46 protein-coding genes, 1 tRNA gene and 3 pseudogenes (2 of these 50 only partly in view) are annotated in these 57,671 nt (G+C 43.8%); 15 read left to right on the forward strand and 35 right to left on the reverse strand.

Features of this window, described 5'->3' with window-relative positions; translation table 11 throughout:
* Both OCV52_RS09790 and OCV52_RS09795 read right to left on the reverse strand, forming a co-directional pair.
* Window positions 1–30 carry the 5' end (the start) of an EAL domain-containing response regulator gene (locus OCV52_RS09790; protein ID WP_137408348.1) on the reverse strand. 1,167 nt of this gene lie to the left of the window's left edge, so the window shows 30 of its 1,197 coding nt (coding positions 1–30); the start codon lies at window positions 28–30; its stop codon lies off the left edge, out of view.
* A gap of 14 nt (window positions 31–44) precedes the next feature.
* Window positions 45–4,319 carry an ATP-binding protein gene (locus OCV52_RS09795; protein ID WP_137408349.1) on the reverse strand — a complete coding sequence of 1,425 codons (4,275 nt, stop codon included), beginning with the start codon at window positions 4,317–4,319 and terminating at the stop codon, window positions 45–47.
* Between the two features lie 544 nt (window positions 4,320–4,863).
* Here OCV52_RS09795 and OCV52_RS09800 point away from each other — a divergent pair.
* The 5 genes from OCV52_RS09800 (at window position 4,864) to OCV52_RS09820 (ending at window position 7,344) form a co-directional block, all read left to right on the forward strand.
* Window positions 4,864–5,112, forward strand: coding sequence for a hypothetical protein (locus tag OCV52_RS09800; protein WP_137408350.1), 249 nt, complete (start codon window positions 4,864–4,866; stop codon window positions 5,110–5,112).
* Between the two features lie 109 nt (window positions 5,113–5,221).
* Entirely contained in the window at window positions 5,222–5,800 is a 579-nt protein-coding gene (locus OCV52_RS09805) for a septation protein A (protein ID WP_137408351.1), read from the forward strand.
* Window positions 5,801–6,064: 264 nt separating this feature from the next.
* Window positions 6,065–6,463 carry an acyl-CoA thioester hydrolase YciA gene (yciA, locus tag OCV52_RS09810; protein ID WP_004741235.1) on the forward strand — a complete coding sequence of 133 codons (399 nt, stop codon included), beginning with the start codon at window positions 6,065–6,067 and terminating at the stop codon, window positions 6,461–6,463.
* A 187-nt stretch (window positions 6,464–6,650) separates the two neighbouring features.
* A complete protein-coding gene (locus OCV52_RS09815) occupies window positions 6,651–6,947 on the forward strand; it encodes a YciI family protein (RefSeq protein WP_017631803.1) in 297 nt (98 codons plus the stop codon).
* Between the two features lies 1 nt (window position 6,948).
* Entirely contained in the window at window positions 6,949–7,344 is a 396-nt protein-coding gene (locus tag OCV52_RS09820; protein ID WP_137408352.1) for a GspS/AspS pilotin family protein, read from the forward strand.
* Window positions 7,345–7,427: 83 nt separating this feature from the next.
* Here the strand turns inward: OCV52_RS09820 and metE are convergent.
* Window positions 7,428–9,767 (reverse strand): annotated as a pseudogene (gene metE, locus OCV52_RS09825) (5-methyltetrahydropteroyltriglutamate--homocysteine S-methyltransferase).
* Between the two features lie 281 nt (window positions 9,768–10,048).
* Here metE and OCV52_RS09830 point away from each other — a divergent pair.
* Complete coding sequence (locus tag OCV52_RS09830; protein ID WP_008219852.1) at window positions 10,049–10,960, forward strand: LysR substrate-binding domain-containing protein; 912 nt, start codon at window positions 10,049–10,051, stop codon at window positions 10,958–10,960.
* A 118-nt stretch (window positions 10,961–11,078) separates the two neighbouring features.
* On the opposite strand, the gene OCV52_RS09835 is transcribed toward OCV52_RS09830, so the two are convergent.
* Both OCV52_RS09835 and OCV52_RS09840 read right to left on the reverse strand, forming a co-directional pair.
* Complete coding sequence (locus OCV52_RS09835; protein ID WP_004741624.1) at window positions 11,079–11,279, reverse strand: DUF4250 domain-containing protein; 201 nt, start codon at window positions 11,277–11,279, stop codon at window positions 11,079–11,081.
* 98 nt (window positions 11,280–11,377) lie between these two features.
* Window positions 11,378–12,058 carry a hypothetical protein gene (locus OCV52_RS09840; protein WP_137408353.1) on the reverse strand — a complete coding sequence of 227 codons (681 nt, stop codon included), beginning with the start codon at window positions 12,056–12,058 and terminating at the stop codon, window positions 11,378–11,380.
* Window positions 12,059–12,295: 237 nt separating this feature from the next.
* Between OCV52_RS09840 and OCV52_RS09845 the strand changes: the two genes are divergently transcribed.
* Window positions 12,296–14,671 (forward strand): YgiQ family radical SAM protein, encoded by a 2,376-nt coding sequence (locus OCV52_RS09845; RefSeq protein WP_137408354.1) that lies wholly within the window; start codon window positions 12,296–12,298, stop codon window positions 14,669–14,671.
* Between the two features lie 110 nt (window positions 14,672–14,781).
* Here the strand turns inward: OCV52_RS09845 and OCV52_RS09850 are convergent, their stop codons facing one another.
* From OCV52_RS09850 to OCV52_RS09860, 3 genes are read right to left on the reverse strand one after another with little or no spacing between them, the layout of a single operon-like run.
* Window positions 14,782–15,246, reverse strand: coding sequence for a GtrA family protein (locus OCV52_RS09850; protein WP_137408355.1), 465 nt, complete (start codon window positions 15,244–15,246; stop codon window positions 14,782–14,784).
* Window positions 15,233–16,702, reverse strand: coding sequence for an ArnT family glycosyltransferase (locus tag OCV52_RS09855; protein WP_137408356.1), 1,470 nt, complete (start codon window positions 16,700–16,702; stop codon window positions 15,233–15,235). Before OCV52_RS09855 ends, OCV52_RS09850 begins: the two co-directional genes overlap by 14 nt.
* On the reverse strand, window positions 16,699–17,718 hold the full coding sequence (locus OCV52_RS09860) for a glycosyltransferase family 2 protein (protein ID WP_137408357.1): 1,020 nt from the start codon (window positions 17,716–17,718) through the stop codon (window positions 16,699–16,701). The genes OCV52_RS09855 and OCV52_RS09860 overlap by 4 nt, the downstream gene beginning before the upstream one ends.
* 125 nt (window positions 17,719–17,843) lie before the next feature.
* Here OCV52_RS09860 and OCV52_RS09865 point away from each other — a divergent pair, with 125 nt between their 5' ends.
* The 4 genes from OCV52_RS09865 to OCV52_RS09880 all read left to right on the forward strand — a co-directional run bounded on the left by OCV52_RS09865 (window position 17,844) and on the right by OCV52_RS09880 (window position 21,785).
* On the forward strand, window positions 17,844–18,521 hold the full coding sequence (locus tag OCV52_RS09865; protein ID WP_004741618.1) for a response regulator transcription factor: 678 nt from the start codon (window positions 17,844–17,846) through the stop codon (window positions 18,519–18,521).
* Window positions 18,518–19,774: a sensor histidine kinase gene (locus tag OCV52_RS09870; protein WP_102425385.1), complete on the forward strand. Its 1,257-nt coding sequence runs from the start codon at window positions 18,518–18,520 to the stop codon at window positions 19,772–19,774. The genes OCV52_RS09865 and OCV52_RS09870 overlap by 4 nt, the downstream gene beginning before the upstream one ends.
* A 124-nt stretch (window positions 19,775–19,898) precedes the next feature.
* Window positions 19,899–20,846: a 1-aminocyclopropane-1-carboxylate deaminase/D-cysteine desulfhydrase gene (locus tag OCV52_RS09875; RefSeq protein ID WP_137408358.1), complete on the forward strand. Its 948-nt coding sequence runs from the start codon at window positions 19,899–19,901 to the stop codon at window positions 20,844–20,846.
* 201 nt (window positions 20,847–21,047) lie between these two features.
* Entirely contained in the window at window positions 21,048–21,785 is a 738-nt protein-coding gene (locus OCV52_RS09880; RefSeq protein WP_137408359.1) for a dienelactone hydrolase family protein, read from the forward strand.
* 94 nt (window positions 21,786–21,879) lie between these two features.
* Here OCV52_RS09880 and OCV52_RS09885 read toward each other — a convergent pair whose 3' ends face one another.
* The 7 genes from OCV52_RS09885 to OCV52_RS09915 all read right to left on the reverse strand — a co-directional run bounded on the left by OCV52_RS09885 (window position 21,880) and on the right by OCV52_RS09915 (window position 34,187).
* The gene (locus tag OCV52_RS09885) at window positions 21,880–23,133 is read right to left on the reverse strand and encodes a D-amino acid dehydrogenase (protein WP_137408360.1); all 1,254 of its coding nucleotides are present in this window, start codon (window positions 23,131–23,133) and stop codon (window positions 21,880–21,882) included.
* Window positions 23,134–23,404: 271 nt separating this feature from the next.
* Entirely contained in the window at window positions 23,405–27,193 is a 3,789-nt protein-coding gene (locus OCV52_RS09890; protein ID WP_137408361.1) for a cellulose synthase subunit BcsC-related outer membrane protein, read from the reverse strand.
* Complete coding sequence (gene bcsZ, locus OCV52_RS09895) at window positions 27,184–28,293, reverse strand: cellulose synthase complex periplasmic endoglucanase BcsZ (protein WP_137408362.1); 1,110 nt, start codon at window positions 28,291–28,293, stop codon at window positions 27,184–27,186. Before bcsZ ends, OCV52_RS09890 begins: the two co-directional genes overlap by 10 nt.
* Window positions 28,290–30,584, reverse strand: a complete 2,295-nt coding sequence (gene bcsB, locus OCV52_RS09900; RefSeq protein WP_137408363.1) for a cellulose biosynthesis cyclic di-GMP-binding regulatory protein BcsB — start codon at window positions 30,582–30,584, stop codon at window positions 28,290–28,292. The genes bcsZ and bcsB overlap by 4 nt, the downstream gene beginning before the upstream one ends.
* Entirely contained in the window at window positions 30,571–33,207 is a 2,637-nt protein-coding gene (bcsA, locus tag OCV52_RS09905; protein WP_137408364.1) for a UDP-forming cellulose synthase catalytic subunit, read from the reverse strand. Before bcsA ends, bcsB begins: the two co-directional genes overlap by 14 nt.
* Before the next feature lie 3 nt (window positions 33,208–33,210).
* Window positions 33,211–33,993 carry a cellulose biosynthesis protein BcsQ gene (gene bcsQ / locus OCV52_RS09910; RefSeq protein WP_137408365.1) on the reverse strand — a complete coding sequence of 261 codons (783 nt, stop codon included), beginning with the start codon at window positions 33,991–33,993 and terminating at the stop codon, window positions 33,211–33,213.
* Window positions 33,990–34,187, reverse strand: a complete 198-nt coding sequence (locus OCV52_RS09915) for a hypothetical protein (RefSeq protein ID WP_061032877.1) — start codon at window positions 34,185–34,187, stop codon at window positions 33,990–33,992. The genes bcsQ and OCV52_RS09915 overlap by 4 nt, the downstream gene beginning before the upstream one ends.
* 473 nt (window positions 34,188–34,660) lie before the next feature.
* On the opposite strand from OCV52_RS09915, the gene bcsE reads away from it, so the two are divergent.
* Both bcsE and bcsG read left to right on the forward strand, forming a co-directional pair.
* Window positions 34,661–36,244 carry a cellulose biosynthesis protein BcsE gene (gene bcsE / locus OCV52_RS09920; protein WP_137408366.1) on the forward strand — a complete coding sequence of 528 codons (1,584 nt, stop codon included), beginning with the start codon at window positions 34,661–34,663 and terminating at the stop codon, window positions 36,242–36,244.
* Window positions 36,245–36,416: 172 nt separating this feature from the next.
* Window positions 36,417–38,042 (forward strand): cellulose biosynthesis protein BcsG, encoded by a 1,626-nt coding sequence (gene bcsG, locus OCV52_RS09925; protein WP_137408367.1) that lies wholly within the window; start codon window positions 36,417–36,419, stop codon window positions 38,040–38,042.
* A gap of 129 nt (window positions 38,043–38,171) precedes the next feature.
* On the opposite strand, the gene OCV52_RS09930 is transcribed toward bcsG, so the two are convergent.
* From OCV52_RS09930 to OCV52_RS09960, 7 genes and pseudogenes are all read right to left on the reverse strand, one after another.
* Window positions 38,172–39,098, reverse strand: coding sequence for a LysR family transcriptional regulator (locus tag OCV52_RS09930; RefSeq protein ID WP_137408368.1), 927 nt, complete (start codon window positions 39,096–39,098; stop codon window positions 38,172–38,174).
* A 259-nt stretch (window positions 39,099–39,357) separates the two neighbouring features.
* Window positions 39,358–40,143 carry an HAD-IIB family hydrolase gene (locus OCV52_RS09935; RefSeq protein ID WP_105057368.1) on the reverse strand — a complete coding sequence of 262 codons (786 nt, stop codon included), beginning with the start codon at window positions 40,141–40,143 and terminating at the stop codon, window positions 39,358–39,360.
* Between the two features lie 35 nt (window positions 40,144–40,178).
* Window positions 40,179–40,853: pseudogene (locus OCV52_RS09940) on the reverse strand (TRAP transporter large permease subunit); the annotation flags it as partial.
* Window positions 40,852–41,151 (reverse strand): annotated as a pseudogene (locus tag OCV52_RS09945) (sodium/glutamate symporter); the annotation flags it as partial. The pseudogenes OCV52_RS09945 and OCV52_RS09940, both read right to left, overlap by 2 nt.
* A gap of 255 nt (window positions 41,152–41,406) precedes the next feature.
* Window positions 41,407–41,497, reverse strand: a tRNA-Ser gene (locus tag OCV52_RS09950).
* Window positions 41,498–41,675: 178 nt separating this feature from the next.
* Window positions 41,676–42,125 (reverse strand): L-alanine exporter AlaE, encoded by a 450-nt coding sequence (locus OCV52_RS09955; protein WP_102423554.1) that lies wholly within the window; start codon window positions 42,123–42,125, stop codon window positions 41,676–41,678.
* 249 nt (window positions 42,126–42,374) lie between these two features.
* On the reverse strand, window positions 42,375–44,891 hold the full coding sequence (locus tag OCV52_RS09960) for an ATP-binding protein (RefSeq protein ID WP_449369299.1): 2,517 nt from the start codon (window positions 44,889–44,891) through the stop codon (window positions 42,375–42,377).
* Window positions 44,892–45,029: 138 nt separating this feature from the next.
* Here OCV52_RS09960 and OCV52_RS09965 point away from each other — a divergent pair, with 138 nt between their 5' ends.
* The gene (locus tag OCV52_RS09965) at window positions 45,030–45,599 is read left to right on the forward strand and encodes a UPF0149 family protein (RefSeq protein WP_061032856.1); all 570 of its coding nucleotides are present in this window, start codon (window positions 45,030–45,032) and stop codon (window positions 45,597–45,599) included.
* A gap of 144 nt (window positions 45,600–45,743) precedes the next feature.
* Window positions 45,744–47,075, forward strand: coding sequence for an IS4 family transposase (locus OCV52_RS09970; protein WP_137409199.1), 1,332 nt, complete (start codon window positions 45,744–45,746; stop codon window positions 47,073–47,075).
* A 100-nt stretch (window positions 47,076–47,175) separates the two neighbouring features.
* On the opposite strand, the gene OCV52_RS09975 is transcribed toward OCV52_RS09970, so the two are convergent.
* The 13 genes from OCV52_RS09975 to cydA form a co-directional block, all read right to left on the reverse strand.
* Window positions 47,176–48,207, reverse strand: a complete 1,032-nt coding sequence (locus OCV52_RS09975; RefSeq protein WP_137408837.1) for a potassium channel protein — start codon at window positions 48,205–48,207, stop codon at window positions 47,176–47,178.
* Between the two features lie 176 nt (window positions 48,208–48,383).
* Window positions 48,384–49,445 (reverse strand): quinolinate synthase NadA, encoded by a 1,062-nt coding sequence (nadA, locus tag OCV52_RS09980; protein ID WP_137408836.1) that lies wholly within the window; start codon window positions 49,443–49,445, stop codon window positions 48,384–48,386.
* Between the two features lie 146 nt (window positions 49,446–49,591).
* A complete protein-coding gene (gene ybgF, locus OCV52_RS09985; RefSeq protein ID WP_137408835.1) occupies window positions 49,592–50,377 on the reverse strand; it encodes a tol-pal system protein YbgF in 786 nt (261 codons plus the stop codon).
* 33 nt (window positions 50,378–50,410) lie between these two features.
* Window positions 50,411–50,953 carry a peptidoglycan-associated lipoprotein Pal gene (pal, locus tag OCV52_RS09990; RefSeq protein WP_004741083.1) on the reverse strand — a complete coding sequence of 181 codons (543 nt, stop codon included), beginning with the start codon at window positions 50,951–50,953 and terminating at the stop codon, window positions 50,411–50,413.
* A gap of 111 nt (window positions 50,954–51,064) precedes the next feature.
* The gene (gene tolB / locus OCV52_RS09995; RefSeq protein ID WP_137408834.1) at window positions 51,065–52,420 is read right to left on the reverse strand and encodes a Tol-Pal system beta propeller repeat protein TolB; all 1,356 of its coding nucleotides are present in this window, start codon (window positions 52,418–52,420) and stop codon (window positions 51,065–51,067) included.
* A 17-nt stretch (window positions 52,421–52,437) separates the two neighbouring features.
* Entirely contained in the window at window positions 52,438–53,505 is a 1,068-nt protein-coding gene (gene tolA / locus OCV52_RS10000; RefSeq protein WP_137408833.1) for a cell envelope integrity protein TolA, read from the reverse strand.
* Between the two features lie 13 nt (window positions 53,506–53,518).
* A complete protein-coding gene (gene tolR, locus OCV52_RS10005) occupies window positions 53,519–53,962 on the reverse strand; it encodes a protein TolR (RefSeq protein ID WP_004741086.1) in 444 nt (147 codons plus the stop codon).
* 3 nt (window positions 53,963–53,965) lie between these two features.
* Window positions 53,966–54,649, reverse strand: coding sequence for a protein TolQ (gene tolQ / locus OCV52_RS10010; RefSeq protein WP_008219926.1), 684 nt, complete (start codon window positions 54,647–54,649; stop codon window positions 53,966–53,968).
* The gene (gene ybgC / locus OCV52_RS10015; protein ID WP_061032861.1) at window positions 54,639–55,076 is read right to left on the reverse strand and encodes a tol-pal system-associated acyl-CoA thioesterase; all 438 of its coding nucleotides are present in this window, start codon (window positions 55,074–55,076) and stop codon (window positions 54,639–54,641) included. Before ybgC ends, tolQ begins: the two co-directional genes overlap by 11 nt.
* A gap of 175 nt (window positions 55,077–55,251) precedes the next feature.
* A complete protein-coding gene (gene ybgE, locus OCV52_RS10020; RefSeq protein ID WP_102423550.1) occupies window positions 55,252–55,554 on the reverse strand; it encodes a cyd operon protein YbgE in 303 nt (100 codons plus the stop codon).
* A complete protein-coding gene (gene cydX / locus OCV52_RS10025; RefSeq protein WP_000270284.1) occupies window positions 55,547–55,654 on the reverse strand; it encodes a cytochrome bd-I oxidase subunit CydX in 108 nt (35 codons plus the stop codon). The genes ybgE and cydX overlap by 8 nt, the downstream gene beginning before the upstream one ends.
* Window positions 55,655–55,685: 31 nt before the next feature.
* Complete coding sequence (gene cydB, locus OCV52_RS10030) at window positions 55,686–56,822, reverse strand: cytochrome d ubiquinol oxidase subunit II (protein WP_137408832.1); 1,137 nt, start codon at window positions 56,820–56,822, stop codon at window positions 55,686–55,688.
* Window positions 56,823–56,836: 14 nt separating this feature from the next.
* Window positions 56,837–57,671 carry the 3' portion of a cytochrome ubiquinol oxidase subunit I gene (gene cydA, locus OCV52_RS10035; protein WP_137408831.1) on the reverse strand. 752 nt of this gene lie beyond the right edge of the window, so the window shows 835 of its 1,587 coding nt (coding positions 753–1,587); its start codon lies off the right edge, out of view — the gene reads right to left on this strand; it ends in the stop codon at window positions 56,837–56,839.

Raw genomic sequence — 57,671 nt, forward strand, 5'->3', positions numbered from 1 at the left:
GTCTTCGATTACAACAATATTTTGATCCATAGTGTTCCCTCAGCCTATTGAGCATACGTGGAGTAGAAGCTTTGTAACTTCTGCGTAAGTCGCTCCACTTCATGGAAATACTCTAAGTACCCACCTCTTTGGTTTGTAGAGGCATCTTCTAGCTGTTGCAGTTGGTCAGCCATCTCAGTACTGCCAACCATCTTCGCTGCACCTTTCATTTTATGGGCAACTTGTTTGATCTCATCTAGGCTCTCGCTCTCACATGCAGCGAGTAACAAAGGCAAGTCTGAGCAGTGACTCTGAATAAAATCCTTGATGATTTGATCGATAAGGTCCTGATCTCCAAATAACTCCATTAGGTTTTGAATATCAATAGGCGCAAGGCTAGGTTCAACGTTCGCATCGTTGGCTGCCAACTGGCTAACAACCGGTGTGCCTTTCATAAGATGCTTGTTGATCGTGTCACCAATCACTTTGAGCTTGGTAGGTTTAGACAAAAAGTCATCCATACCAATCTCAAAACATTTGTCGTTTTCACCCTTAACGGCGTTTGCTGTCAGTGCAATGATAGGCAATCGAGGTATATTCTGACTTTGCTCTTTCGAACGAATCTGTTTCGTCAACTCATAGCCATCCACCTCAGGCATATGACAGTCAGTGATAAGTAAGCCATAGTCCTGCTTATCGAGCGCCGACAGCGCTTCTCTACCGTTGTCCACCATATCGGCATGAAAACCTAACTGCTCTATCTGCTTAATAATGATCTGTTGGTTGATTGGGTGATCTTCCGCAATCAGTATCAGCCTATTATTTTCCATCGCAGATTCGCGTGATTCGGTGCTTAATCGTAAGTTGTTTTCTTCCTTTACCACTTCTTCGATAAAGGTTGGAATATTGCTTAAGCAGTGTCTTAGCTGTGAAGGCAATAATGGGTTTGCCGATAAATTCCAACCTAACTTACAAGGTGCAGGCGAAAGCATCCCATGCTCACTTAAACAGATAAAATTCACGCTCTCATCAGGACTATTAATCGTCTGGGCAAGCTCATGAGGGATGAACACAAAGCCAGCCTTAATGGTCTCTACCCAATGCGCTAACTCTTTCTTGGTTTGCACGCTCTTTGAAATCACCTTAATCCCCCAAGATGTCAGGTAGCTCTCCAACTCTTGGTGCTGCATGAAGGTTTTGGTGAGCAAAGCGACTTTACCTGTCATATCTTGATACTGGTTATCATCAAGTGATGTTAGAGGTACCGAGATAGTAAATGTTGAGCCTAAGTTCACCCTACTTGTCACGTTCAGCGTCCCGCCCATTTGCTCTATCAATTGCTTTGATATAGTCAATCCAAGACCCGAGCCACCATACTTTCTCGTGGTGCCTTCATCCGCCTGCACGAACGGTCTAAATAGATTTCGAATATGCTCTTCGCTAATGCCGATTCCGCTATCGAAAACTTCAAAACATACTTGTTGCTGGCTATCGTTTTGACTGACTAACTTCGTCGTTAAGCCAACTGTTCCATGCTCAGTAAATTTAATCGCATTACTCAACAGGTTGTTCAATACTTGGCCGAGACGGATGTCGTCCATCAGTACCGAATCTTTTAATTCAGGGTCTAGCCAGAACTTGAACTGCAACCCTTTGGCATGCGCCTGCCTTGCTTGCAGTTGAGTGACTCTAAGAGTCAAGGTATCCAGACTTTCAGGCTGGTAATCCAAAGTCAGCTTACCTGCCTCAATTTTTGAGAAATCAAGGATATCGTTAACGATGTGCAATAGGTTATTAGCGGACTGGCTTAGCGTTGTATGAATCTTTTGTACTTCATGCCCCACTTCATACTGCTCAGAAAGCTCTAACAAACTCACAATGCCACCAAGAGGCGTTCGGATCTCATGACTCATGTTAGCTAGAAATCTCGATTTCGCTTCGGTAGCAGCAATCGCACTCTGCCTTGCCTGAGTGAGCTCTTCTTGCTGCTGCTTTAGCTCGGTAATATCCGTCAGTACAGAGTCCCATTCGTAGTAATCACCACGATCGGATATTTTGCTTTGTAAGTTAAGCCAGCGATTCTGGTTCTCAATATTGACGCCAATATCCAGACTCAATTTTCCATCTTTGTTGCCACAACGTATTTTTCGAATCAGAGTACGGCGATCTTTTGCATTTAACGGCGCAAAGAAGCTCGTCGGAGATCGGCGTAGTTGAGATGGCGTGAGACCAAGAAGTTCTTCGATTCCATTACTGATAAACACGAACTCGATATCGTGTAAGCTTCGCTTAGGCTGGATATGTTGTATCACCGCACCGTGTAAATTGTTCGCGAGTTTTTGGACGCGGTCATCTGCACTTTTAGCGATTTTTTTCGCTTCATACAATTCAGTCAAATCATCGAGAATCGTTACTGAACCTTCGATACTTCCATTGGAAATGTACGGGCACTTCCAATATGCATAGTGCTTACTGCCAAATGGCGAGACCACCTCTTTTTCCAAACGAGGCAAAACATTCCCTTTGTGGATCATGGCGTCTTCGTCGGGATTATTAATGATTGCTTCTTCTATTAAGTCAAAATCCTTAAGCGCCCTTGCCACACTGTTGAAACTCACAAGTTGGTTATCTAGATCACGTACTACAATTGGAAACGGCATTGCGTTGAGTAGTGAACGCTCGAACTCGACTTGATGCTTCAACGCAGACTCAGCACGCTTGCGGTCCTCGACCTCACGGCTTAATTTCCAGCTCCATACCATGATCGCCATGATAAGAACGGATGCGACAGAAATAAGAATGGCAGCACCCAGAATCACATCTTTAGTGTCAACTCCAGATTCGTAAGAAACATCTAACCAATTCTTTTTAATTTGCTGGAATTTATGATGTGGAATCGCAAAAAGCGCTTTATTGATGATGTTTCCTAATATCTCTTGATCAGCTTCCACGCTGTAAGCGACAGGAACATCATTATCTTTTGACAACAGGCTAGTTACTCGCAAGTAGCCTGAATACTGTCCTTGGAGCAGTGGAGACGCGAGATATAAAGAGAGCATTGCAGAATCAACTTGCCCTTTATCAACCGCCTCTAATACTTGTTCAACCGAGTCATACTTTTTTATTGGGCAAGCTTCGCAATAACGCTTGGCCAATTGGGCGCCAACGCTATCGTCAGTAGTACCGATAATAGCGTTCTGAGAAAGCTCACCAAACACATCGACCTTGTTACTGTCGCTTTTACCAATCAGCGCCCACGGCTCAACCATAAAAGGTTTCGAGTAAAGGTGACGATCATCCACACCAGCAAAGGGAGTCGCTTTGGTATGGATCAGCGGTAGAGAAACCGTATGTAAATCGTTCCCTTCGATACCAAAGTCATTTTCAAAAATGAAGTTTAGCCCCGTAAGTCGAGAGATCTCATTCAAGATATCGATAGAGATACCATCAGGCTGCCCTTCGCTGTTCACGAATGAAATAGGTTTTGAATCTCGAATGTAGGACACATAAATATTGGGATTCAATGATAGGTATTGCTGCTCTTTTTCCGTCAATAACAACTTATTTTTGCTAACAACCAAAAGTAAACGTCTTTGTATTTCGTTTAACCATTTCTTATGGATATTAACGATTTGATTTGGCTTATCATGGTTAATTGAAGTATTGATGATGTTCAATAGCTTCCTATTCTCAGGAGTATCAAGTAAAGCAATAACGTAGTTATTCAGAGGCAAGCCATCATGCAAATTCACAGACAGTGATGCGTCATAGGGGCTATTCATCAGCTTACTGTGTAACAACACGCCATCATCCACAATTGCGAGCACTTTCTCACGCGCAACAGCGGCTATCGCATCCTGATATGATGAGTATGATTCAAATGAAGAAAACGGAAGTAAGGACTTCACAGACGATGCATTACTCGAGTTTTCAAAGTAAGCAAGCTTACGCCCTTTCATGAGCAAATGACTCTCAATAGGTTCACTGCTCAAACTGATCATTCGGCTCGACAAGATCGGTTTCGAGTAGATAACGCCACCACTTGAAACATTTTGCTCTGCCGTGATGATGGCGTCCACGTCACCCGTTTTTAGCATATTGTTGAGTTCAGACGGTGACTGGTAACCAACAAACTCCACACCATCGAGTCCATCTTTCACGTAGAAATCAACTAAGTCCGGCAATAAACCCGAAACCTCTCCTTGTTGTGATTGAGCATAAGGAGCAAAATCTGAGATTTGAATTCCCAGTTGAATTGATTCATCAGCTTGTGCTTTTTGTGATGCGAAAAACACCAATGTAATCAAAGAAAATAACTGAAAGAAAAAGATACGGTACATGATAAACCTGACGTTATAGCAGCAGCGTACTTTATAACGTCAAGTTCACAGCCATTCAGCAAGTAGCGTTAAACAAAATATGGATACTGTTTAATAAGCTAACCACACACCGAACCAGCAAGAGTTTTCGCATACCGATATAAAAACTCTCCGACCTTCATTAATTTCTCAAATTGAAACTCTCCAGCTGGCGCATGAATCAAATCTCGATAGTCTAATTATCAAGCCTAACACCCATAAAACAAACGCTTTTCGATATGGGAACGAATCAGTTTGACTCAACAACAGCACATTAATTCTCAAATTGAAGGAGAAAATTGCCCCTCAAAATAAAACTATTACTTAGCAGCTACGTATTGTCTCTAGAGAACAGAGAACACAGACATTTAACTAATTGAAAAATTGACTATTTCAATTTGGTACGGGAAACGTTCCGGAAAACTAGACAAAATGGCATTTGATTTGCTTTGTCATAGATAACCCAACCAATATACAGCAGGTTGCACTAATTATTACCACTGCAGCTTGTCACGGAGGATAGGCTATGACCTTACAAAGACACACGTATTACGGCTTGATTCACCACGGGATTAAATCCTTGTTAATGGACAGAGTTGGCCACTTTACTGAGCGTGAATATCACGAGTACCTTGATCTAACGACAGGAAAATCCACCTGCTTCGCGATGAGTGAACAAGAGCTAGAGAACACTTTAGACAACCTGAAAAGCGAAGGTTATCTAGAAGATATCAAGAAGCTGATTCCTCGCTACCAAACGTCATCGATGCGTTGAAATTCTGCCAGCTCCAATCAGTTTAGTAGCCAATTGTCTCGAGCTGTTTTGCATCGAGGCAATTTTAGTTAGACTATCGGTAACTCAACTAACCGGATAGTCAGTCCACATGAAACAAATTCTTGATTTCATTCCTCTCATTATTTTCTTCGCGCTTTACAAGATGTACGACATCTACACCGCAACGGGTGCATTGATTGTCGTTTCTGCACTTCAAATCGTTTTGACGTACTTCATCTACAAAAAAGTAGAAAAAATGCAGGTGATAACGTTTCTGATGGTCGCGGCATTTGGTGGAATGACTATATTCTTACACGACGACAACTTCATTAAATGGAAAGTCACGATCGTCTATGCCTTATTTTCTATTGGCCTAACCGCAAGCCACCTTATGGGGAAACCTGCGATTAAAGGCATATTGGGCAAAGAGATTACACTTCCGGAAGCAGTGTGGAGCAAGATCAACTGGGCTTGGACATTCTTCTTCACCCTATGCGCAATCATCAACGTCTATGTAGCTTTTAACCTACCATTAGATGTGTGGGTTAACTTCAAGGTGTTTGGCCTGCTAATAGCAACATTACTATTTACGCTGCTTACGGGTGTCTACATCTATAAGCATTTACCAAAAGAACAACTTCAAAAAGAGCAGCAAGAACTAACTGATAAAAATACTGACGAGAAGTAACCCCAAGGGGTGAGTCCTCATTCCGTTTTTGTTACAATTCTTGTCAATATGCTATACCTAGCGGCCAATGATACTCGTGATCATTGGCCGTTGGCTTTTTTGTGTTGCGGAGACTGGTCAAAATAAAGCCTATTATTTAATGTAAATCGCACTAAATTATTGGCTATCTGATCTCTGTTGTTCATTGCGCTCGTTTGCAAATGCGCTTCACCAACCAACACTTCTGTTTTTATTTAGATAATCAATACCACCAAGAGTACAACAATGACGATTCAATCAACTTTGAACCCAATTGGTTCCCTACTTCTTCGCACATTAGCGATGCCTTCTGATACCAATGCAGCAGGTCAAATCTTCGGTGGTTGGATAATGTCTCAGCTCGACCTAGCCGGCGGCATCTTGGCCAAAGAGATCTCTAACGGCAAGATAGTTACCGTGTCAGTATCAAGCATTGAATTCAAACAGCCGGTATCGGTTGGCGATGTGGTGTGTGTGTATGGCGATTGCACTAAGATTGGTCGTAGCTCGATGAATATCGACTTGGAAGTATGGGTGAAACCGGTGCTGGATCACGGCATTGGCGACCGCTACAAGGTATGTGGTGCAACATTCAACTACGTAGCCGTTGATGAAAGTGGCAAGCCTCGAACCATTAAAAAATAAGCCAGCTTGCTTCGGGAATGGTCTTTAGTCTCAACCAGTGAAACCACTAAAGACCATACAAGTCTCTCGCACCAATTCACAATTTCTTATCATTAGCTCTTCCAATACCAATTAGTTCGCGTAAATTAGCAAGATAACTACTTTATAATCTCCCCAATGCAGTGAAGTAAAATAAGGATATGCCAATATGTGGTACGTGATTTTCTCTCAAGATGTCGAAAATTCATTAGAAAAACGCCTCAGTGTTCGCCCACAACACCTAGAACGCCTACAAACACTTCACGATGAAGGCCGACTATTAACAGCGGGTCCAATGCCAGCGATTGATTCAGATAACCCAGGCGAAGCTGGTTTCACAGGTTCAACGGTAATCGCTGAGTTTAACTCTTTAGAAGACGCACAGGCATGGGCAGACGCAGATCCGTATATCGAAGCTGGCGTCTACCAAAATGTCATCGTAAAACCATTCAAAAAAGTATTTTAACGTGAAAAAATGGATTATCGCCTCACTGACAGCTGCTCTGCTTGCAGGCTGCGCTTCAAGTGAGCAAGACCAACAAAGACAACTCGAGATGATGGCGCAGCACCGTGCTGGCGTATTATCTGCGGGCCTGCCGATTGAGTATGGTCCACTATCAGTTATGCGAGTTCTGGCGAAAAACACCGTGATAGAAATCATGATGATTTACAACCAAGATGCGAAAGGTGCTAAGCCTTTAAACCAAGTTGTCGATATGAGTGTGAATAGCTACTGTACTAACTCAGAAGTAAGAGCAAACCTGGACATGGGCTTGGCTTACAACATCAAGATCCGCAACACACGCGGACAACTGATGGTTGAGAAGCTGATAAGCAAAGATACTTGTCAGATCGCCAATTAAAGTTAGAGATTCGAACAAATATGAACGTCAAAGCCTCGCAGTAGCGAGGCTTTTTGTTTTGAGTCATCTAGCTCTTGTGATAGTTAAGCTTCTGCTGACTCCCACTTTTTACGCAACTCCTTAGTCGCGGAGACTAGGTTAGTCAGTTCTGTTTCTGCGCAATTGCGAGTCTTTAGGCTACAGTCTGGGTTTGCCCAACTGCGTTCTGTCGGGATCTTCTCAGCTGCTTTCTTAAACAGACCAATCATCCACTCTTGTGGTGGAATGTTTGGCGAGTGAATATCGTAAACAGTTGGGCCAATCGCATTCGGGTAGTTGAATTATTCAAACGCTTTAAGCGGTTCCATGTTCGAACGAGACGTCTCAATAGTAATCACATCAGCGTCTAATGCGGCAACTGAGTCGATAATTTCATTGAACTCGCTATAACACATATGAGTGTGAATCTGAGTCTCTGGTTTAGCACTTGCCGCGGAGATCTTAAAGGCATCAACCGCCCACTCTAAGTATTCTGCATGGTCGCGTTTTTTCAGAGGCAGACCTTCACGAATAGCAAGTTCATCAATTTGAATAATGTTGATCCCTGCATCTTGGAAATCAGACACTTCATCACGCAGCGCAAATGCCAACTGATTAGTGATCTCTTTACGCGAGATATCCTCACGCGGGAACGTCCAACACAAAATAGTGACCGGGCCCGTTAACATGCCTTTCATCTGCTTAGATGTCAGTGATTGCGCATAAGTCGACCACTCAACCGTCATCGGTTTCTCACGTTCAATGTCCACTACCACAATCGCAGGTTTCACGCAGCGAGAGCCGTAGCTTTGTACCCAGCCAAACTTTGTTGTTTGAAAGCTAGCTAAGTTCTCTGCAAAGTACTCCACCATGTCGTTGCGTTCCGCTTCACCGTGTACCAACACATCCAAATCGAGTGCTTCTTGGCGCTTCACCGCATCCGCGATATGACCTTTTAGTGCAGTCGTGTATTCCGCTTCACTCAACTTCCCGCTGCGATAAGCGCTGCGTTGAAAACGTATCTCGCCGGTCTGTGGGAACGAACCAATCGTAGTCGTTGGCAGTAACGGTAAACCTAAAACTTCCGACTGATGTGCAGCTCGCTCTGGGTAAGGGGTACTACGCTCGGCTAATGCTTTGGTAATCGTGTTGAGGCGAGCCTGAACCTGCGGCTTATTAACATGGGTTGCACTCTTGCGAGCTACAATCGGCTGGCTATAAGTCTCGCACGCTAAAATGGCATTTTGATCGCCGTCTAGCGCCGCACCCAACAAGCTAACCTCTGTGACTTTCTGTTTAGCGAAAGCAAACCAGCTCTTCACTTCTTCGCTGAGTGAATCTTCTAACTCTAAATCAACGGGACTATGAAGCAGCGAACATGAACTTGCCACCCACAGCTTATCGCCTAGCCTCTCTTTCACTGGTCGCAGTAACTCAAGCTGAGTAGCCAAATCTGCTCGCCAGACATTGCGTCCGTTAATGATGCCGGCAGACAGCACCCACCCTTCTGGCAATTGACTTACGACTTCATCAAGCTGATGTGACGCTGCAGCTAAATCGATGTGCAATCCGTTAACAGGCAGTTTGACGATTTTATCTAAGGTGTCTGTCACCGAATCGAAGTACGTAGTCAATAGCAGTTTCACATCACCTTGAATGACTTGATAAGCTAGTTTGAATGAATCAGCCCATTGTTTTTCAAGCTCAAGGGCAAGAATCGGCTCATCGATTTGAATCCACTCAACGCCCAACTTGGCTAACTTAGCCAAAATCGCTTGGTAAGCAGTCAACAGGCGAGGCAATAGGGTTAAGCGGTCAAACCCCTCCTCCACCTCTTTCCCTAAGTACAAGTAAGACAGTGGACCAAGAAGGACAGGTTTCACCTTATGCCCTGCTTGAACGGCTTCATTCACCTCATCAAACAATTGAGGCCAGCTCACCTCAAATGAGTCACCTTTACTGAACTCAGGAACGATGTAGTGATAGTTGGTATTAAACCACTTAGTCATGTCGGACGCTGCTGAACCGTTTTTCGTGCCTTCAGAAGCGTGTTTCCCACCACAACAAGCGGCTTCAACTTGTGATTGCCCGCGCGCCACTCGGAACAAGATATCTAAATCAGGGAAAGCTTTCTCCTCTTCGCTACCACCAGCATGACGCTTTGGTACGTGCCCTAAAAGCAAAGTCGTTGTCAGTACATGGTCGTACCATGCGAAGTCACCCGCAGTTGCAAAGCTAAGATTCGCATCAGCTTGTACATTCCAGTTACGATTTCTCAGCTCACTGCCTAGTTGTTTGAGTTCAGATTGATCAATTTCCCCACGCCAGTATTTCTCTAGTGTGAATTTGAGTTCGCGTTTTTCACCGATACGGGGGTAGCCAAGAATATGCGTTGTTGTCGTCATGAACCGATTCCTTATTCAATAATTATTAGTATCTTTTCAGACTGCCTGTTGAAAATTGCGCTTTCTCAAAAGGCGTCTGGATGGCTAAAACATCTACCGAATCAGCTCAATGAACAACGTCCAAATATTCATCTTGTTTATTAAAAATATTCATCATCAAGCAGCCTGAGATTAATTTAATTAAATCCATCTGGACATCTAGACGTTTACAAATGATAAAAAACCCCGTAGGGTGATTATTAAGAAATATTGAATTGGCTTAGGGAATATGAGGAATACTCATGATAGAGCTTAAACATCTGCGAACATTGACGACCTTAAGAGACAGCGGTTCACTCACCGCAACAGCGACCTCTCTTCACCTGACTCAGTCGGCGCTTTCTCATCAATTGAAGGACCTAGAGGCGCGTATTGGTGGGCAGTTGTTCCTACGCAAAACTCGGCCAGTAAAGTTCACCTCAGAGGGTGAGATCTTGCTAAAACTCGCTGATGAGATTCAACCAAGAATCGCCAAAGCAGAGAATGAACTCGCGAGTCTGAAAGAGGACGTGAATGGTCGCCTGCATATGGCGATCGAGTGTCACTCTTGTTTTCAATGGTTAATGCCTGCTTTGAAAGAGTATCAAGTTGCTTGGCCAAGCGTGACTCTCGATTTCTCGTCCGGTTTTGGCTTTGAGCCCCTACCTGCGTTAATGGCTGGCGAGTTGGATCTGGTGATCACCTCAGATATTCAACCTCGCTCTGAGATCCACTATGAGCCACTTTTCGATTTCGAGATGCGTTTGATCACGGCGATTAACTCACCTTTGGCTGAAAAGCCAAGCATTGATCCACAAGATCTTAGCGATCTCACAATGCTATCTTACCCGGTTCAAAAACAGCGTTTAGATGTGGTGAAACACTTCTTGCAACCTGCAGGTATTGAACCGAAGAAATGGAAGCAAGCAGACAACACCTTGATGTTAGTGCAAATGGTATCAGCCGGGTTAGGAGTTGCAGCCTTACCAAACTGGGCAATCAGTGAGTTTTCAAGACAAGGGTTGATTGCTAGTAAGCCGCTGGGTAAAGGACTTTCAAGAAGACTGTTTGCTGCGGTGAGAAATTCAGAGAAAGACAAGCGTTACCTGCAAGCATTCTTCAGCACAGCAAGGCAGCAGAGTAAGAGCCACCTGGATGGAATTGAAGTTGTTTAGCTATATAAACTATTAGAGCTATACAAAAGTACAAAAACAAAAAAGTCACAGATTACCTGTGACTTTTTAGATTCCGCAGCATTGATTTAGCGATACCTGTTCATTCGCGAAACATAGATTATCTTGCGTATGATTTAAATTGGTTCGTCAGTGGATCGTATTGATAGCCGAGCATGTCTAGCTTACCTACGACACTTTCTATATCCATTTCATACATGCTAATCAGTTCTTCAAAACTGTCGCACTCTAAGCGCAGTTTTTCATTCACTATTCCCAGCAAGATAATACTATCTAGGCTTTTGACGTTACTTAAATCCATCTCGTACTCCTTACGAACACTCTGACTAGAATTAAGTTTAGAACGCTTAATCGCCCCACGCTAAAAAACAGATCACACTTCTTTACTCACAGAAATACTTACAGTACCCAAATTGGTGTTAGGCCAACGACAGCGGCTAACAACATCAGTAGTGACACCGTAAGTTGCACCTTCTCTGGCGTTTTAACAAACAGTAGGTGCCAACACCACACCACGATTGAAGAGATAAGCAGTGCGAAGCTGAACAACAATGCTGAGATAACAGGCTCTAACTGAGCTTCAGAAAGTGAGTAAACGTTCACAACCGTCGCGAGTACTACCAACATTCCTGTTAATACACCTACAACTGGCAAAACACGGTGAAACGCTTGTAAGCGCGTTCTTGCGATAGTCAGCAATAGATGAGCAAACGCCGCACCTAACAAAACCACCAGCAATAATGTTGCAATAATGCCGACCACCGTTGGTTGCTCAAATGCTTGGATAGCAACATAAGACAGCGCTAAACCACACGCTAAATACATCACCCAAATCGGGCCCGAGTCACGTGTTTTCTTAGTCTGAACTTGAGAATAGAAATAAAAGATTGCGAACACGACAAGAAACGCTTCGACCTTGACTGAAGCCACGGCTAACCAAAGTACGCCAATCGCTGGTAGCATTTTGTGGATACGACCACGTTGCCCAGGGCAAATATCACCCTTTACCAGGATCAGAGTTAAGATCAGTTGAGCTCCTAATAACATTGGAGCAAATTGCAGTAATAATGTTTCGACCATTGTGGATCTACTTATCTAGACTTATTTTCGCGAATAATATCAAAAACTGCTGCGAACACTAATCAAAATCACAAATTAGCGACGTTATTCAAGGCTTCAACTATGCTGTTGGTTGGCTCTTTTGTGGTTTTTATCAGCAAAATGACGAAAGACACCAAAACTAACAGGGGCATGTTCTTCTGGCTAGTCAGGGCGCATGCCGCTATAATTCCCGCCTCAAAAATCAGAGGTCGAAATATGTACAGCGATATCACTCCTATTCACGAACACAAAAAATACTGGGCCGAGTGCTACGGAACAGCACCCTTTTTGCCTACCAGTAGAAAGGAGATGGATGCTCTTGGATGGGATAGCTGTGACATTATTATCGTAACTGGTGACGCTTATGTTGATCACCCGAGCTTTGGTATGGCTATCATCGGCCGTCTTCTTGAAGCTCAAGGCTTCCGCGTGGGCATCATCGCTCAACCGAAGTGGGACAATAAAGATGCCTTCATGAAGCTAGGAAAACCAAACCTATTCTTCGGCATCACTGCGGGTAACATGGACTCCATGATCAACCGCTATACCTCTGATCGCAAATTACGTCACGATGATGCATACACGCCAAATAACGAAGGTGGTAAGCGTCCTGATCGTGCAACTTTGGTTTACTCTCAGCGTTGTCGTGAAGCCTATAAAGGCGCACCAATAATATTGGGTGGTATCGAAGCGAGCTTGCGTCGTGTAGCTCACTACGACTACTGGTCGGATAAAGTTCGTCGCTCTGTACTGTTTGATGCAAAAGCGGACATCCTGCTATTTGGTAACGCAGAGCGTGCACTAGTAGAAGTGGCACACCGCCTTGCTGATGGTGAAGAGATCTCTAGCCTCACCAATATTCGTGGTACGGCAATCAACCTGCCTGCTGCACCTGAAGGTTACAAGATCATCGACTCTTCTCGTATCGAAAAGCCAAATAAAGCTTACGTACCAGTAAACCCGTACGAAGTGGAAACGCAATGCGATACCAAAAAAGATGAAGAGCCAAAGGCGCAGCCAATTACGATTCGCCCTTCTCGTCACGATGCGAAAACAACCGCGGTTCGTATACCTGCGTTCGAAAAGCTTAACAACGACCGTATTCTTTACGCTCACGCAAGCCGTATCTTACACCTAGAGACAAACCCGTACTCAGGCCGGGCTCTGATTCAACGTCACGGTGACCGCGAGCTTTGGGTTAACCAAGCACCAATCCCTCTAGCAACAGAAGAGATGGATTACGTGTTTGGCCTTGCTTATAAGCGTGTACCTCACCCGATGTACGGCAAAGCAAAGATTCCAGCCTACGAGATGATCAAAACCTCGGTAAACATCATGCGTGGCTGTTTTGGTGGTTGTTCTTTCTGTTCAATCACAGAACATGAAGGTCGTATCATCCAGAACCGTTCAAAAGAATCTATCTTGGATGAGATCGAAGACATCAAAGATAAAGTACCTGGCTTTACTGGTACCATTTCTGACTTGGGCGGTCCAACAGCGAACATGTACCGTTTAGGTTGTTCAGACCCGAAAGCAGAAGTGAACTGTCGTCGCCCATCGTGTGTGTTCCCGAAAATCTGTGAGAAGCTAAACACAGACCACAAACACACCATCGACCTGTATCGTTCAGCGAGAAAAGTACCAGGCGTTAAGAAGATCATGATCGCTTCTGGTGTTCGTTACGACTTGGCGATTGAATCACCAGAATACGTGCGTGAGCTTGTAACGCACCACGTAGGTGGCTATTTGAAAATTGCTCCAGAGCATACTGAAAAAGGCCCACTAGATCTGATGATGAAACCGGGTATGGGCACTTACGATCGTTTCAAAGAGATGTTCGAGAAGTACAGCGCTGAAGCCGGTAAGAAGCAGTACCTAATTCCTTACTTCATCTCGGCTCACCCGGGCACAGAAGATGAAGACATGCTGAACCTGGCATTGTGGCTTAAAAAGCACAACTATGAGTGTGACCAAGTACAGAACTTCTACCCATCGCCAATGTGTAACGCAACGTCGATGTACTACTCAGAGACAAACCCTCTGAAACGCGTTAAATACAAAAAGCGTGAAGATATTCCTGTGCCAAAAGGTGACCGTCAACGTCGTCTGCATAAAGCACTGCTTCGCTACCACGATCCAGAGAACTGGAAACTGATTCGTGAAGCTTTGATCGACATGGGTAAAAAACACCTGATTGGTGATAAACCAGGTTGCTTGGTTCCTGAAGATGACTTTGATGCTCAAACACCAGCGCAGCGTCGCAAGTCTGGTCGTCACGGTTCACAACGTTTTGCTACTAAGCACAGCAAATCTCAACCAGGATTAGGCGGCGAGAAGCCACGTAACCACTCTAAATCTGGTGGCAATAAGCCTAAACCAGGTGGTAAGAAACCTGCTGGTAACGGCAATGGTGGACAAGGTAACAGTGGTGGTAATGGAAACTCTCGTAAGCCAGCAACGGGCTTCATCAAGAAAGGACCGGGCGGTCAATCGCAAGGCAATGGCAAACCAAACCGCAATAAAGGTGGTAATGGCCAAAGTGGAAAACCAGCAGGTAACGGAAAGAGCCGTCAACGTGCCGCACAACGCTAATCTTATAAGCCGATACTATTAGCGAACACAAAAACACAAAGCGCAGCTATTTAGCTGCGCTTTTTCATGTCTGTTATCAATAACTACTTGGCTATATGATTACAAGGAGTTTAACGAGTAAAGACCCAATATTGACTAAATAGGTAGTTAGTCACCATACCGACCAAGATACCAACTGCCATTGCGATAAACACAGCACCAGTAAACACTGGCAGTAGTTCTACCATCAACTTAAAGCAAAGCAGGTTAGGTACCGCTGATATCGATGCGGAGAACATGAATTTTTGCCACTGAATCAGTTTATCTGACCAACGCCCCTGCCCCTTGAACCCAAAGGTCAGCACGCGATTACCAAACCACGTTGTCGTTGCTGCAGCAATGAACGAGCCTATTCTCGCCGTCATTAAAGGCAAACCAACAATGTAATGCAGAAAGGCCAATACCGCACAATCAACAACAAACCCACCAGCACCAACCACAGCAAATCGAACCATCTTATGATGGGATTGGAGCTTTTGACTTTGTGCCTGAAGCTTGTTGTTGAGCATTTGCAGTCCTGAGTTAACGCTGAACATCACTTTCACTTCGGATGTAGCTCAACGACAGATTGGGTTTGATGTTTTGGCTGTGACAAGTGAATAAAGCACGCTTTATTTTCACCGTTGGTTCCAAAATACAGGTCAGCGCATTTTCTTTTATCTTGGTTTCTACTTCTGCCCTTTTACCAATCAAGTAGAACTTGTCGATGCCATCTAGTTGCTCGATATCGAGCAGTTTCTTTGCTTGCCCGTGGCTATAAAACTGACCGGAGAATGGTCGCTTACCCACATAGAAGCTTGGCGCAGAATCCGTAATCTGTTCGAAGATGATACGGTCACTCTTCTCGTTCGCCTTACCTAGGTTTAAGTAAACCATCGCAATCATCAGCAACACTGGAAGAACCAATGCCACGCTCGAGAACCACTTCTTATCTTTTTCCACTACGAGTATAGCAACCAACAAACCAAGAGCAGGAATACCCGGTAACACGTAAGCAGGAAGAATGTTACCTGCCATGGTGAATAGAATTAGAGGTGAGATTAACCAGCACACCAGAAATGAAAACAGCCCACGATTTTCAGCGTTAATTTGAGCGATTTTGCTGCGACGAGCGAACGCTAAAACAGGTAAAATAATCGACCAAGGTGCCGCGGCTTGAAGCCAGAATACCCAGATCATACCTCGCGTTTCATCATGAGCAGAACCATAAAGATCCCCTTCCCAGCCGCTTACTACAAAGCGTTTGAAATGTTCACCAACGATGAAATAATCAATAAACCCTGGTGTCGCGATTTCAGCCATGATATACCACGGCAACGCAATAGCTAGCATTACACCAATACCAGATAACAGTGGGAAACGTTGCCAAAGGACTTTGAAAGCGCCAATAAACCCGTGTTGTAAAACTAACCAGGGGAAAACCGCGATACCCATGATAACAATCGCAACAGGACCTTTTGCAAGTAAGCCTAGCGCCAAACCAATGAAACCGATATATCCCCAATTTCTATTGGTCTTATCGCTTCCTTCTCCTTGCCAGCACAGATAAAACCCCAACATCGCAATCGTCATAGACAAGGTTAACGCCATATCAGTCATTACAGCGCCAGCAGCAATCGAGAAGATTCCACATGTTGCCAATACAACAGCAGTAACTAACGCGCTCTGACCCACTCGTTTTGCCATATAAGCGGTCAATAGAATCGTCGCGACACCAGCTAGCCAATGGGGTGCACGAACCGCAAATTCATTCAGGCCAAATAGCTGAATACCAACCGCACTCATCCAAGTAAACATTGGAGGCTTGCCCCAGAAAGGAATACCGTAATCGAATTGTGGAGTTAACCAATTTCCCGTTTCGATCATCAAACGAGCCATTTCACCATAGCGTGCTTCCGTGGTATCCATTAGTGGGTATGTCGCTAGGGATAAAAGCCTCAAAACCAGAGCAAAAGCCAGTAAATACCATAGGTGCGTTCTATTCAGGCTCATGCCGATTTCTCTAGTTTAAAGTGTGTTTTTAATGCGGGTGTAACAACCACAGACTGGATCAAATACAAAGGACGATTCTTGGTTTCAATGAAGATACGACCTATGTATTCCCCCATTAAACCGATACTCAGAAGTTGAATGCCGCCGAGGGCAAGTTGAACCACCATCATGGATGGGTATCCTGTGATTGGCTCACCAAACATCATAGTTTTGAAGACAATAACCATCCCGTAGATAAACGCGCTCAGCGCGACCAAACCACCCACAGCCGTCGCAATACGCAGCGGTCGAATTGAGAATGACGTAATACCATCCATTGCTAACCCGATCAGCTTGAGGTAGTTCCACTTCGTCTCACCACAGAAACGCGCATCACGATTAAATTGAATGGTCGCTTGGCGGAAGCCCGGCCATGAAAAAATGCCTTTCATGTAGCGGTTACGTTCTGGAAGTTGGTTAATATGGTCGACAACTTCACGGCTCAGCAGTCGGAAGTCACCGACATTCTCAGGAACATCAATCTTAGCCGCTGCATTCATCACTTTATAAAAGCTGGCCGCTGAAAACTTCTTAAACCAGGTTTCTCCGTCACGTTGGCGACGTTGCATATTGACCACGTCATAGCCTTCACGCCATTTGGCAATGATTTTAGGAATTAACTCAGGTGGGTCTTGTAAGTCTGCATCTAATAAGATCACCGCTTGTCCGCGACAATGCTCTAAGCCTGCACTCATCGCCGACTCTTTACCGAAATTGCGGCTCAGTCCGATAACAGAAATAGAACTGTTGATAGAAGTAAATGAGCTCACCACGTCTAAGCTGTTATCTTTACTGCCATCATCGACATAAACGATCTCACTGGTAATCGACAGGCTATCTAACACCTTGGTTAAGCGTGAATGAAACTCTTCCAACACCTCTTGTTCGTTATAAAAAGGCACAATGATAGACAGCAAAACCGCTGGGTGGATCTGCGAGAGGGATTCTTTAGGTCGGCTAATATGAAGTTCAGACATAATACGTTCTTCTATTTATTAATCTGAGATCAATTTACGCGCTCATAAGTGAAAGTTATGTTATTGACATATTTTTCACGCTCACCCAGGATAATGTTAGTGTCTATTTCTGTATGAGAATCAAAATGAAACGAGTTCTATTGGTCGAAGATAACCGTGAAATTGCAGGTGTCTTGTTTGATTATTTTGAGTGTATTGGCATGGAACTCGATTATGCCGACAATGGTGAGCTTGGCCTGCAACTCGCGATGGATAACTCTTTTGATATCATTATTTTAGATCTGATGTTGCCACGAATGGATGGACTGACAGTTTGCAACAAACTACGAGATCAAGGCAACGCAACGCCGATCCTGATGCTGACTGCACTCGATAGCCGCGAAGATATGCTGAAAGGCTTTGACCACGGTGCAGATGACTATCTCACCAAGCCCTTTGACTTAGATATTCTCGAAGCAAGGATGAATGCGCTGGTTCGCCGTTACCGCGGAAAAGTCGCCTCCTCTAAGCTTCAATTTGACGAGCTCACCATCGACCAGAAAACCCGCAAAGCTTACCGTCAAGACAAGCTACTTGCACTCAACCCAACCACCTATACCATTCTTGAGATGCTGTGCCAGAATGCACCTGAAGTGGTAACGCGTGAAGACATCTCGTACAAGCTATGGGAAGAAGACGAACCGAACAACGATGTGCTACGTAGTCACATCTACCAACTGCGTAATCAACTCGATAAGCCCTTTGATACCCAGATGCTAATTACGGTTCCTAAGGTTGGATTCCGCCTGGAGTCTTACAATTGATTCTCAATGTTCTCACTAGTACAAAAACCCTAACAGGCCGCTTAGCGCTTTTCTTTGGCTTAATGGCGGTGATTGTGACGGCATTTGTCTATGTGGTCTTTATATCTGCACTGTTTTTGTCTGAAGACAGCGTCGGCGAAAGGCGAATCCTGATTGACCGCAACTACGCCATCAGTCAGTTTCAAGCTGGGGAGAATGGTGAATTAAGAATAGATGAACTGACCACCGCCTATAATGACCCAACTCTCATACCGGAAGAGTACTCTAAATTTATAAAAGGCAGAGAAAACTTCCTTGGCGAAGTGGGTCAAGAACCAAACTCGCGCATGGTCTATGTTGGTGAGTACACACACCAAGGAAAAACCTATCCTATTATTTTACTGTCTGAAATAGACCTTATCGAACTGGACCAAACAGAATCAGTGTACGCAACAATGTTCATACTTACATTGCTCTCTATCCTAATTTTTTGCTTTGGTTCAATACTTTATCGATTATCCAAACGGCTTATTGAACCATTTAACTCTCTCTCTGCACAGCTTGAGTCGAACAAACTCAACCTCAACGAAGAATTTGGAGTAAGTGACGATGCTGCGATTGAATTCCGTCAACTGACCGATCAACTCAATCAATATCGTCGAGAAATCAACTCCCTTATCAAACGTGAGCAAGCCTTTGCACGCTACGCAAGCCATGAATTGAGAACACCATTAACGGTTGCACGTGGTGCTAATAAGCTATTGCTTCGTAGTGATACGACCGATTTTCAATCTCGTCAGGTTGAGCGTATTGATGACGCCATCGTGCAGATGTCGGAGATGGTCGATGCCTTGCTTGGCCTCGTGAGATATGAAAGAAACAGTGACGACGCACCACTGCGCTTATTTAGCCAACAAGAACTAGAAGCTATTGTGTCAAAAAGCACTTCACAGGCCTCTGACAAAGAGGTCGAGATATCATTAACCGTTGAGTCTGAGCCGACCATTCAAGCCACCAGCGCTATCATGAACATGCTGATTGGTAACCTACTAAGGAATGCTATTGCTGCGACCAATAGTGGTACTGTGACAATTACTTTGTCTCAAAACGGCATTACGATTGAAGACCAAGGCGAAGGCTTACAAGATCAATACAACCCTAACGGTCACGGCTTAGGGTTACTGATTGTTGACGACCTGTGTCAACGCTATCACTGGGACTTCAAACTGTTCAACCGAACTTGCGGTGGATGCACAGCTCAAATCACCTTTTAGAGCGATCAATATCGAGTGAAAACTTGATGTTGTTGGTTTACAGAGCCAATAACCTGCTAGATACTCGTAAGTCCAATTTGATTTTAAAATGCTGGTTTTTTAGTCAGCATTTTTACTAAGTGCGATGAAACTAAATAATAGCCCTGTAACTCAGCATCAATACAACAACCACACCTTTTTCTTAAAGCGTGATGACCAGCTGCACTCCCACTTTTGTGGCAATAAAGCCCGCAAATTTATGAAGCTGCTAGAAGACGATCATCCGGACATCACCACCCTAATCAGCTACGGCTCGGCGCAAGCTAACTCTCTGTTCTCACTCGCGGCATTGGCAAAGATTAAAGGTTGGACGCTGGAGTTTTACGTCGACCACCTACCTCAATGGTTACAAGAGCGCCCAATCGGCAATTACCGTGGTGCTATTGACCTAGGCGCTAAAGTCATTTCAGTCAAAGAAACAGGTTCAGAACTTCATCCACAAGCGTATATTGATCAAGTGAGACAACCAGACTCACAGTGCATTGTGTTACCTGAGGGGGGACGCTCTCAACTTTCCGAATATGGTGTGAAGCAACTGGCAATGGAAATACTGAGCTGGACGCGCTTTGAAAACCAATACGACTTTGTTGTGGCACTACCCGCAGGGACTGGCAGCACTGCACTTTATCTTCATAAGCACCTAAAGTTACACAATATCCCGGTGCTCACTTGCGCTTGTGTGGGTGGAAGTGACTACCTGACTCAGCAATTCAATGAGCTTGGCGAAACCGAACATCCACAGATATTGCCTCTCCCGAAAAAGCATCACTTCGGTAAACTGTATAAGCAAGACTATCAGACATGGCTAGATCTTCAGGAGCAAACTGACATTGAATTCGATCTGCTTTACGATCCATTGATGTGGCAATGTTTAGAGCAATGGCAGGCAGATAATCCGACTAAAACCATTATCTATATTCATCAAGGTGGCATCTTAGGCAATGAATCAATGTTGCCTCGCTATCAGCGTAAATATCCTGATATCAGAACAAGTCTTTCTAGCAGCGATAACAGCACAGCCCCTACTTGGTAATGGTTCAAACCTCTTAAACCTGTTATTCGAACAATCACAGTGACGGTTTACTGTGATTGTTTCTTCCGTATAAGTTTCTTCCGTTTAATACAGTAATCCTTCTTGCTTTACCAATCAAAGCCAAGCTGACAATCTGGCGAGAATCATAACGTTATCTATACTTTCCATTGGATTGCCACTCGTCACCTGAAGGATTAATGTATGCGAGCACTTACTACACTAGGCCTGCTTTCGGTTTGTCTTCCTTTTGCAGCACACTCTGGAGAAAACGTCATCTACCAGGTGGATAGCATGGAGTATGAAGGTTATTGGAGTGAAGCCAGCGATCAAGCCCCTCTAGTACTTTTAATACACGATTGGGATGGTTTGACCGACTACGAGAAAAAGCGTTCTGAGATGCTCAACGAACTCGGTTACAACGTGTTTGCTATCGACCTGTTTGGAAAAGACATTCGCCCAACAGAAGTGAAAGATAAAAAGCAACACACGGGCGAGTTGTATAAAGATCGTGAAAAAATGCGCGCACTACTTAATGCTGGCGCGATAGAAGCGCAAAGGCTTGGCGGTAACTTAGATAACAATGTGATGATGGGTTATTGTTTTGGTGGTGCTGCCGTACTGGAAGCCGCAAGAGCAGGAATTCCATCCAAAGCTTATGTCACCTTCCACGGTGGTCTATCGACACCGAAAGGACAAGACTACTCACAAACCAAAGCACCCGTTGTCGTGTTCCATGGAACGGCAGATGCCATGATCTCAATGCAGGATTTTGGTAGCCTTGCCGCTGAATTGGAGTCAGCCAAAGTACCTCATGAGATGATCACCTACAGCGGAGCCCCTCATGCGTTCACTGTATTTGGTTCCAATAATTACCAAAATGAAGCCGACCAAAAATCGTGGCAGCGATTCACGCATGTGTTAGAAACCACCACCAGATAAACTAAAACACTAAAACACTAAAACACTAAAACCGAGTTAACCCATGTTTATAACTAAACATGGGCTAATTCGTCTATACACGTTTTTTGATGAGTTACATGTATCGGTAAATACTCAAGTCGTCTGATTGAATATCGCTATTAGAGCCACTAACTACACTCGCTAACAACTTTCCGGAACCACACGCCATCGTCCATCCCAACGTCCCATGGCCTGTATTGGTAAACAGGTTCTTAATTGGCGTCTTGCCGATTATAGGCGTGCCATCTGGCGTCATTGGCCTCAAGCCAGTCCAGTACTCTGCTTTAGAGAAGTCCCCAGCCTGCGGGAACAGATCTTTAATCACCATATCAATCGTCGCTTTGCGCTTTTCAGGAATCAGGTAATTGAAACCAGCAAGCTCAGCCGTCCCAGCGATACGAATTCGATCATCAAAACGCGTCATCGCCACCTTATAGGTTTCATCCATAACGGTTGATGTTGGTGACTTATCCGCACTAACAATTGGCAATGTCAAAGAATATCCCTTCACTGGATAAACAGGAATCGACAAATCGACTTGTTTCAGCAGATCTCGAGAATAACTTCCCGAAGCCACCACATAAGCGTCCGCTTTGAAGTCACCTTGAGTTGTCGTAATGCTCTCTATAGCTTGGTTCTGATGATTCAAGCTCACCACTTCAGTATCAAATACAAACTGGACGCCAAGCGCCTTGGCTTTCTCAGTTAAGGCTAAACAGAACTGATGGCAATCACCCGTTTCATCATGAGGTAAGTACAAACCGCCCACCAGCTTGTCTTTCACGTCAGCTAATCCCGGTTCCACCAACAGACACTGCTCCACACCAAACAGCGAGTGCTCGATGCCGCTTTCTGTTAATAGCTTCATATCCTGGTGAATCGCATCCAGTTGTTTCTCGCTTCTGAATACCTGCAGGGTACCTTTCTGCCTGCCCTCGTATGCCAAATTTTCACTGGTTCGAAGGTGGGTTAGACAGTCTCGGCTGTAGTTTGCCACTCTCAACATCCGTGACTTATTCACGGCGTATTTAGCTTCGTTACAATTGGCGAGCATCTTTGTCGCCCAAGAAACTAAATCAGGGGAAAGTGATGGCTTCACTTTCAAGGGAGCATGCTCTTGGGTGAGCCATTTCATCGCTTTCAAAGGAATACCCGGCGCCGCCCATGGTGATGAATAACCGTAAGAAATTTGACCGGCATTCGCAAAACTGGTCTCTTTACCACTGCTATCTTGGCGGTCGATAACCGTCACCGAGTGGCCCTCTTTCGCCAGATACCAAGCACTGGTCAAGCCAATCACACCGCTGCCAATTACAATTACTTCCATTCTCTTCCCCTACGCCCGACCAAATCTGCCGAGCATTACTGCCTGTTTCAAACTACCTTCGTTAATAATTTGTAACTTATTCATCGAGCGTTGACTCAACAATGCATATTGTGTTGATAAAAAGTCAATTTGTTCGTAAATCCGGAGAATGAGTTTAGAAGTGTGATGTTGGAGAGGTTATAAAGCAGCTTAATAATCAGTGAAGGTTTACTTGCAGAAAATAAAAAAAGCGACTCTCTTGGGCCGCTTTGGGATTGTTTAGTCTTGGTTTCTAGTAAAAATCACTGTACAGGATTGGCGTTGCAGGAGGAAACTCAATAGGTTGCCAACGGTCATTGAATGTATATTTTGCATACAACATAAAATGGTTTGGTGTGTAAAATTCAGAGCGCTGTAAATCTAAAAAAGCACCTAAATACCAACGCTTACTCACCCGTTTTTCTACTGCAGCTTGGAAAGATGACCCAAAGCCTCCACCGGAATCACTTACGCCATTTTCACTTAAATAAGGGGCATCTTCTTGTGTCCATGAATTGGAAATAGACCCGCTTAATAAATATGACCAAGCGTTACCGTATCGACCGTAATAATTAACCGGCAACGAAACCGACAGATAACTTTGGGGACTATAATAGCCGCCATGGCCAAGCGAGTACTCACCCAGGTTTTTATCATACCCAAGATAAATCAGGTTTGTTCCAATACTCAAACGCTCGTGATCGTTAGAAATCAACTTGTAATAAGCCCCACCAAGAACACCAAGTCGATTGTTATCCTCAACACTTTCTCCCGTAAGCGTATGGTACTGAAGGCTACTCCAAAAACCATAAGGCCCTCCAATATCCCAACTCGTATTGAATTTAACTCCCGTTCTTACAACACCTCCCCATTTAGTTCCCTCCGGGTCAGGCGTTTCAGGAGACGGCAACGAGTACTTGGGAACTGACATGCCCGCATAAGAGAGTGTGCTACTTGTTTCTGGACGGCGAGAAGCAACAGCACTCCAGCCGAACTGCCCTAAGTCACCATTCACACTAACACCACCAACCCACGTCGTATGATCAAAGCCGACAGGTGTAGTGCCTATATCAGCGCTCCAGTTCTTAGCTTGCCAACCAATACCCAAAGCCATGCCCGATGCGCTATTTTGAAACGAGGTAACGTCTTGATTCGTTGATTTGTCATAATACTCAAGGGCACCTGAATCTATTGACACATAATCAGCTCTAAGCAACAGGTGGCCTTCCCACTCTTCAATAGGCAATCTAGCTTCAATCGGTATTTGATTTGATTGATTTTGTCCATCCCGAGCACTGTAATCCCAACCAACAATAATGTGACCATCACTACGATCATGTAACGCATCTAAATCCGATTTTACATTTCGTGTTAACCAATAATCATCACTTTCATTGTACAAATCTCGTAGCGACGGAGTTAGCGTTTCTAAAGTGCCTTGTTGACTCGTTTTTTCTATTCGGTCGCTGTTCAATGCTTGATAGGCTCTCTCTTCCGCTAGTACCCACTGGCGATTTTCCATCGCAATTGCCATTCCGTCTCGGTATTCAAGCGCGCCCGCATCTGCCTTAGTATCTAGTAACGCATTGAGCTGATTTGCATCATGCACATTACCTTGTTGATTAAATACAGTCGCCGTTGTCATCAACTGCGATGCCGATAACACGTCAGCCTTTTTGATTAAAATCGGGCGATATTGGTCATAGACAGATGAATCTCCACTCATAGCACTAGCACGCAGCATGCCAATTTCAGCCCGGGTTTTGTAAGGTTCGGGCTCTGACAGTACCCTACTGTAAAGCGCTAAAGAACGATCTAAGTTTTCACTTTCTAGCATTAAGTCAGCCTCAGACAAAATACGTCGAGTTCTGAGTTCATCGAACTGTATAAATTCTGATGCAGTAAACTCTTGCTCATCAAAACTCGGAGCCAATCCATTAAACCAAGCATCAAAATCTTCAAATTTATTCAAACTAACCATCAACTCACCGTAAGCAAGCTGCTCATCAGTAGAGAGAAATGAAGACGAATCAATGCTCCTGTAAATCCTATCCGCCTCCTCGGTTTCACCAACATCAACCCAAGCGCTAGCAATACGAGATAGTGGTTGAATCTGACTTTGATATTGAGCTTCTAGACTCAGTAATTCTTTTGAGACCGATTTAGGCGATTGCTGGTAACTTATTTCTATACCCTGAAGTTCAGAGTCTAACCTTAAGCGGGTAAGGTTTCGCTGCATGGAGGCGGTCATATCTTGTAGTGGAACACTTTCTAGTTCAGCAATAGCTTGGTCAACTCTAAGGCTCTGTGCAAGGTACAGCGCATAGGCGAACTTCATCTCAGGATCTGAGGTGTCTTTCGCCCAACCTTCCATCAATTGATCTGCACGAGATTTATTCCCCATAGAACGCACAACGCCTGCAATATCTAACCTAAGCCAAGGAGAGTCCGGATTTAATTTGATTAGCGCTTCGACAGATTCAGCCATCGCCCTGTCATCATTATTAGCAATGGCGCCTCTTAAGCGAATCAGAATAACCTCAGAATCAATACTACTAATTTTTTCTTCAACCACTAGCTTCTGAGCTGATGAGTATTGGTTAGCCACTTCTCTAGCTTCATGCCAATTCCCTTGATAAACCTCAACGTCAAGTCTTCCACGCAATGCCGAACCATTCAGCGAATCAAGCGACAAAGCCTGCGAGTAAGCCTTGTCAGCCGACGAATACTTTTTTTCCTCAAGGAAGAGAGCACCTAAAGCGACAAAAGCATATGGCTGTGTATTATCTAGCGCTATCGCCTTACGGTATAAACGTTCAGCTTCTTCAAGTTCTCCTCTAGCTAACTGGAGATCTCCCCGATCTAAATATGCCCAATACTGAGACGTTTCAACCAACGTGGTCCATTTAGAAGAAGTATCTGGATTCTTATCCAATAATTGGGCTTGCTTGAAATATTCAAGTGCTTTTTGTTGTTGCCCCTTTCGCAGGTAGACCTTCCCCATCCCGCCTAAAATCTCCGGGTCATTGGGACGCGTGGTAATGGCATAACGCAACTGCGCCTCTGCTTGTTCAGTTTTCCCCAGTTCGAGCAGCCCTAACCCTTTTAGCTTTGCAAGGTAAGTAGGGTCTTTACGTAGCTCTTGCTCTTGGGTCCAACGCTTCCTAGCCGATTGATTTGCTTTTTGAATCTCTAAGTCTGAAGAGTAATAACTCGCGAGGACTGCATATTGCTCCGTCACTTGCTTTGAAATAGGTAATTGATCTAAAGCTCTTAACCAAGAAGTCGCAGCACTCGTTCCTACAATAGGAGCCAACGCCAGTTCTCGATAGGTATCCAAAATCCAAGGGTCACCTGGGTCTACTTTTCGTATATGGTTTGCCAATGCAAGCTGAAATTGAGGAACACCCGGGTAATCAGCATTAAGACGTTCAAGTCCAACCTTCACTTTATCCCAGTTATCATCTAGGTTGGCTTGAAGTTGCAAGTACTCAAGTTCAAGCGCAGCAGAAGGCATCCCGTTAGGAAAAACAGTTTGATAAGCTTCGATGGCTTCTACATAGCGACCTGATTTAGCAAATAACCTTGCTCGTTGATAATCAGCTCGCTTTTCACCTTGAATTGCCATTATCGAAGACAAAGACTGGGTTTGTGGAGCGTTAGGAGCAATGTCTTTTAAGCGTTCGTAGCTTTGCTCTGCCAATTCAGGCTGCTTACGTTTCAAGAACATAGTTCCCTGATAATAAAGCCCAGACAAGTTAGCTCTTTCAATAGCAAACAGCCTTTGTAGAGTACTTTCTACAATATCGTCACGACCAATTGCGTCTGCAAGTTTTAGCTGTTTGATTAGCCAATCCACAGAATCAACTCGTTCAAGAGAAGAAGATAGCTGAACCAACTGAACTGGTTGATATACCAACTCACGTTCTGCCTCAGATAGAGGTGTCGAATCAACACCAACCGCCAGTGCTGTGCCAGCAGAACAAATACTACTCGCTACAATAACGGGAGCTAACCAATAAGAACCTACCCTTACTGACATTGCTTGCCCCATGCCGGTTGCAACTCACCATACTCGCCAAATCTGAAGCGTTCGTTGTACCAACCAAGACCAAATAAACTCAACACATTGTCGTAATAATGATCGTTCCTGCTCGTCACCAGTTGATTTTGAGCGCGAGTAACCTGTGCCTCAAGAAGATTGGAATAATCCATTGAAGCAAGTAAAGGTAACGCGGCAGCTGAAAAGCCGGCGCTACCGGGTTGAGAATACTTACCTGTTTCGGTATCGACCTCACGTGGGGGCGCGCCTAACTGCTCAATAGCGGTAGCAAACGGCCCCATTTTCTTAACTAAATGTTCTTTCTCTTTATTTTTTTCATTGAGCATACCGACCCACAAGTATGTTCGAATTGCGTTATAGCTCCCAATTGGCCCTGTGACTTTGTCTTCACTAAATCCTTTGCCATTCAAAGTTACCCAATCAGGACTAAAACCCGCAGTCAATGTTTGACCAAGTATCAAAGTACTCGATTGGTACATTGAAGCCCACGAGTATTGTGGATAGAGGTCTTTCATCCGAGCGATCAACTGTAAAGGAACGTAGCTAGGGTTCAAACGATAGCTACCTTTACCAAGATCAAAGCCTTTGGGAGCTGGAAGCAAAGTCGTCCCAACACCTGCTACATCAACCGACTCTTCTCTCAATATACGAGCGGCTAAAAGATGCCCTAATGACTGATAGTAATAGTTATTCCATAAACGTCCTGCTTCCCCCAGCGCATAAGCAATCCACAAATCAGAATCTGAAGCTGGGTTTGTATCGAGTATGCCAAACTGCCCATCAAGTCTTTTTCCCCACAACCACGCAGGTAACCTAGCCGTTAAATCACCACCAGCTAGGTTCGCTTGTGTCCATTTCAATACTTGATCAAATGTCTGCTGGTCGTTAGCTACCAACGCAAAAAACAAAGCATAAGACTGACCTTCAGACGTCGTGATCAAACGTTCATCACTGCCATCAATTACTCTACCATTCTCAATGTATATTGATTTGAAATTGCTCCATTGAGGCCACTCACATGTCACAGCCATAAGCTGAGGAGACAATAAGAGCGATAACAAAAACATTAACTTCTTCATTGTTCATCCCCCTCTGTTTTTTCTAAGCGCTGAGCCGCGATTTGACGTAATACTCGCCATAACACAATGGTTACAATAACCATCATCAACGCAGCAAAGCAGGCAATAAGAATCGGATGACTCGAAAAGTGATACCAAATCAACTGCCAGACTGGTAGCTCGCCAACGTAGTAATGGGCACCTACATTGTAACTTGCAACCTCGTCATTTCTGACCGTAATAAGCGAACCAAACATGTGTTGGACTTTACCTGAATCGCTTAACGCACTGTCTATAGCAGCAAAATCAGACGGTTGTGCTGCCATAATTGACACTAAGCTACGATTGCTTGTAAATGGCGATTCCATCCCATAAATTGCGGCGAATGAACCATGAGCTTCTACTGAAACATAGTCGGTTGCATCTTGCTCTGTATTCGAAGGACTCATCCAGTTCATGCCAAGTTGTTCCTCATTTTTACTTGGCAATCGGATTTGACGTTCCCCAGCTTCCATAACAATATTCAACTGCTCTGGAGCATAGCCTGCTTGTTGAAGCTCACTAGCAACACCAATACTTAGTATGTCTTTATCTGCCAAAGACTCACTATCCCAATTATCAGTTAGCATAACCTGAAGACCCGGGTAACCAGAGTCGCTGCCTAAAGACCCCATAATATTGAGAATAGTTTGTAATGCTTCTCTTGGTGCGTCCTTTGGCAAAATAATCGCTGTTTCCGACAGATCTGCCATCCTTGTGTATGGAAAACCCGAAGTCGCAAATGCACGCATATTAGGCATTTCAATGTAATGAGGGAAACCGCTAAAATCGATAGTTGAATCGCCATCAACCACCGCGTATTGCTTACTAGGTTGTGTCACTTGACACTGTCCATCAGTTACAGAAGCAAAGCCAAACTCAAAGTCGATTTGGTTCTTACTACCAACCTTAAATGCGGGGATTCTTACTCGATCACCCGAACTTAAAAAACTGTCATCAAGCAATGGGACCCTTACACGATTGGAGTCGCCACCCTGCCCTTCTGTTGTTAAGTTAAAGGCTTGAATGAACTGGTCATTAATGCTTAACGTCAAACGAGACCCAGAGTGATCATCGGTTGGTGGAGAGTAACGATAGTTTAAATCCATCGGTATACCACGGCTCTGCCAAGTAAACAGATCCGGTGGTAAGCGCAGGCTGACACTAATTGGCGGAGGCGTACGACCTTCAACTTGAAGCACACTTTTCTGCTCAACAAGCTCAGACAAAGCTACAGGGCGCTCTGTACTAACCCAGTTTGGCGAATCATAAGGAACTCGTGGTTTGATCTGTTTAACATCGTTAACCTTCGCGATCGGCCCCGTCAATACTTGATGACCTAATGCTAACCCTTGGACTGCCGTGTTTAGGTCGTCGCTATCACGGCCAACGACTAAAAGAAGTTTTACATAAGGATCCGTAGGGTGAGTGATCACTTGTAGATAGGGACCATCTGTATCAGGGAAATCTCGTAAAAAGTTGGGTTTATTGTCATTCGTAACAAAAACTACTGCATTACGATCTGGCAAAGTATCAAAACTCAAAGGAAAATTTGCCCCACGCCAACCAGCCAACGCGCCAAAATATGAACTGAGCACGCCCGCCGCTTTAATATCGTCAAGGCTATATTGGTCACCTAAAACAACGGGCAGATCCAACTTATTAAAATCGCGAACATCAAAAAATGGGGCTGGCAATAAGCTCAAATCACTCTTGATCAATGTTTTCTGAACAGACATTTCGATTCGACTACTTTGACTAATCTCAGCCCAAATACTCGAATCATTAGGATTTGCGCAATCTGTTTTCGTGTTGCCAATCAGCTCAAAGCGTATTTGGTTATAATTGCTGAAATAACGCGTATCTAATGGCATCGATAAATTCAGCTTTTGCCCTTGCTGCCCATCAACAATGGACGTCACCCCCATCAATTCATTATTCAAATACACTTTTACGTGAGAAACCAAAGATAGAAGTGCTGGAGATGGGGTGATATCAAAATATAAAGTCGCCTTTGAAACGACCTCATCAAGACGTGAGCCAAACCCAACATAAGCACTTGCCTCACTTCCTTGGATCGCAATCGAACCGTTATAGCCCAGTTGACTAAATGGAATGACACGTTGCACTACTTCAGCGCTTTCGCTCCGGCTCAACAACGCTTCTGCAGACTCTTCTGGTTGATATTTACTTGTATTGTTTGCGGCGACATTACTCGACAAGCACGCGATAGAAAGTGCTGTCAACGCCGTTATTGTTTTATTGATTAGCATGACTTTGGGTCCTGATTGGGACATAGCGTGGTCTTAACGACCAAATAAATATGAAGCTCTGTAAAAATAAGTCCGCGGTAACTCTTATAAAGTTAGGACTGTGTTTCAATAAGCGTTTATAGCCGTTAAAACCAACCTGGAGTACTGCTCGCATACTCGATAAAGGTTTATCTGACTGATATCCTTGCTGCCATTTGGCCCATGTATCAGCTCGAGCAAATGTACATTGAACATATTGAACTTGCTGTTGGTGAGACAACTCCTCCAGGCGAAGCCCAAAAATGCCTTTAGATGCATAAGCAACAGTCATAGGGAAAACGAATTCTTGTCCCCCACGTTTGAGTACAACGTCTAAACATTGACCAAGTAAGCGCTCACAAGTTTTTTCATCAGCATCGTTGATCACGACTCGAATCCCACCTAAAGAAAAATCCTTCATTTCTGCCTGAATTAAATGCCCTGTACGAAGCTTAACCCAAATTGGCATAGATACTTCGACTCGGTGATCCTTACGTACTTGCTTCGCCTCAACCGCTACAGCAACCGCTGCACCCAGTATCAACAAATTGTACAGGGTCCAGATCAAGTTAACGATAACAGTACCAATCTCATCATTTGGTCCCCAGCCCAAGCGATAGAAACCAACACCAGCCCCTAAAATATTTAGAGCAACGAGAACTAAATACGGCCTTGAGATCACCCAGTCGTAATGAGACTTCTCAACTAATCCACCTTTGGCTGTAACATTAAAAGTGCCTTTGTGTGGAGCAAAAAGTGCTACAGTCGTTGGCCTTGCGATGTACCAAGCTAACACTGTTTCGTAGACCTCCCCCCAAAATGAGTAACGATGGTCACCCTGCATTCGGGAGTTAGTCATACTTGCATGTATCATATGCGGTAACACATAGAGAATAATGGCAAGTGCCGGAGCGTAAATAACATACGAATGTAAAATTAAAAACGCGAGTGGAGCTACTAAAAACACAATCCTTGGGATACCGGATAAAAAGTGCATCATCGCGTTTAGATAACAAAGCCGCTGTGACAACTTAAGCCCTTTCCCTATCAGAGGATTATCTACCCGGAATATCTGAGCCATACCTCTAGCCCATCGAATACGTTGTCCTACGTGTGCCGATAACGTTTCGGTCGCTAAGCCTGCTGAAATTGGCTGCTTTAAATACGCCGAACGATAACCAAGGCGGTGCATCCTGAGAGAGGTATGCGCATCTTCTGTCACCGTTTCGACAGCAATACCACCAACTTCTTCTAACGGCTCACGCCTTAGTACAGCACAAGAACCACAGAAAAAAGTCGCGTCCCAAAGATCATTACCGTCTTGAATCAAGCCATAAAACAAACTCCCTTCATTAGGCACATTTCGAAAATTCGATAAGTTGCGCTCAAACGGGTCTGGAGAAAAGAAATGGTGCGGCGTTTGTATCAACGCAAGCTTTGGGTCTTTAAGAAACATTCCCATGGTCAGCTGAAAAAAAGCTCTCGTCGGAATATGGTCACAATCGAAAATAGCGACATATTCACCATGGGTTTGCTTCAACGCGTAATTGATGTTGCCCGCTTTGGCATGCTCATTAGTCGGGCGACGGATATAATTAACTCCGACACTTTTCGCAAAGTCTCGGAAACTGTCACGTTTACCATCGTCCAGAATATGAATGTTCAATTTATCTTTTGGCCAGTCAACACCAAGCGACGCATATACTGTCGCTTTAACAACATCCAAATCTTCATTGTAAGTGGGAATCATCAGATCGATTGTTGGCCAACTCGATTCATCTTTGTGCATAGAGATTGGTTTGCGACTCAAAGGCCATATATTCTGAAAATAGCCGAGTAAAAGCACAATCCAAGAGTAAGTTTCTGCCAGAAGTAAAATACTCCCCAAAAAAAGAGCAATCGGATCATCCCAATTTAAAGTCGATGAGTAACGCCACCACAGATAACGACACGAAGCCGTCACTGAAAGAATAATCAGCAACATAGTGGGGAAGCGCCCCGGCATACGACGCACCATCATTGCCAACCCCCAAAGCAACAATATAAATACAGTTTGAGCCTGATAGCCAAAAGGGACAGTAAAACAAAGCAACGCAATAAAAACGACCAAGAAAAGTAGTATGTAGTTGAACAACATAACCAATTTGCTTTCTTTCATCCGTTCACGTATTTCGGATCCGTTGGTTTGATCCGCAGCCATCTCGAGCCAGGCGACCAATTTAGATATTTGAGAGAACGGTATATAAAATAAATTTTTCAGTAAGTTAAATGTGTCATTGACGATTTTAACCACTTTCTTAGACAAGAATTTACAGGGGGTTTGCTTAAAAAAAGCTAGCCACAGCGTTTGAACCATAAATCGAACAGAATCAAACAGCCTTGGAGCAGCAAAGTTTATATGTGGGTACAAATACAGAGGCAGCTTCCATGTGGCAACCTCTGCTATTTTTGGTTTCAAAAGAACAAAACAGAAAGAAAACCATATCGACAAAAGCATCCTGCCAACTCTTGTACTATTGCAGTTCTTGTACTTCTCGTAAGTTCTCGTTTGAAACTTAAATTGCTCAGCTATCCAAGGTTGGAAAATCAAATTCAGGCTACGCATTAGTTAGCCTTGAGAATAATGAGATGAAAACGTTGAAACACACCAAAAAGCCAAGGATTGAAAGTCCTTAGCAGCTTGACTAAACGGAGAAAAATGCTGAACCGTAGTAAGGTTAGCAACACAATCTAACAGAGCGGTATCACGATGGAGTAATACTGGCACTAGTATCGAACCAAATTCTTTCTTCAATACAAGCATGAAGTCACGACCAACTTCGGTTTCTGGTTGATAATGGTTGATGACAAGTCGTAGTTTATTTCTCTCTAATAACTCATCGAAGAAAGGACAGCTTTGAATCCATGACTGAAGCGCGCTGTAGCTAACGGCATCGGCCGTAACGGCAATAAATACCATATCTATTGCATCAATAGTGCCGTGGACCGCTAGATTATTTAGATCTGATAGCGCTGCATGAAATAATTGCCACTGTTCGCCCTTATCTGCGCGGGCATTTAAAGTCGTTTCTACTAACGAGTTAAGGTGTTGCTCTTTGTTTTTTTCAAATTCAAAGTGCTGATCGAAAGATAACTTCCCGAAGGGAAGAAACATAGCACCTTGTGGGCTCTGATAGCCCGCGTCAAACAAGTTTAGTCGATTCAGCGTTCTTACTGCCCACCCGTCATTCTCTTCATATGGAAGACCTAAATGGAGCCCTAAAAGGTTCTCAGGTGAAGAGTCTATCGCTAATACCTGCTTATTGATTTTCACTAAAGCCTGCGAAAGGTTTGCTGTGATGGTCGTAGATCCACAACCACCACGTAAGCTAGCAAAAAGAAGGCGCTTCATATCGCTTCCGTTTCTATACCTGCCTGTTTCTTACCGACTAACTTATCAGTAGTACGTACTTGCTTTGATTGAAATATTAACCACTTACTTTTAGCTTGTGTATAAGACTCATTCTCTGTCATTTCAATGTACTGATGTTGAGTTAGATTATATGAAGCGTAGATCGAATTAATGTCTTTTGCTGGTTCAGCCACTAGATTTTTCCAAAATAAAAGCACAAAAACACAGAGGCAAAGACGTTCCTGTCAATTCCTTTAACCTGTATACATTACGCTGATAACTATTTAACGCACGAACCTATGCGCAGAACATGAATAGGATGTACATATGAGCAATGAAATCTTGACTCACACTACTTTCGTTCAATAAATGGTGTCTTCTTAGGTAATAAGGAATTAGCAACATAAAGACAAGTTGTAACTACTTACGAAACATCTATATTTAAAATCAATGACATGGACACATTTATTTAAACTGACTATGATTCATCATGTAACACATAGTCATCTGAAAAATTATAATATATCTATTTTAATTTTCGATCAAACTTGATTAAGATATCCGCGTCATTTTATTGTCACAACTCAGCTCTAAAGCTTCAACGCATAATGCTCTGTGTTATATGCTAGCTATCAAAAAACTTAACCACATGAAACTAAGGAATTTTATGCACTCGATTCATGGGCTACCGGCAACGACCAGTGAAAGAGAATATGAATCTGTATACGTCAATTTATTCACACACAAAAGACTAGCAATCGATTCCTTATTCAACTTATTAAAAAACAAAGATAACACTTCACTTACAATATTTACTGACAAAGAAACTTTTTTGACAGGGCTCACTGAAGAAGTAATATCAAAAATCAATCACTTAGCAAAAACGTCATTAGAAAAAATGTATTTTGTTAATAGCCATCAGTCGAAAAAAACAATCAATCCAATTTCACTGTCACTTGATATTCACAATATCAATATAAAAAGCCATTCTACTTATATTTTATTTATTCATGACAGCTTGCTCGCTCACTGTGATGACAATGAAATTGATAAATTTCTATACAATATACAAAGTATTGCTCATAAAAAGCACTTATCCATCAATTTATGTATTTACGGCAACCTTGCAACGTCAATATTAAAACCAAAATTGCTCACTAATAACCGCTACATCGCAGGGCTTGCAACTATGACTCCAATCGATGAGTCTAGTTATAACTACCTTGTTGATTTTTGGTGCAATAAACATGGTGTTAAGTCTGATAGTGAATATATTCTTACGAGTTCAAGTAACGGTCAATTAGAGGCTACCTTAAACCAGAACCTAAGCTCGCTAGACATAATCGAAGATAAAGCGGACAACGATCGAATCTATGTGAGCAAAGAAGTCTTGAGTGAGGGCGTTAAGGTTCCCAAAAGCGTACATGTAGCGAATGACAACCAAACGCTACTAAAGATGCTCGATAGTCCAAGAGCTTCAACCGTTATCTTTAGTTGCACCAATCAGAAAGAAGTTAGGCAGTTAGCTATTGACTGCTTTAGGTTACGTGCTAAAGCGGGGAACCAACTAAAAATAGTTATTCGCGAGACTGAGCAGTGCCTAAGATACACAGACGAAAAGTTTCTACTTCGCGCAGGAGTTAATTTGATCTGTCCTGTTCAACTTCCTCACATGCGCTTTATGACACAAGTCGAGGCAATACAAGGCCAGTTATCCACTCGCCCATTACCGAAGAATATCGAGTCTCTCCTCAAGTATGACCTAAAGTTCGGAAATAAAGGTTATATGCTAAACACTGAGTTTAAAGACTATTGTGGTGAGTTGATTGCTATGTCATCACGCTCCAATGTTAGGTTTGCGTTAATCAAGCTTAGTTTGTTACCTGGAATGACGGCTGAAGATTGCCTACGTCTCTGCCATATCCGTAGAGATGGCGATGTCGTCACTGCATGTAATAATGCTCTGTATATCCTTTTTAGTGCGATCCGCCACAACGACATCAACGTTGCACTGAGTAACGTTTTCGAGTTTCCTATTCGCGATCTGTTTTATACGGTTCAAACTTATGACACTCAACATGATATCGAAGCCGAATTGCAATACATCATAAAAGATCAGGCCACAATCTCATCTGAAGTGTCACAATTAACGACAGAAGAAAAGATTTTTTCAGAGGCTACTCACCCCGTAACAGACGTCCCCCCCCTATTTGCAATAAAAAAAGTTATCGCCTCAAAGGGAACCATATGAACATTAATGACTTTCTACTCACGGCAACTATCAGCGCCTTAATTGGGGGGCTACTCGGTTACTTTCTTCGTGATGCTGTGGAATTTAGTATACGTGTTTATCAACGTCACTTCACACGTTCACGGTATTTCGAACAAGATGCCACTATCACTAAAAATAAGAAGCTAAAATAATGAAACCACATCTTAAGGATTCCATTCTTTCAAACCTAAGTTTGGGTTGGTGGAACATCTATTTTATCGCAAAAGTGGCTCTTTTCGTTCAAGGGACGATTGACTTCCACCCAATTGAAAACTTCGCTTTATTACTATTTATATTACTTCCCGTGACACTGAAGCCAATCAATGTAGCTCGCCATCTTATCGCGGTTGTGATAGCTGCTTGGTTACTGCATTATGATTCTTACCTTCCGCCGCTAGATAGGCTTTGGGCGCAAGTAGGACAACTCGCACAGTTTGAGATTGGATATCTTATTGAGCTTATAGGGCGGTTTGTTTCAGTTGAAGCACTGCTAGGCTTATTTACGCTATGTGCAGGTTACTACATCCTAAGTAGATTTCTACGTATCTCGGTCTTCGTCGTTATCGCGATGCTTTATGTCAGCCTACCAGACAGTCCTGAACCTTCAGTTCAGGTTGTTAGCAATGACTTAACACAAAAAAACGAGTCAACCCTGCCAACGCCGTCGCAACCACAAATAACTGAAATAAATGACCAATCCCTGAATAAAATGACTACAAATTTTTTCGAGAAAGAAGCATCTCGTTCTGTCGATTTTAGTCAAAGCAGCCAATCATCAGCCCCCTTTGACCTACTATTTTTAAGTATTTGTTCAGTCGCGTGGGACGACATCGAGATTGCAGGGTTAGCAGATCACCCGCTGTTTAAAGAATTCGACATCATGTTCGACAACTTTAGTGCCGGCACATCATATAGTGGCCCTGCTGTTATTCGTCTATTAAGAGCGAGTTGTGGTCAACAAGAACACAGCCAGCTGTTCGCATCAGCACCTTCAAACCAATGTTACCTGTTTGATAATCTCAAAAACTTAGGCTTCGAAGAAAACCTATTAATGAACCATAACGGTGTCTTTGACAGCTTCCTTGAACTAATTAAAAAGGATGGTGACATAGCAGCAGAACTCATGCCTCAGGATGGCTTTAAGCCTTACCAAAAGTCATTTGACGGCTCTTCAATATTCCGAGACAAACAAGTCCTAGATAACTGGCTACAACAAAGGCTAAACAGCAGTGATGAAAAAGTCGTAGCATTGTATAACTCGATCTCACTACATGATGGCAATCGAATCATAAATTCTAAGTCCAGTACGTCAATGATCAGTTATAAAAAGCGTTTGAAAAACCTGCTTGACGATCTTTATGATTTTTTCAAACAGCTTGAAGCATCAAAACGTAATATTGTTGTTGCTTTAGTACCTGAACACGGAGCAGGTATGCGGGGCGATAGAATGCAAATACAAGGTATGAGAGAAATACCAGCCCCTGGTATCGTGCATACTCCAGTAGGCATTAAGATTTTCGGGGAAAATATCAAACGTGACGGAGAGACAATACATGTCACCGCTCCTTCAAGCTACCTAGCACTCTCGCAATTAGTATCCAATATTCTAGAGGAAGATATCTATAGTGATACACAGTTCAGTCCAAAGAAACTAACTCAAAACTTACCAGAAACACCCCTCGTAGCCCAAAATTCTGGCTCAACAGTAATTGAAGTCGATGGCAAATATTACGTCACATTAGATGGATCTAGTTGGATTGAATATCCAAATAAGTAGTCGTTAATCAGGCTCTATCATTACCAAAATAGGACGAGTAAGAGGCAAGCCAGTGAATCAATCACTGGCTTTTTAATACCTACCAGTTATCGAATTGCTTAACCTAAATGTGCACCAGCGTACCTCGACCTAGATATTGTGAGCATCATGACTTAAGAATGTGGCGTTCTCGATGAGAAAGTCTAAAAAGGTTTCGGCTTGCAATGACAGTGCTCGGCCTTTAAGAGATTGAACTTTCACCGTCGCTTTAGAAAAGGTGTCTAGCTCAGTTGCAACCACTTCAATTTGTCCCGATTTGATCTCATCAAGCACAGTGAGCTTAGGCATAAAGGTCACGCCTAGGCCTGCCGAAACGAAGTTAGTTAGCGCGGTAACAGAGTTAGTTTGAAGCTTAGGTTGCAAAGTGAGATGAGAGTTTTGTTCGGCCTGCTTTACGAGCCTCCCCATACCTGTCGAGTTGTCGATCAAAGCAATAGAAGCCTCTCTAACATCTTGCAGTGTCACTGGTGCTTGTTGCGTCGTCAGTATGTGCCCTTTTGGAGCGATTAGCTCTAGAGGATGACTACGCTCGACGTGTGAATGCAGTTTAGGGTGAGGAGCAGACGCATAGGTAATCGCGAAATCGATCTGTTGATCCTCCAACATTTTCACGGCATCCAACGCACCCGCAATTTCAATCGATAAATTGATATCAGGGTATCGAGCCATGAAGGTCTGCATGGGTTTAGAGACCAAGTTTGTGATAAACCCTTCCCCTATCGCGATGCTAACGTTACCGCCCTTGAGGTTTTTCAGCTTGGTTAGGCGAGCCAGCACCGCCGTTTCACTGCGAACGATGGAGCGGTAATAGTTCAATAACTCGTTGCCCGCCTCAGTCAGCAGAGATTGGCGGTTGTTGCGCTCCCACACCTTCATTTCTGCTTGTGCTTCAAGCTGCGTCAGCATTCGACTCATTGCCGCAGGGTCAACGTTCATCATCTTAGACGCTTTACGCAGCGACCCATATTTTGATAACGCATTCAGATACTCAAGCGCACGGAGATTAAAATGATGCATGCAACTTCCTTGTGATTCGACAGACACACGGCAAGCGTCTCACAATTTTCTCATTTGCCTATCTAGGAATTGAGATACCGACACAACAAGTTTGCAAGTTGTGGGCTGAGTCACCAACACAAGTCCTTGAAGAGCGATAGGCACGATATAGAAGAAGTATGTATTCGCGCCAAATAAAACAAAAACACAGCTCAATTCAACGAAGAAATGAGCTGTGTTTGATGTTCACTATCGGCTGTTTGAAGCCGCTAAACTGTCGCTATTTTAAGGCAAGCAGCTTGTCGACAAATTCAGAGAAACCATACCCGCCAGGCTTGCTCATCACCACTGATGGGTGATGTTCTAGTCGTTCCCAGTAATGCTGAATATTCGCCACACCGACACTGTTCGGCAAAATTTCAAACATGTATTGATCGTTCATCGAGTCACCGACATAGCAACTACGCTCAACTATTTCTTGGTCAGATAGTCCCTTCTCTTTAAGAAAGGCGGTCGATGTTGCTTTCTTAGAGTGCTCACCATACCAAGCATTAATGTGAATAGAGCTTGCTGTAGCATGTGCACCTAACGCGTGAATCTTTGAGACTATCTCTTCAATAATCGCATCATCAACTTTAGGACGGTTTTGTCCAATGTCTATCGCGACCTCACACAAGCGATACGACTGATCGAGCGTTAAACTCAGCTCTGGGTAATCGCTCAAAATAGCTAAGACTTGTTCTTTCAGTTTGCTCTGATTAGCACTGACTTCTGGCAAGGGAATATCTGAGCGCAATGTCAGATAACCGTTTTTCTTTTCCATAATGAAAGCGCCATTCTCGCCGAGAACCGCATCAACAGGCCACAGCTGAGCAATATGATCACACCACCCTGCACATGCGCCCGTTACCGCAACTACTTTTTTCCCTGAATCACGCAGCTTGCTTAACGCAATCAAGGTTTCAGGAGGCAATTGACCTTGCCAGGTTAAGGTGTCGTCCACATCAGTTAACACCCAATCTATCTTTTTCCAATTTTGGTTCAATTCATTCGATACCGAATTCATTTCTACACCTCTAAATAATTAATCACTAAACAGTGTTAAAGCAAATTCGGTAAAAACATCACTAAGCTTTCAGAGAAAGTCAGCAGCATCAGAACCGTGAGTAGTGCTAGCAACAACGGAGCCACTTCTCTTACGAAGTCGACCATACGAACTTTTAAAATCGAGCAAACCGTAAACATCATCGAGCCAAATGGCGGAGTCACACCACCAATCATGATATTCACAATCACGATAATACCGAAGTGAACCGGATTAACGCCTAGGTTAAGCACAGCTGGCAATAGTAATGGCGTGAGTATGATCATCGCGGCACCACCTTCGATAAACATACCCACCACTAACAGCAGCACGTTAATCAACAACAGCAAGACGAGCTTGTTGTCTGTCAGCTCAATCAAAGCAGACGCAACATTGTGTGGGATCTGCTCTAGCGTCATGTAGTAACCAAAGACCATCGCACCGATAATGATGAACATGACACTACTGGTGCCTTGCACTGTTTCACGCATGATCAGCGGGATATGGCGCAAACCCAGTTGACGATAGACAAAGATGCCAATAATCGCGCAGAGTAATACAGCAATCGCACCCGCTTCAGTAGGCGTGAACAAGCCAAAACGCATGCCTAAAATAATGCCAAATGGGATCAACAGTGCCGGTATCGCTTTCAAGAAGTAGTGAAAACGCTCTTTGGCAGAAGCTGGCTCAGAGCAGGATAAACAGCGGCCGCCCACCTTTTACCAGCGTCTTGATGTCCGCTTGTAGCCCAATACCAGCAAAAAAGTAGAGAAGCAGAAAGTCTCTGACATCGAGGCTAAAAGTGATCTGGATTTCAAAGAGATAGTAAAGCGCAGCGACGGTAGCGGCACAAACAAAGCCACCAATAACTGGCTCTGGTAGTGAATACTTCCTTAATACTTCAGAGCGCTCGATTAAGCCTTTACCAATAAACAGTAATGAGATCGCTATAGTAAAGGAGAGCATTGGAGAAACGAGGGTTTCTGTCATGATGCGATAGATTCCTAAGAGTTAAGGTTATTCATAATGTTGCTTACTCTTAATCTTGTAGATCCACAGCGATAAATCAAGCGTTTATCGGTGACATCAATCGCTAATCTGGATCAAAATGCTTTAACATAAACAGTGGGAGTGACGAACACAAAAAGGATTTGAGAAAGGAATGTTTCGAAAAGAAGAAGGGGATAAAAATTTGGGCACCCAAAAACGAGAAAACCCCAGCATTTCTGCTGGGGTTTAGAATAGTGGTGGAAGGATGGGGATTTGAACCCCAGATACGCTATAAACGTATACTCGCTTTCCAGGCGAGCGCCTTAAGCCACTCAGCCATCCTTCCACAAATTGTGTTGAGCTCGTCACTCAACGAGGCGCTACTTTATTGATTCTGCTTGCTTTGGTCAAGGGGCATTATCAAAAAAAGTGCCTTTTTAAGTTTGTTCGATTACAAATTAACTCATTAGATCAAAAACAAACCAAATTTCATTCTTTCGCTGCACTTACGCTTGTTGTTTTTCTTAAGCTTGTTGATAGTAGCCTGGAACTCTAAACCACTTACGGCACATATCTAAGAAGTAACCGTACAATACGCCCATACCACAAGAGATCACCGCGTTACTGGTTACCGCAGTCACGATCTGGTCGCTTGAAGCACCAACAGCTAACAAAATACCAGCATACACTGGGGACTGGAATAATACATAAGCCATAAGGTCTGACAGGTTTTTCATCAACGAGCTTTGTGAAAGCTTTGCACCATTACGCAAGAACCAATCACGGAACACGCCATAAGGCCATGCAATGGCAATATTTACCGGAATCGACAGCGTTCGAGAAGCAAGAGATTGCTCGAACGTCATACCAGAGATGAACACTTCTACGATCATGCCGGAGATAAAACAGAAAACTACCATAGCAAATGTATCCGCCGCTGCGTTACGAATACAAAATGGACCACGAGACTTCATTGAGCGTTAAACCTAAAATATATCACTACCTATTTAGTGATTTAGCAACATATAAACAAGGCACTTTCGCACCCCACCAGATAATGTCGCTATTAAAACACAAGATTAGTAGTCATACATTTCAAATTCAAAATAAAGTTGTAAATTAACAACCAAAAACCATTTAAAAACCAGTCACTTCAACCAGGAAATTACATAAAGGTCAAAATATAGGCGATTCGCTATTAACTTTCCGTAATTAAACAACAACTATGCCATGGGAAGGTTCACGGTAATTATGTTGATAACATCTTGAGTCGGCGGAGCGCCCAAAGAAACCTGTTCTAACGCTTTATCGACTTGAAAAGAAAGCTCAGCATTGTCCATAGGTTCGACATGCTTACGTAGGCTTTCTAACGCAGACTGAATCAGGTCTAGGTTATTGTCTTCCAACGCGACATAGAGTGTCACGAGTAGCTCTTCGGTATTGTCCTTGTTGCGCAGATCAGGTTTCGGTAGTGAGCGGCTTGGGCTCTTATTCTTATGAAAGTTCGCATCGTGACTGTTTAAGCTCAAAGGCTTAACTAAAGGCCCGCTCTCATTCTGGCTTTTGGTTTCATGATATTGATACAACTTATTAGAGTAACGGAACAGGGCATCATCAAGTTCACGCTCATCAATCGGCTTAGCGATAATATAATCTACTCCAGCCCCAAGCATACGCTCACGAGTCTCTTTGAAGACATCAGCCGTACAACCAAATATCAATACTGAAGACACTTCACCAATTAACACTCGAATGGCTGTTGTTGATTCTACGCCGTCCATGACTGGCATGTGGTTATCCATCAACACGAGGTCAAATCGTTCAGCAACTAGCGCCTGTATCGCCAGTTCACCATTTTCAACGCTCTTGCAAGTAAAGCCCTTGCTATTCATAAAGGTCTCAATGATTACCGTGTTGGTTCGATTGTCTTCAACGATCAGCACCTTCAAACCAGAATAATCTAACTTCTTGTGTGGCAGGCTCTCTATTTCACCAGGCTGACAAGGTTGAATTTTCAAACGTACATCAAAGCTAGTGCCTATCCCCTCCTCACTGGTGACGGTAATGTTGCCATCCATAAGTTGAGTGATTTTCTTCACAATGGCTAAGCCAAGCCCTGTACCACCAAAACGTCTTGTCGTCGAAGACTCCGCTTGTTCAAACGGTTTAAAAATACGCTTTTGCGCCTCTTTCGATATACCGATGCCGGTATCACGAACTCGGATGCTGAGGTAAGTCTCGCTGCCCTCGACCATCTCTTTAAGGTAAACCTCAACAAAACCGCGTGAGGTGAACTTCACCGCATTATTTAAAAGATTAAATAGGATTTGACGCAAGCGAGCTTTGTCGGAAAAGTACCAACGACCGGAAGGCACTTCCGAATAGACCTTAAATTGAAGCCCTTTCTCTGAAGACAATGTGTAGTAAACACTGTTGATACTGCCGATGATCGAATCCAGCGGGAAACGCGTCTCATCAAGGTCTAACCGGCCCTGCTCAATCTTTGAAAAGTCCAAGATTTCGTTCAGCAAGGTCATCATGTGATCGCCTGATTCATACAGACTCTTTAAGTGCTTCTCTTGCTCAGCATTGAGCGGGGTTTTCAGCAGAATTTGTGCAGTACCCAAGACACCATTCATTGGGGTACGAATTTCGTGTGACAGAGTCGCAAGGAAAGCGGTCTTTGCATTGGTTGATGCTTGCGCTTTCACTTTTTCTGCTTCGAGATATACCGTCTTCTCATTGAAGGTTTTGATTAGGTGGCCGATCTCATCATGACTTGAATAATCAACGTCAATCACCTCGCCGGCTTTTGAACTGTTAACCTGAGTGGCTATGTTAGTGATTGGAGTGATTAAATAACGGTTAAGTAAGTAGTAACCCGCCATCACACACAGTAGCAACAATGGCACAATACCACCCTCGATACTCATCACCTGACGAAACACTTCGTCTGCTACCCGCGATTTAGAGTTAACGACATCGACTTGCCAGCCAAATTCACCGAATTGATTGCTACTAATGTAGATCCCTTCAACGAGATTAAAGTTATGAGAAACCAAGACTTGGTTTAGCTTGTCTCTCAAGGTAATACCAAGGTTGTACTCTTCTGCATGGTTCTTAATAAAACCCAGTAACTCTTCCAAAGAGAGGTCCACCGTCGCGATACCCGCAAAGGTGCCATCGTAGTAATAAGGCGAAGACGCCGTGATCATTCGAACGTGCGTGTATGGATCGATGTAGACATCACTCCATGAGATGGTTCCCTGCGGTTCATCGACCACTGAGGTATACCAGTATTCTTCGTGATAAGGGGCATTTTTAGGATTGTTGTAAGGAAACAGTTGGTCGATGCTGCCATCGTCAGCTTTGTTAAAGAAGTAACTGTTCAGCAACTTATCGGGATCGAGCGTGTAAGGTTCAGGCCAAATACCAGCACTGACGATTGTGTCGTCACTCGCGGCTAACATCGACTTGAACAGCGGGATAACATCTTCGCCTTTACGATGCGCCTGAGCAAAGCCAACTAAACTATCAACAAAGCCTTGAGAGCTGCTGAGTGGCTCTGTAATCAACGAAGACAGCAATTGCGTACGTAGGTCGAGGTTTTGCTGCAGTTTGGCGCGCACGGGGGATTCTACGACGTAATACGTCACACTACCGACAATAGCGATAAACATTGCAAGGTATAACCCAAGCGCTACCATGCTTTTTTTCTTTAAGGACGACCGTATCTGCATAATTCTTTTATTGTTTTCTTTTCTGTTAAACCTAGTGTTTATCATCAACGACATCAAGCCTTTTTAGATTGAAGCTTGATTGGCACAAGTTCATTGGTACTATAAGCGCAAATATGTTCCCTTTTACGGTACCTCACTTTGACTTTACAAGATATTCTTGCGCTTCCAGAGTTGGAAGGAAAGCTAATCACAGAACACAAAACCATAGGCTTTGTCACTGCAATGGCTGCAGCGCCTAATGTGTTAACCCCTCATGAGTGGCTACCGTTCCTTTGGGGTGGCGAAGAAGTTGCTCCTTTCACTGATGGTGAGCAACTAGAAAGCTACATTGAAGTGATCATTGCGCTTTGGAACAAAACTCGTCCAGAATTAATCGAAGGCACTTGGGTTTGGCCTGAAGCTTGTCAATTAGACGAAGAGGAAGTGGTTAATACTGCTGCTCGTGATTTCTGTGAAGGCTTACTTCAAGGCTGGCAGATCGCTCGTGATGATTGGGAAACGCTAATGCCTGAAGATAGCGAAGACAACGCACTGGTTGGCGGCGTTCTACTTTCTCTTAGCATGCTTTACGATCCAGAAACCTCAATCGCAACCCTAGCCGAACAAGGTATCGAAGGCCTAGAGCAATTTGAAGAGATCTTCAATGCAGTTCCTGTAATGCTTTGTGGTCTAACTCAGCGCGGTATTGCACTGGCTGAAGCTCAATAAAAGTATTCAACAGAAACTACGAAACAAACAGCAAAAGGCCTCATGATGAGTAATACCGATCAGTTAAGAAATTTGTGAGATCATTTGACCGATCCTCAAAAGGCTTCAGAATCCGATATTAGGAAACTAATATCGGATTTTTTTATGTCTTTAGAAAGCCAACTTGCCAATACTTTTCAGTCGTGTAATACCTTCCACCACTTTGAAAAATACTCTGAAATTCTTAGTCCAGAGCTTATCCAGCAAGGTTTTGAGCAAGCTGGCGTCGCAACCGTTAGAAGAAGACGGTTACCTTTGGAGGCCGTACTTTGGTCCGTTGTTGGAATGAGTCTCTTTCGTCAACAATCTGTTTGGGATATTGCTAACCAACTCGATATTGTCCTGCCAGACAGACAACGCTTTGTTGCCCCAAGTGCTGTTGTTCAAGCGAGACAGAGATTAGGCGAAGAAGGCGTTAAACAAGTCTTTAAGAAGATGGCTACGCATGGCTATCACTCGTCTAATTTCGAAACTTGGTGTGGACTAAACCTTCTATCCGTCGATGGTGTCGTTTGGAGAACGACAGATACACCTGAAAATCATCAAGAGTTTAAAGCACAGAGCAATCAATCATCGGAGAATATTTACCCTAAGGTACGTATGGTTTGCTTGATGGAGCTTACAAGTCATCAACTAATCGATAGTACATTCTCTGACTATCGCACCAGCGAAATGCGCCTTGCAGAAGAACTCATCGAACAAACCCCCGATCATTCGCTGACTATTTTTGACAAAGGATACTACTCTCTAGGGCTACTTAATCGCTGGAATAAGGTAGGCAAAGAAAGGCATTGGATGCTTCCTGTGAGAAAAGACTTCCAGTATGAAGTCGTTCATAAATACAGTCAGAGTGACGCTATCGTTGATATAAAAACGACACCTCAGGCAAGAAAGAAGTTCAGTGATCTCCCTGAGACAATAGAAGCAAGGTTAGTGTCGAAAATCATCAAAGGGAAGACATATCAGGTACTTACATCAATGCGTGATGGGTTACGCTTTCCTGGTGAAGACATCGTAGAGCTTTATCGCTATCGTTGGGAAATCGAATTAGGCTATCGGGAAATGAAGCAAACCTTGCTTGATAGTGAGTATACATTACGAAGTAAGCGCCCAGATATGGTCAAGCAGGAGCTCTGGGGGATTTTGCTCGCCTATAACCTTATAAGACAAGTTATGACAAAGGCTGCGATTAAATTAGATAGCGTCTGGCCAAATCAATTAAGCTTTACGAGTAGTGCTATGGCTGTGACTCAATACTTCGCGGCTTTACCTTTAACGAGTCCTGGAAAACTTCCTAAACATTATGAAGTCTTACTCAAGCAAATATCCATGTTTACCCTGCCACCTCGAAGAGAAGATAGAAGTTACCCTCGTTGGGTGAAACTGAAACCCCAAAAATATGCAACGAACAGGAAAAATGCCAGTCAGCTTAACTGACTGGCATTACTCATGATGAGGCCTTTTTTAATGCGAAAATGTCCAGTAACGCGAAACTCTCTAGTACACGAAAAGCGCTCACATCGAAAAGAATCGCGCCTTAAAAACCTTTCCAATCAAAGTCATCGATACGCTCATCGGCAATATAGAACAACTTAGTACCGCTACTGACGACTTGATCCAATTCTGGGTTGAGCTCAATACCGTTTCCAGAGTCTATCGCAATCAAAGTCGCTTGATACTTCTCTTTAAACACAGAGAAAATTGGCGCCACAGTCACAGGTTCGGCATCTTGAGGGTAGTAGGTCGAATACTGCGTCATACCTCTCGTCGAGCTAAGCAGCTCTTGGTGCAGCGCACTAGATCCCGGATCGACCGCAGCCTTTGCGAGCATCTCCGCGCCTACCGCAGGAATACACTCAGAGTTTGGGCAATGTTTATGTAGCAGGTCACTCAATGCCTCATCTTTAAAGTAAACCAACAGATGAGCTTCTGGGTTTCGGTTGGCACAGTAAAGTGCAGCAGATAAAGTAATATCATCTTCAGGGTTATCAATCAGAATACAGCTGGCTGATTCAATCCCCGTCTTTTCCATCTCTTTACCATCAGTGTAGCTATTCACTTTCACGAAACTGATCTCACCAGGGAGTGGGTTTTCAATGTCTGAACGCGTACATAACACGATTGGACGCCTACCCGTCTCTTCATGCTGGAGCATACGGATAAGGTGAATGGTTCTTTGCTCATTCCACCCCAACATTAAAATATGATTTTCCACTCGTACTCTCCTTTTTCCTAACAAGCCAGCTCGCCAATATTCAACACCTTCTGTGGCAACCTTACCGAGTAACGCAGCAAACAGACTAAGTCCACCCGGAATCACAAATAGAATGACAATCCATCGACCCGCTTCTGTCGTCGGTGATAAGTCGCCATACCCTACTGTCGAAGCGGTCACCACTAAGTAATACGCGAATGTAGTAAACGAACTGGTTAAGTCCGTCTCACCCACCAAATACAAACTCGACCATGAAATAAACACATAGCCTAGAAAAGTAAACAGTAGGTTTTTGCCGTTCAAAACAAAGATGTTTGCTTTGATCCAACGTTTGAGTTGCAACCAGATTATCATTCGAGCCTCAAATCCTTCGTTCTTACTTACATGCTAGAAAAAATACGCGATATCAACAAGATGAATCATCAGAAAAAAGATACATGCTCACAAGGTTGATATTAGCAGGCTATCTTTCGGTACAAAAAAACCAGCACTAAAGGCTGGTTTTTAAATTAGTCAGATAAGTAAGCCGCTTACGCGTTGCCTTTTACCTGCATGTTTAACTGCTCTGCGAAATCTAACATACGGTTCAATGGGATAAGCGATTTAACACGTAGCTCGTCAGAAACGAAGATTTCGTGTTGCTCACCGCCATTCTCAAGTGCGTTTTCAATTGCCTCAAGACCGTTCATTGCCATCCAAGGACAGTGTGCACAACTACGACAAGTTGCACCAGCACCCGCCGTTGGCGCTTCAATCAGCTCTTTTTCAGGAACCAGTTGTTGCATCTTGAAGAAGATGCCTTTGTCTGTCGCGACAATCATCTGTGGATGCGGCAGCTCTTTCGCTTTCTTGATTAGTTGGCTAGTAGAACCAACAGCATCAGCCAACTCTACAACACTTGCTGGAGATTCTGGGTGCACAAGAATTGCCGCTTCAGGGTATACCGACTTCATCTTTCTCAATGCATCTGCAGAGAACTCATCGTGAACGATACACTCACCTTGCCAAAGTAACATGTCAGCGCCGGTTTGATTCGCGATGTAAGAACCTAAGTGACGGTCAGGCCCCCAAATGATTGGCTTACCTTCAGCGTCTAGGCTCTCAACGATTTCCAAAGCAATGCTCGACGTAACCACCCAGTCTGCACGAGCTTTAACAGCCGCAGAAGTGTTTGCGTATACAACCACTGTGTGTTCAGGGTGAGCATCACAAAATTCTGTAAATTTATCAGCAGGACAGCCAAGGTCTAATGAACATTCAGCTTCAAGCGTTGGCATTAGAATGCGTTTTTCAGGAGTAAGGATCTTCGCAGACTCACCCATAAAGCGAACACCAGCGATGATCAAAGTGCTTGCTGAGTGACGGTTACCGAATTTAGCCATTTCTAATGAATCGCCAACGAAACCACCAGTTTCTTCTGCCAGCGCCTGAATTTCAGGATCTGTGTAGTAGTGTGCAATTAGAACTGCATCTTTTTCTTGAAGTAGTTTTTTGATGTTTGCGATGTGGGCCTGCTTCTGAGCGTCGCTCAGTGGAACTGGCTTAGGCGGAAACGGGTAAACTGTATCGATTTTATCTAGTATATGACTCATTGCTCTTGCTCTACGCAACTTCTTCCGAGAATCCGAGTATTCTACACAGGACAGGCATGAGGATCAAAAAGGATTGGTTGTAAGCAAGCACGATTGGGTATTGAAGCGGGTATAAAAAAGAGGCGCCTTGGCACCTCTATTTGATTTTATAAGTGGGTTTGTGCCACTTTGGCCGAAGCACTGTTTGGGTACTCGGTAACGACTTGTTGGTAATATTTCTTAGCTTGCGCCGCATTGTTATTGCGCGCTGCTATGTCACCAAGCTTAACCAGTGCGTCCGCTCGCTTGTTTGAGTCTTTGTAAGACACAACAGCGGCAAAGCTCTTCACGGCTTCTTTATCTTGCTTCTTAGCAAAATAAAGCTGACCTAACCAGTAATGAGAATTAGGTGTGAAGGTAGAATCTGGGAAGTCTTTTTGAAACTTCTGGAATGCAGCAATTGCACCCGTGTAGTCTCGTTGCTTGAGAATCATGTCTACAGCATTTTGATAAGAAGTCTGCTCATCGACATCAGTACTGAACGTACCAGAAGCTTCTTTAGAGCCTTCGCTCGCGGCTACTGCTACTGTTGCGGTACCTGCTGCTTTCACCTCACCTCTTACTCTATCAAGCTCGATAAAGAGTTCACGTTGGCGCTCTAGCATTTGTTTCATATCGTAACTGTTGCGCTCTAGCTCACCACGAAGTTCACTGATTTCCAGTGCCATGTCGTCGATTTGCTGTTGCATTTGAAGCTGAACAAGATTGCGATTTTGAAGCAGGCGCTCTAAACGCTCAATATCTGATTCGTTAGATGCTGATCTAGAGGAAGAAGAAGTTGAATTGGTTGCGGTGCTATTGAGATCGGATACTGGAGCTGGTGCAGCGAACGCAGTGTTCGCTGCACTTGCCAGTAACGAAAGCAAAATAACTCGCTTTGTGTTACTGAACATGAGGCAATTCCTCAATTAAATAGCTTACTAAGATTAGTAAACTAGTACTGCGCGACGGTTTTTAGCGTACACATCTTCAGATTGACCTAGAAGAAGTGGCTTCTCTTCACCGTAGCTTACGATAGAGATTTGGTCAGCTTGAACACCTAGAGCTTGTAGGTATTTTGCAACAGCTTGTGCACGACGCTCGCCAAGTGCGATGTTGTACTCAGGAGTACCGCGCTCATCAGCGTGACCTTCGATAGTTACTTTCATGTCTACGTTCTTAACTAGGTAAGCTGCGTGAGCTGCTAGCATTTCTTCGTAGTCGCCAGCGATAGTAGAGTTATCGAATGCGAAGTAGATTGTTTGAGTTTCACGTAGTGCTTGCTCTTTAAGCTCTTGCTCAGACAGTTGACCGTTAGCGTCAATTGGCGTTACAACAGTTGTATCTACGTTGCCTTCTGAACCAGAAGTTGTTTGGTTGCTTTCAGTACCAGAAGTTGCAGATGTTGCTTCATCAGTTGAGCTACATGCCGTTACTGCCATCACTGGTAGTGCAATCATCAAGCCTTTAAGAACTTTATTAAGTTGCATCGTTTTTTCCTTACGTTATCAAACTTAGTTTCTACAGCCGACTAAGTGCTATAGATAGTTAATGCCACAATAGTTAACACTATCAATAGCTAAAAGAATCTGTGACTTTTCCTAGAGGAACGGTGACCATGCCGGCGCTCTTACGCGTCCGTTGGTAGCCGGTAATCTAGCTTTAAAGCGACCATCGATAGAAACCATCGATAGTACGTTCGTCTTGTTGTAAATAGAGCTATAGATAACCATACCTCCATTTGGTGCAATACTTGGGGATTCGTCTAACAATGTTTTTGTTAGTACTTGAACCGCACCGGTTTCCAAATCTTGTTTAGCCAAGTTAAAACCTGAGTTGCTGCGATTTACCATTATCAGGAATCGTCCATCAGGGGTAATCTGGCCACCTAAGTTTTGGCTACCTTGCCAAGTAATACGAGAAGTCGAATTATTGGACAAATTTACATTATATATCTGAGGTTTACCACCACGATCAGACGTAAAAATAAGAGACTTGCCATCTGGATGCCAGAATGGTTCCGTATTATTCGAACGGCCGCGGGTAATTTGAGTCAGTTTACGGGATGCGAGGTCAAGTGTGTACACCTGAAGGCTGCCCGTTTTCGACAATACTAGCGCTAGTTTTTTACCGTCAGGAGAGAATCTTGGCGCACCATTATGACGTGGGTATGACGTCACTTTCTCACGTTCACCCGTGTAAATATTCATGATGAAGATTTCAGCTTGGCCATTCTGGAAGCTTACGTACGCAAGCTTTTTACCGTCTGGTGACCATGAAGGCGACATTAGAGGCTGCTTAGAGCGAAGTACTAGGCGCTCATTGAAACCATCGTAGTCTGCTACGCGAAGCTGGTACGGGTATTTGTCTTTGTCATTCACAACAACGTAAGAGATACGTGTTAGAAACGCGCCTTTTTCACCTGTTAGCTCTTCATAAACCAAGTCAGAGATACGGTGTGCGTACTCTCTTAAGCGCTTACCTGGTACGGTCGCTTTCTTGTTGAACAACACGTGATCTTTAGAAAGCACCAATTGACCTTCATCGCTTAACGCTCGGCTTTGTCCTTTCGTCAGCTGACCACGAACAATATCGATCAGTTGGTAATTCACCACGTACTGCCCTTCGGCGTTCTTCGTGATGCTACCTGTTAATAGTGAATCAACACCTAGGTTTGTCCAAGCGTCAAAGTTCACCTCAGTTTCGCTGTAAGGCGTTTGCGGCATTTTGCTTGTCGCAACTGGGCTAAACTTACCACTGCGCTGTAAGTCAGAAGCGATAACCGCTGACACATCGTGTGGTAGTGGCTCTGCACCTTCCCAGCGGAAAGGTACGATAGCAATAGGTCGTGCAGAGTTAATACCGTCTGTTATGACAATCTCTAATTTGGCAAAAGCTGAACTAGAAAAAAGACAAGCCATAACAAACAAGCTTTTGAAAAAGTTACCTTTAAGCATAAGTTATCCATTTCTCATTATGGGCTAAACCGAAAGTCAAAATCTCGGAATATGTTTTGTAGTGATGAATCCTGTGGAAAATCAAACTCTCTCGCTTTAACTGTGGCAGCCTTAGCTGCTGAACACAGCTGACGATTGCCACTAACAACAGAGACCCTCTTGACTACTGCTTTATTTCCACCGATTGGTGTCAATTGAATGTTAAGAACACATTCTTCACCACGGAATGAATCTTCCATAAGCAGATTACGCTGTACCGTTTGTTGATAAATCGATATATATCTAGCCTTCTCATCTTCTAAGTGCTGATTCAATGCAGCATTGTTACTAGTTTGTTCACTCTCTAACCCTGCAAAGATATCGTTCAGTGCAGCTTCTTGCTGTTTACGCTCTTTCTCAGCTCTGGCTGCCGCCTCTTTTGCTTTACGGGCCTTCTCTGCTGCGGCTGCCGCTTCTTTCTCTTTCGCTATACGCTGCTTCTCAGCACGTTCAGCGGCTTCTTTTTCTTTACGAGCTTTTTCAGCGGACTCTTGCGCAGCTTTTTCTTTTGCCACGCGTTCTTGTTCCGCTTTTGCAATCGCTGCTTCTTTCGCTTTACGCTCTTGCTCTGCTTTCACTAGAGCCGCCTCTTTTAACTTACGGTCAGCTTCTGCTTTAGCGGCTTTCTTCTTCTCTTGCTCTAAACGGGCTTGTTCAGCTTTGCGTTTCTTCTCATTTTCGACACGTCGCTTTTCTGCTTCCCGAGCGGCTTTCGCATCTTTCGCTTGTTGCTCTTTTAGCTTACGGATGTTTTCTTCTTCAGCTTTACGGTTTTTCTCTAGCCTTTCGCTTTCGCGTCGCAGTTTATCTAAACGTTCTTGCTCTTTCTTACTTGCCGCTTCACGTTGTTGACGGATTTGCTGAGCTTGTTGACGAACCAATTGAGGGTCGATAACGACAGCCTGAACCATCTGCCCCGTAGGTTTTGGTTCAGACATAGTAAAATCCGCTCCCCAAATGAGAGCAACGAATAAGACAACGTGCAGCCCAAGTGAAATTAGAAGCGGCTTTTTGAAACTATTGGATTTTTTATTATTCGCTTTCATGAATGCTACGGAGCTATTCCCTTATATCCGTTAAAAGGCCAACCTTTGGCACGCCTGCACGGCTTAATTCATCAAGTAACAAAACCACTTCAGCGTAAGGAGTAGCAGCATCGCCGCCTACCGCCACTGGAGAATTCGGTTTCAAAGACAGTTCAGCTTTTACTCGAACGATAATATCTTCCAATGACAAGCCACGCTGCACCTCTTCGTCATTGACGCTTAGGCCAAGTTCACCATCTTTGTTCACTTCAACGATAATGAAGCTCGCATTGTCGTCGCCTAATAAATCTTGCGCTGACTTAGCGGTTGAAGCCTGAGGCAGTTCAACATCTACACCTTGAGTAACAAACGGTGACGTCACCATAAAAATGATCAGCAGTACGAGCATAACGTCGATATAAGGTACAACGTTAATCTCAGCTGTCATTTTACGTTTTTTAGGTTGGTATCCAGCCATCTATTATTCCCTGCCAGCCATCGCTTGACGGTGAAGAATGCTGTGGAACTCTTCAGAGAAAGTCGCGTAGTTATGTTCTAGCTTACCAACACTGCTACTAAAGCGGTTGTATGCCATTACAGCAGGAATCGCAGCGAAGAGCCCCATTGCTGTTGCGATCAGAGCCTCTGCAATACCTGGTGCAACCATCGCAAGTGTCGCTTGCTTCACTTCACCTAACGCGATGAATGAGTGCATGATACCCCAAACGGTACCAAACAGGCCGATGTATGGACTGATAGAACCAACCGTCGCCAAGAAAGGTAAGTTAGTTTCTAGCTCATCCACTTCACGAGCCACTGCTACGCGCATTGCACGACCAGTGCCTTCCATGATGAAGTCGGGAGATGTCGCATTCGATTTGCGAAGGCGTGCGAATTCAGTAAAGCCTGCGTAGAAAATCTCTTCAGTTCCAGAAAGCTCATCTTTGCGCTTGTTGCTCTCTTGGTACAACTTAGCCAAATCAACACCAGACCAGAATTTATCTTCGAAGACTTCTGCTTGTTTAGAAGCTTGAGATAGCACTTTACTTCTTTTTATGATCATTGCCCAAGAAACGACAGACATGCCCATAAGAGTCAGCATGACCATCTTAACTAGTAAACTAGCTTCTAGAATTAGGCCTAAGATTGAGATTTCAGCAGTCACTATTCGTTAGCTCCGTAAGAATAAATGTTGGCATTGCCTTGGGTTTCATTTTTTGATTGTCGATACATGCTACCTTAACCATTGCTTTACACAATGCTTTGCCATCAGGATTTACGATCTCTTGACAGAAGACCAAGGTAGCTCGCTTTAACTCGTAAATATTTGTAATGACTTGTAAAGAATCATCAAGACGTGCGCCTTGAATGAAATCAATGTCCATATGTCGGACTACAAAACCGATGTTTTGTTCTAATAATACTTGTTGAGAAACGCCAATTGAGCGCAGCATCTCAGTTCGAGCACGCTCGAAGAACTTGAGATAGTTAGAGTGGTACACCACGCCACCTGCATCGGTGTCTTCGTAATATACGGTTACTGGCCACGTAAACGGCTTAGATAATCCCTGCAAATTAATACCACAAACCAAAAATCGATAAAGACATCACTATAACCTAACTCCTTATCATTAATAGTATATGGCAGTGAATTTTTTGATTTAACAGACGAAAAAAAGGCCATCTGTATAAGATGACCTCTTTTTGACTAAAAACCCAACAAGTACAAAGGCTCACGTTGGATGAGAACCTAAAATCACACCTATTTTATAGAAGGCGTAGCACCGTTAGGTACAGCAGAATGGTAAGTGAAACGTATGGGCTAAACAGCAGTTGCCACATCCAAGCTCTCGGTTTAAACCCAACACCGTAAACCATGCTTGAGCATACTGCCCAAATAAACATAGGCCCGATGATCGCGTTAAATCCACCGATGCTTTCTGCATACGCTTCAGGATCCCACATCACTAAACCAACATGCATGAAACCCAATATTAGGGACAAAGCTCTTAAGAGAGTCTTGTCCATTGGTCGATGCAGCTTAGCGACTTGTTCTGCGAGATTACTCACTGTCTTTGTCCATCATTTCAGAATGCTCAAGCCATAGAGCATTGATGATGCCGAATGCACATGCTAGAAGTACACCCAAAATCCATGCGAAATACCACATAAAATTTCTCCTAAGTTATTTCACTTCTATCTTAGTAAGCTGAAACGTCGTTATCTTCGATGTGTTTCTTATCTAGGCGACCGAACATTTTGTAGTATGTCCAAGTTGTGTAGCCAAGAATCACAGGAACCATTACCGCTGCAACTGCAGTCATTAGACCAAGTGTCAGCTCACTCGCTGTTGAGTCCCACATAGTCAAACTATGGTCAGGGTTCAGGCTTGATGGCATTACGAATGGGAACATTGCAAAACCAGCCGTTAAGATCACACCAGCGTTAGATAGGCTCGAGAATAAGAAAGCGAAACCACCGCGCTCAAGACGAGATGCAATTACAGCGAATAGTGGCATAACCACACCTAAAATCGGTGCAGCCCACATTGCTGGGTAAGTCTCGAAGTTTGTCATCCACGCGCCAACTTGAAGTGATACTTCTTTATTTAGCGGGTTAGAGTCTGCGAACGTGTCAATCGTACTTGTAATTACATAGCCTTCGATAGATTGAACCCAGAAGCCACCAATAACAAATAGAACAATTGAGATCAGGCCTGTGATCTGAGCAACGTTACGAGCACGAGCGTGCAGCGCCTCTGTTGTCTTCATTTGTAACCATGTTGCACCTTGCGTTACGAACAACATCAGAGCCAATACACCACATAGCAATGCAAACGGATTTAGCAGAGCGAAGAATGTACCGTGGTACTGAGACATCATTAGGTTATTCAGGTCAAATGGAACACCTTGTAGAAGGTTACCAAATGCTACACCGAAGATGATTGGCGGAACGGTACCACTGAAGCAAAGTGCGTAGTCCCACGCTTTACGCCATTTCGGATTTTCAATCTTTGAACGGTAATCTAGAGCAAGTGGACGTAGCCAAAGTGCAGCGAGAGTCACGTACATAGCAAAGTAGAAGCCAGAGAAAGACGTTGCGTAAACCATTGGCCAGGCAGCGAAAAGTGCACCACCAGCTGTAATCAACCAAACTTGGTTACCATCCCAGTGAGGGGCAATCGTGTTCAGCATAATACGACGTTCAGTGTCACTCTTACCGATTACCGGTGAAAGTGCTGCAACCCCCATATCGAAGCCATCGGTTACTGCAAAACCTACTAGTAGAACACCGATTAGGATCCACCAAATAAGTCGTAAGCTTTCGTAATCAAACATTAATACCCCCTCACTTATACTTCAACTGAACGGCTAACTTTGCCTTCAACAGAGTTATCACTTTGTTCGAAGTGGTAACGGCCTGTCTTCAAGCTACTTGGGCCTTTACGTGCGAATTTCAGCATTAGATAAACTTCAGCAATCAAGAACACTGTGTACAGTGCCAATATAGCGAAAAGAGAAGTCCAAAGCTGTTCAATAGTCAGTGCTGATGCAGCAACGTTAACCGGTAGTATTTCACCAACCGCCCATGGTTGACGACCAAATTCAGCAACAAACCAACCTGCTTCAATCGCAATCCATGGTAGTGGGATGCTGAATAAAGCAGCTTTGAGAATCCAAGGTTTCTGTTCGATTTTCTGGCGGCATGTTTGGATAAATGAGGCACCGAAAACGAACAACATAATAAACCCGCAACCAACCATAATACGGAACGCACTAAACAATGGCCACACTGTTGGGATTGAATCGTCCGCTGCCATTTGGATTTGGTCTTCCGTTGCGTCAACAACATTGTCTGTGTAACGTTTTAGAAGTAGTCCATAACCTAAGTCACCTTTGACTTCGTCAAACGCACTCATATTTACTTCAGACTTATCACCTGCGCGAAGCTTTTCAAGTAGCTCGTATGCATAAATACCCGTGCGTATACGGTCAACATGTTGTTCACGTAGGTCGTGTAGACCTGTTACTTGCTCATCAAACGAACGTGTTGCAATAATACCCATTACGTAAGGGATCTTGATTGCGTAATCCGTGTTCATGGTTTCTTGGTTTGGTACACCAAATAAAGTGAATGCAGCTGGAGCTGGCTCTGTGTGCCATTCAGCTTCAACCGCAGCGAGTTTC

The sequence above is a fragment of the Vibrio chagasii genome, from assembly GCF_024347355.1.
Classification (GTDB): Bacteria; Pseudomonadota; Gammaproteobacteria; order Enterobacterales; family Vibrionaceae; genus Vibrio; species Vibrio chagasii.

Coding starts and splice junctions, on each gene's coding strand:
- OCV52_RS09795 (WP_137408349.1), bottom strand. CDS start 4,319: ATGTACCGTATCTTTTTCTTTCAGTTATTTTCTTTGATTACATTGGTG.
- OCV52_RS09800 (WP_137408350.1), top strand. CDS start 4,864: ATGACCTTACAAAGACACACGTATTACGGCTTGATTCACCACGGGATT.
- OCV52_RS09805 (WP_137408351.1), top strand. CDS start 5,222: ATGAAACAAATTCTTGATTTCATTCCTCTCATTATTTTCTTCGCGCTT.
- yciA (WP_004741235.1), top strand. CDS start 6,065: ATGACGATTCAATCAACTTTGAACCCAATTGGTTCCCTACTTCTTCGC.
- OCV52_RS09815 (WP_017631803.1), top strand. CDS start 6,651: ATGTGGTACGTGATTTTCTCTCAAGATGTCGAAAATTCATTAGAAAAA.
- OCV52_RS09830 (WP_008219852.1), top strand. CDS start 10,049: ATGATAGAGCTTAAACATCTGCGAACATTGACGACCTTAAGAGACAGC.
- OCV52_RS09835 (WP_004741624.1), bottom strand. CDS start 11,279: ATGGATTTAAGTAACGTCAAAAGCCTAGATAGTATTATCTTGCTGGGA.
- OCV52_RS09840 (WP_137408353.1), bottom strand. CDS start 12,058: ATGGTCGAAACATTATTACTGCAATTTGCTCCAATGTTATTAGGAGCT.
- OCV52_RS09845 (WP_137408354.1), top strand. CDS start 12,296: ATGTACAGCGATATCACTCCTATTCACGAACACAAAAAATACTGGGCC.
- OCV52_RS09850 (WP_137408355.1), bottom strand. CDS start 15,246: ATGTTCAGCGTTAACTCAGGACTGCAAATGCTCAACAACAAGCTTCAG.
- OCV52_RS09855 (WP_137408356.1), bottom strand. CDS start 16,702: ATGAGCCTGAATAGAACGCACCTATGGTATTTACTGGCTTTTGCTCTG.
- OCV52_RS09860 (WP_137408357.1), bottom strand. CDS start 17,718: ATGTCTGAACTTCATATTAGCCGACCTAAAGAATCCCTCTCGCAGATC.
- OCV52_RS09865 (WP_004741618.1), top strand. CDS start 17,844: ATGAAACGAGTTCTATTGGTCGAAGATAACCGTGAAATTGCAGGTGTC.
- OCV52_RS09875 (WP_137408358.1), top strand. CDS start 19,899: ATGAAACTAAATAATAGCCCTGTAACTCAGCATCAATACAACAACCAC.
- OCV52_RS09880 (WP_137408359.1), top strand. CDS start 21,048: ATGCGAGCACTTACTACACTAGGCCTGCTTTCGGTTTGTCTTCCTTTT.
- OCV52_RS09885 (WP_137408360.1), bottom strand. CDS start 23,133: ATGGAAGTAATTGTAATTGGCAGCGGTGTGATTGGCTTGACCAGTGCT.
- OCV52_RS09890 (WP_137408361.1), bottom strand. CDS start 27,193: ATGTCAGTAAGGGTAGGTTCTTATTGGTTAGCTCCCGTTATTGTAGCG.
- bcsZ (WP_137408362.1), bottom strand. CDS start 28,293: ATGAAGAAGTTAATGTTTTTGTTATCGCTCTTATTGTCTCCTCAGCTT.
- bcsB (WP_137408363.1), bottom strand. CDS start 30,584: ATGCTAATCAATAAAACAATAACGGCGTTGACAGCACTTTCTATCGCG.
- bcsA (WP_137408364.1), bottom strand. CDS start 33,207: ATGCGTAGCCTGAATTTGATTTTCCAACCTTGGATAGCTGAGCAATTT.
- bcsQ (WP_137408365.1), bottom strand. CDS start 33,993: ATGAAGCGCCTTCTTTTTGCTAGCTTACGTGGTGGTTGTGGATCTACG.
- bcsE (WP_137408366.1), top strand. CDS start 34,661: ATGCACTCGATTCATGGGCTACCGGCAACGACCAGTGAAAGAGAATAT.
- bcsG (WP_137408367.1), top strand. CDS start 36,417: ATGAAACCACATCTTAAGGATTCCATTCTTTCAAACCTAAGTTTGGGT.
- OCV52_RS09930 (WP_137408368.1), bottom strand. CDS start 39,098: ATGCATCATTTTAATCTCCGTGCGCTTGAGTATCTGAATGCGTTATCA.
- OCV52_RS09935 (WP_105057368.1), bottom strand. CDS start 40,143: ATGAATTCGGTATCGAATGAATTGAACCAAAATTGGAAAAAGATAGAT.
- OCV52_RS09955 (WP_102423554.1), bottom strand. CDS start 42,125: ATGAAGTCTCGTGGTCCATTTTGTATTCGTAACGCAGCGGCGGATACA.
- OCV52_RS09960 (WP_449369299.1), bottom strand. CDS start 44,891: ATGCAGATACGGTCGTCCTTAAAGAAAAAAAGCATGGTAGCGCTTGGG.
- OCV52_RS09970 (WP_137409199.1), top strand. CDS start 45,744: ATGTCTTTAGAAAGCCAACTTGCCAATACTTTTCAGTCGTGTAATACC.
- OCV52_RS09975 (WP_137408837.1), bottom strand. CDS start 48,207: ATGATAATCTGGTTGCAACTCAAACGTTGGATCAAAGCAAACATCTTT.
- nadA (WP_137408836.1), bottom strand. CDS start 49,445: ATGAGTCATATACTAGATAAAATCGATACAGTTTACCCGTTTCCGCCT.
- ybgF (WP_137408835.1), bottom strand. CDS start 50,377: ATGTTCAGTAACACAAAGCGAGTTATTTTGCTTTCGTTACTGGCAAGT.
- pal (WP_004741083.1), bottom strand. CDS start 50,953: ATGCAACTTAATAAAGTTCTTAAAGGCTTGATGATTGCACTACCAGTG.
- tolB (WP_137408834.1), bottom strand. CDS start 52,420: ATGCTTAAAGGTAACTTTTTCAAAAGCTTGTTTGTTATGGCTTGTCTT.
- tolA (WP_137408833.1), bottom strand. CDS start 53,505: ATGAAAGCGAATAATAAAAAATCCAATAGTTTCAAAAAGCCGCTTCTA.
- tolR (WP_004741086.1), bottom strand. CDS start 53,962: ATGGCTGGATACCAACCTAAAAAACGTAAAATGACAGCTGAGATTAAC.
- cydX (WP_000270284.1), bottom strand. CDS start 55,654: ATGTGGTATTTCGCATGGATTTTGGGTGTACTTCTAGCATGTGCATTC.
- cydB (WP_137408832.1), bottom strand. CDS start 56,822: ATGTTTGATTACGAAAGCTTACGACTTATTTGGTGGATCCTAATCGGT.